Annotated in this window: 52 protein-coding genes (2 of these 52 only partly in view); 32 read left to right on the forward strand and 20 right to left on the reverse strand. The window is 48.6% G+C overall.

The window, feature by feature from the left end:
- The 12 genes from HNR50_RS10640 to HNR50_RS10695 form a co-directional block, all read left to right on the forward strand.
- On the forward strand, nt 1-899 hold the 3' portion of the coding sequence (locus HNR50_RS10640; protein WP_184746745.1) for an AMP-binding protein. The gene continues 706 nt to the left of window position 1, outside the view; 899 of the gene's 1,605 nt are visible here — the last part of the coding sequence; the start codon falls outside the window, past its left edge; it ends in the stop codon at nt 897-899.
- A 242-nt stretch (nt 900-1,141) separates the two neighbouring features.
- Nucleotides 1,142-1,510 (forward strand): PspC domain-containing protein, encoded by a 369-nt coding sequence (locus tag HNR50_RS10645; protein ID WP_184746746.1) that lies wholly within the window; start codon nt 1,142-1,144, stop codon nt 1,508-1,510.
- 24 nt (nt 1,511-1,534) lie between these two features.
- Nucleotides 1,535-1,720, forward strand: a complete 186-nt coding sequence (locus HNR50_RS10650; RefSeq protein WP_184746747.1) for a hypothetical protein — start codon at nt 1,535-1,537, stop codon at nt 1,718-1,720.
- Nucleotides 1,721-1,819: 99 nt separating this feature from the next.
- Nucleotides 1,820-3,457 carry a SulP family inorganic anion transporter gene (locus tag HNR50_RS10655; RefSeq protein WP_184746748.1) on the forward strand — a complete coding sequence of 546 codons (1,638 nt, stop codon included), beginning with the start codon at nt 1,820-1,822 and terminating at the stop codon, nt 3,455-3,457.
- Between the two features lie 57 nt (nt 3,458-3,514).
- On the forward strand, nt 3,515-4,447 hold the full coding sequence (gene rlmF / locus HNR50_RS10660) for a 23S rRNA (adenine(1618)-N(6))-methyltransferase RlmF (protein WP_184746749.1): 933 nt from the start codon (nt 3,515-3,517) through the stop codon (nt 4,445-4,447).
- A gap of 66 nt (nt 4,448-4,513) precedes the next feature.
- A complete protein-coding gene (locus tag HNR50_RS10665) occupies nt 4,514-6,670 on the forward strand; it encodes a methyl-accepting chemotaxis protein (RefSeq protein WP_184746750.1) in 2,157 nt (718 codons plus the stop codon).
- 221 nt (nt 6,671-6,891) lie between these two features.
- Entirely contained in the window at nt 6,892-7,629 is a 738-nt protein-coding gene (locus tag HNR50_RS10670; protein WP_184746751.1) for a tetratricopeptide repeat protein, read from the forward strand.
- Nucleotides 7,630-7,761: 132 nt separating this feature from the next.
- Nucleotides 7,762-8,523, forward strand: coding sequence for a PilZN3 domain-containing protein (locus HNR50_RS10675; protein ID WP_184746752.1), 762 nt, complete (start codon nt 7,762-7,764; stop codon nt 8,521-8,523).
- Between the two features lie 40 nt (nt 8,524-8,563).
- A complete protein-coding gene (locus HNR50_RS10680) occupies nt 8,564-9,259 on the forward strand; it encodes a coiled-coil domain-containing protein (RefSeq protein ID WP_184746753.1) in 696 nt (231 codons plus the stop codon).
- 16 nt (nt 9,260-9,275) lie between these two features.
- A complete protein-coding gene (locus HNR50_RS10685; RefSeq protein WP_184746754.1) occupies nt 9,276-9,872 on the forward strand; it encodes a hypothetical protein in 597 nt (198 codons plus the stop codon).
- Nucleotides 9,873-9,943: 71 nt separating this feature from the next.
- The gene (locus tag HNR50_RS10690; protein ID WP_184746755.1) at nt 9,944-13,651 is read left to right on the forward strand and encodes an Ig-like domain-containing protein; all 3,708 of its coding nucleotides are present in this window, start codon (nt 9,944-9,946) and stop codon (nt 13,649-13,651) included.
- A gap of 13 nt (nt 13,652-13,664) precedes the next feature.
- A complete protein-coding gene (locus HNR50_RS10695) occupies nt 13,665-14,810 on the forward strand; it encodes a hypothetical protein (RefSeq protein ID WP_184746756.1) in 1,146 nt (381 codons plus the stop codon).
- Here the strand turns inward: HNR50_RS10695 and HNR50_RS10700 are convergent.
- Entirely contained in the window at nt 14,807-16,393 is a 1,587-nt protein-coding gene (locus HNR50_RS10700) for a PEGA domain-containing protein (RefSeq protein WP_184746757.1), read from the reverse strand. The two genes, HNR50_RS10695 and HNR50_RS10700, sit on opposite strands and share 4 nt — an antisense overlap.
- The gene (locus HNR50_RS10705) at nt 16,393-17,694 is read right to left on the reverse strand and encodes a diguanylate cyclase domain-containing protein (RefSeq protein WP_184746758.1); all 1,302 of its coding nucleotides are present in this window, start codon (nt 17,692-17,694) and stop codon (nt 16,393-16,395) included. Before HNR50_RS10705 ends, HNR50_RS10700 begins: the two co-directional genes overlap by 1 nt.
- Before the next feature lie 98 nt (nt 17,695-17,792).
- Here HNR50_RS10705 and HNR50_RS10710 point away from each other — a divergent pair, with 98 nt between their 5' ends.
- Both HNR50_RS10710 and HNR50_RS10715 read left to right on the forward strand, forming a co-directional pair.
- A complete protein-coding gene (locus HNR50_RS10710) occupies nt 17,793-19,253 on the forward strand; it encodes a sigma-54-dependent transcriptional regulator (protein ID WP_184746759.1) in 1,461 nt (486 codons plus the stop codon).
- Nucleotides 19,250-21,301 carry an EAL domain-containing protein gene (locus HNR50_RS10715; protein WP_184746760.1) on the forward strand — a complete coding sequence of 684 codons (2,052 nt, stop codon included), beginning with the start codon at nt 19,250-19,252 and terminating at the stop codon, nt 21,299-21,301. Before HNR50_RS10710 ends, HNR50_RS10715 begins: the two co-directional genes overlap by 4 nt.
- Here HNR50_RS10715 and HNR50_RS10720 read toward each other — a convergent pair.
- Together HNR50_RS10720 and HNR50_RS10725 are read right to left on the reverse strand one after the other, a co-directional pair.
- Nucleotides 21,292-22,260 carry a hypothetical protein gene (locus HNR50_RS10720; RefSeq protein WP_184746761.1) on the reverse strand — a complete coding sequence of 323 codons (969 nt, stop codon included), beginning with the start codon at nt 22,258-22,260 and terminating at the stop codon, nt 21,292-21,294. The two genes, HNR50_RS10715 and HNR50_RS10720, sit on opposite strands and share 10 nt — an antisense overlap.
- Entirely contained in the window at nt 22,254-23,183 is a 930-nt protein-coding gene (locus HNR50_RS10725; RefSeq protein ID WP_184746762.1) for an SCP2 sterol-binding domain-containing protein, read from the reverse strand. Before HNR50_RS10725 ends, HNR50_RS10720 begins: the two co-directional genes overlap by 7 nt.
- Nucleotides 23,184-23,360: 177 nt before the next feature.
- Between HNR50_RS10725 and HNR50_RS10730 the strand changes: the two genes are divergently transcribed.
- The 4 genes from HNR50_RS10730 to HNR50_RS10745 all read left to right on the forward strand — a co-directional run bounded on the left by HNR50_RS10730 (nt 23,361) and on the right by HNR50_RS10745 (nt 29,353).
- Nucleotides 23,361-23,729: a hypothetical protein gene (locus HNR50_RS10730; protein WP_184746763.1), complete on the forward strand. Its 369-nt coding sequence runs from the start codon at nt 23,361-23,363 to the stop codon at nt 23,727-23,729.
- Complete coding sequence (locus HNR50_RS10735; protein WP_184746764.1) at nt 23,726-24,076, forward strand: hypothetical protein; 351 nt, start codon at nt 23,726-23,728, stop codon at nt 24,074-24,076. The genes HNR50_RS10730 and HNR50_RS10735 overlap by 4 nt, the downstream gene beginning before the upstream one ends.
- Nucleotides 24,077-24,194: 118 nt before the next feature.
- Nucleotides 24,195-27,842, forward strand: coding sequence for an Ig-like domain-containing protein (locus HNR50_RS10740; RefSeq protein WP_184746765.1), 3,648 nt, complete (start codon nt 24,195-24,197; stop codon nt 27,840-27,842).
- A gap of 29 nt (nt 27,843-27,871) precedes the next feature.
- On the forward strand, nt 27,872-29,353 hold the full coding sequence (locus HNR50_RS10745) for an EAL domain-containing protein (protein WP_184746766.1): 1,482 nt from the start codon (nt 27,872-27,874) through the stop codon (nt 29,351-29,353).
- 143 nt (nt 29,354-29,496) lie between these two features.
- On the opposite strand, the gene HNR50_RS10750 is transcribed toward HNR50_RS10745, so the two are convergent.
- On the reverse strand, nt 29,497-30,507 hold the full coding sequence (locus tag HNR50_RS10750; RefSeq protein WP_184746767.1) for a LacI family DNA-binding transcriptional regulator: 1,011 nt from the start codon (nt 30,505-30,507) through the stop codon (nt 29,497-29,499).
- Nucleotides 30,508-30,645: 138 nt separating this feature from the next.
- Between HNR50_RS10750 and HNR50_RS10755 the strand changes: the two genes are divergently transcribed.
- From HNR50_RS10755 to HNR50_RS10765, 3 genes are read left to right on the forward strand one after another with little or no spacing between them, the layout of a single operon-like run.
- Entirely contained in the window at nt 30,646-31,656 is a 1,011-nt protein-coding gene (locus tag HNR50_RS10755; RefSeq protein WP_184746768.1) for a carbohydrate ABC transporter permease, read from the forward strand.
- Nucleotides 31,653-32,495, forward strand: coding sequence for a sugar ABC transporter permease (locus HNR50_RS10760; protein ID WP_184746769.1), 843 nt, complete (start codon nt 31,653-31,655; stop codon nt 32,493-32,495). The genes HNR50_RS10755 and HNR50_RS10760 overlap by 4 nt, the downstream gene beginning before the upstream one ends.
- Before the next feature lie 24 nt (nt 32,496-32,519).
- The gene (locus HNR50_RS10765; protein WP_184746770.1) at nt 32,520-32,948 is read left to right on the forward strand and encodes a pyrimidine dimer DNA glycosylase/endonuclease V; all 429 of its coding nucleotides are present in this window, start codon (nt 32,520-32,522) and stop codon (nt 32,946-32,948) included.
- Here HNR50_RS10765 and trxB read toward each other — a convergent pair.
- Nucleotides 32,941-33,882, reverse strand: a complete 942-nt coding sequence (gene trxB, locus HNR50_RS10770) for a thioredoxin-disulfide reductase (RefSeq protein ID WP_184746771.1) — start codon at nt 33,880-33,882, stop codon at nt 32,941-32,943. The two genes, HNR50_RS10765 and trxB, sit on opposite strands and share 8 nt — an antisense overlap.
- A 92-nt stretch (nt 33,883-33,974) precedes the next feature.
- Nucleotides 33,975-34,559 (reverse strand): hypothetical protein, encoded by a 585-nt coding sequence (locus tag HNR50_RS10775; protein WP_184746772.1) that lies wholly within the window; start codon nt 34,557-34,559, stop codon nt 33,975-33,977.
- A gap of 46 nt (nt 34,560-34,605) precedes the next feature.
- On the opposite strand from HNR50_RS10775, the gene HNR50_RS10780 reads away from it, so the two are divergent.
- The 4 genes from HNR50_RS10780 (at nt 34,606) to HNR50_RS10795 (ending at nt 37,565) form a co-directional block, all read left to right on the forward strand.
- Nucleotides 34,606-35,334: a metallophosphoesterase family protein gene (locus HNR50_RS10780; protein ID WP_184746773.1), complete on the forward strand. Its 729-nt coding sequence runs from the start codon at nt 34,606-34,608 to the stop codon at nt 35,332-35,334.
- Nucleotides 35,335-35,418: 84 nt separating this feature from the next.
- Complete coding sequence (locus tag HNR50_RS10785; protein WP_184746774.1) at nt 35,419-35,958, forward strand: helix-turn-helix transcriptional regulator; 540 nt, start codon at nt 35,419-35,421, stop codon at nt 35,956-35,958.
- 1 nt (nt 35,959) lies between these two features.
- Nucleotides 35,960-37,159 (forward strand): alpha/beta hydrolase family protein, encoded by a 1,200-nt coding sequence (locus HNR50_RS10790; RefSeq protein ID WP_184746775.1) that lies wholly within the window; start codon nt 35,960-35,962, stop codon nt 37,157-37,159.
- A 58-nt stretch (nt 37,160-37,217) separates the two neighbouring features.
- Nucleotides 37,218-37,565, forward strand: a complete 348-nt coding sequence (locus tag HNR50_RS10795) for a hypothetical protein (protein ID WP_184746776.1) — start codon at nt 37,218-37,220, stop codon at nt 37,563-37,565.
- Here the strand turns inward: HNR50_RS10795 and HNR50_RS10800 are convergent.
- Together HNR50_RS10800 and HNR50_RS10805 are read right to left on the reverse strand one after the other, a co-directional pair.
- Nucleotides 37,562-38,404: a 2-oxo acid dehydrogenase subunit E2 gene (locus tag HNR50_RS10800; RefSeq protein ID WP_184746777.1), complete on the reverse strand. Its 843-nt coding sequence runs from the start codon at nt 38,402-38,404 to the stop codon at nt 37,562-37,564. The genes HNR50_RS10795 and HNR50_RS10800 overlap by 4 nt on opposite strands.
- A 14-nt stretch (nt 38,405-38,418) precedes the next feature.
- Nucleotides 38,419-40,245 (reverse strand): C69 family dipeptidase, encoded by a 1,827-nt coding sequence (locus tag HNR50_RS10805; RefSeq protein WP_184746778.1) that lies wholly within the window; start codon nt 40,243-40,245, stop codon nt 38,419-38,421.
- Nucleotides 40,246-40,298: 53 nt separating this feature from the next.
- Here HNR50_RS10805 and HNR50_RS10810 point away from each other — a divergent pair, with 53 nt between their 5' ends.
- Both HNR50_RS10810 and HNR50_RS10815 read left to right on the forward strand, forming a co-directional pair.
- Nucleotides 40,299-41,228 carry an ABC transporter permease subunit gene (locus tag HNR50_RS10810; RefSeq protein WP_184746779.1) on the forward strand — a complete coding sequence of 310 codons (930 nt, stop codon included), beginning with the start codon at nt 40,299-40,301 and terminating at the stop codon, nt 41,226-41,228.
- Complete coding sequence (locus HNR50_RS10815; protein WP_184746780.1) at nt 41,221-42,126, forward strand: ABC transporter permease subunit; 906 nt, start codon at nt 41,221-41,223, stop codon at nt 42,124-42,126. Before HNR50_RS10810 ends, HNR50_RS10815 begins: the two co-directional genes overlap by 8 nt.
- Before the next feature lie 28 nt (nt 42,127-42,154).
- On the opposite strand, the gene HNR50_RS10820 is transcribed toward HNR50_RS10815, so the two are convergent.
- The 7 genes from HNR50_RS10820 to HNR50_RS10850 form a co-directional block, all read right to left on the reverse strand.
- Nucleotides 42,155-42,634, reverse strand: coding sequence for a hypothetical protein (locus HNR50_RS10820; protein ID WP_184746781.1), 480 nt, complete (start codon nt 42,632-42,634; stop codon nt 42,155-42,157).
- A 35-nt stretch (nt 42,635-42,669) separates the two neighbouring features.
- Nucleotides 42,670-43,230, reverse strand: a complete 561-nt coding sequence (locus HNR50_RS10825) for a GNAT family N-acetyltransferase (RefSeq protein WP_184746782.1) — start codon at nt 43,228-43,230, stop codon at nt 42,670-42,672.
- Entirely contained in the window at nt 43,227-44,075 is an 849-nt protein-coding gene (locus HNR50_RS10830; RefSeq protein WP_184746783.1) for an SAM hydrolase/SAM-dependent halogenase family protein, read from the reverse strand. Before HNR50_RS10830 ends, HNR50_RS10825 begins: the two co-directional genes overlap by 4 nt.
- Nucleotides 44,072-44,914 (reverse strand): SAM hydrolase/SAM-dependent halogenase family protein, encoded by an 843-nt coding sequence (locus HNR50_RS10835; protein ID WP_184746784.1) that lies wholly within the window; start codon nt 44,912-44,914, stop codon nt 44,072-44,074. The genes HNR50_RS10830 and HNR50_RS10835 overlap by 4 nt, the downstream gene beginning before the upstream one ends.
- Nucleotides 44,915-44,941: 27 nt before the next feature.
- On the reverse strand, nt 44,942-45,772 hold the full coding sequence (locus HNR50_RS10840) for an energy-coupling factor transporter transmembrane component T family protein (protein WP_184746785.1): 831 nt from the start codon (nt 45,770-45,772) through the stop codon (nt 44,942-44,944).
- Entirely contained in the window at nt 45,769-47,481 is a 1,713-nt protein-coding gene (locus HNR50_RS10845; protein ID WP_184746786.1) for an ABC transporter ATP-binding protein, read from the reverse strand. The genes HNR50_RS10840 and HNR50_RS10845 overlap by 4 nt, the downstream gene beginning before the upstream one ends.
- Before the next feature lie 87 nt (nt 47,482-47,568).
- On the reverse strand, nt 47,569-48,132 hold the full coding sequence (locus tag HNR50_RS10850) for an ECF-type riboflavin transporter substrate-binding protein (protein ID WP_184746787.1): 564 nt from the start codon (nt 48,130-48,132) through the stop codon (nt 47,569-47,571).
- A 110-nt stretch (nt 48,133-48,242) separates the two neighbouring features.
- On the opposite strand from HNR50_RS10850, the gene HNR50_RS10855 reads away from it, so the two are divergent.
- Nucleotides 48,243-49,178 (forward strand): LuxR family transcriptional regulator, encoded by a 936-nt coding sequence (locus HNR50_RS10855; RefSeq protein ID WP_184746788.1) that lies wholly within the window; start codon nt 48,243-48,245, stop codon nt 49,176-49,178.
- 158 nt (nt 49,179-49,336) lie between these two features.
- A complete protein-coding gene (locus tag HNR50_RS10860; protein ID WP_184746789.1) occupies nt 49,337-50,758 on the forward strand; it encodes an NAD-dependent epimerase/dehydratase family protein in 1,422 nt (473 codons plus the stop codon).
- A gap of 3 nt (nt 50,759-50,761) precedes the next feature.
- Here HNR50_RS10860 and HNR50_RS10865 read toward each other — a convergent pair whose 3' ends face one another.
- Nucleotides 50,762-52,249: a S10 family peptidase gene (locus tag HNR50_RS10865; protein WP_184746790.1), complete on the reverse strand. Its 1,488-nt coding sequence runs from the start codon at nt 52,247-52,249 to the stop codon at nt 50,762-50,764.
- A 119-nt stretch (nt 52,250-52,368) separates the two neighbouring features.
- On the opposite strand from HNR50_RS10865, the gene HNR50_RS10870 reads away from it, so the two are divergent.
- From HNR50_RS10870 to HNR50_RS10880, 3 genes are all read left to right on the forward strand, one after another.
- Entirely contained in the window at nt 52,369-54,036 is a 1,668-nt protein-coding gene (locus HNR50_RS10870; protein ID WP_184746791.1) for an alpha-glucosidase, read from the forward strand.
- A gap of 100 nt (nt 54,037-54,136) precedes the next feature.
- Complete coding sequence (locus tag HNR50_RS10875) at nt 54,137-54,928, forward strand: SDR family NAD(P)-dependent oxidoreductase (RefSeq protein ID WP_184746792.1); 792 nt, start codon at nt 54,137-54,139, stop codon at nt 54,926-54,928.
- Nucleotides 54,925-55,701: a 4Fe-4S binding protein gene (locus HNR50_RS10880; protein WP_184746793.1), complete on the forward strand. Its 777-nt coding sequence runs from the start codon at nt 54,925-54,927 to the stop codon at nt 55,699-55,701. Before HNR50_RS10875 ends, HNR50_RS10880 begins: the two co-directional genes overlap by 4 nt.
- A 6-nt stretch (nt 55,702-55,707) precedes the next feature.
- Here HNR50_RS10880 and HNR50_RS10885 read toward each other — a convergent pair whose 3' ends face one another.
- The 3 genes in view from HNR50_RS10885 to HNR50_RS10895 are tightly spaced (at most 1 nt apart) and all read right to left on the reverse strand, a layout consistent with a single transcriptional unit that may run on beyond the window.
- Nucleotides 55,708-56,508, reverse strand: a complete 801-nt coding sequence (locus tag HNR50_RS10885) for an ABC transporter permease (RefSeq protein WP_184746794.1) — start codon at nt 56,506-56,508, stop codon at nt 55,708-55,710.
- Nucleotide 56,509: 1 nt separating this feature from the next.
- A complete protein-coding gene (locus tag HNR50_RS10890) occupies nt 56,510-57,325 on the reverse strand; it encodes an ABC transporter permease (RefSeq protein ID WP_184746795.1) in 816 nt (271 codons plus the stop codon).
- Nucleotides 57,322-57,671 carry the final stretch of an ABC transporter ATP-binding protein gene (locus HNR50_RS10895; protein ID WP_184746796.1) on the reverse strand. 640 nt of this gene lie beyond the right edge of the window, so 350 of the gene's 990 nt are visible here — the last part of the coding sequence; its start codon lies off the right edge, out of view — the gene reads right to left on this strand; it ends in the stop codon at nt 57,322-57,324. Before HNR50_RS10895 ends, HNR50_RS10890 begins: the two co-directional genes overlap by 4 nt.

Below are 57,671 nucleotides of genomic sequence, written 5' to 3' on the forward strand. Positions count from 1 at the left end.
CGCTGGCCAGGGTTAAACCGACTATGATCCTTTCGGTTCCTCTGCTCATCGAGAAAATATACCGGTCCAAGGTTGCGGGACTCTTTCATTCCAGAAAGATCACATCAATACTCTATTCGCTGCCTCCGACGCGGTTTTTACTGAATCATATTGCCGGGAAAAAGCTGTTGAAAGCTTTCGGCGGGGAATTGCGCTTTTTCGGTATCGGTGGAGCGCCCCTGGGACCGGATGTGGAGCGTTTTCTCAAAGACAGCAGATTTCCCTATTCCATCGGCTACGGTCTGACGGAAACTTCGCCGCTTCTGGCGGGAGACAATCCTTCTATTCAGAGATTCCGGTCTACGGGAAATCCCGTTTTTAACGGAGAATTGAGAATAGGCGAACCGGATCGCAGGACGGGAGTCGGGGAAATACAGGCTAAAGGGCCCAATATCATGCTCGGCTACTACAAGGATGAAGAGCGGACAGCGGAAGTCTTTACAGAAGACGGCTGGTTCCGCACGGGAGATCTGGGAAAAATGACACAGGACGGCCGGCTTTTTATCAAAGGCCGGAAGAAAAACCTGATTCTCGGTTCCAATGGAGAGAATATCTATCCCGAAGAGATTGAATCTCTTATCAATGAGAACGAGTATGTGGAAGAATCGGTTATCACCCAGAAAGGGAAAGAGCTTGTGGCTTTTATCTATCTCAATGCGGAAAAGCTGACGGCGGACCTGAAGAATATGAAGCTTCCCACTGAGAAGTTCGAGGAATACAAAGCTTCCCTTCTCGACAGAATCCGCCAGGAGGTCAATAAGCATCTCAATGCGGGCATACGGCTCAGTTCTCTTATTGAGCAGAAGATTCCCTTCGAGAAAACTCCTTCGATGAAGATTAAAAGGTATTTATATATCTGATAGAATCTTTTTCTCTCATTAAGAGCCTCCCTCCCCGGGAGGCTTTTTGTTTGCCCAGTCAGTTCATTTAGAGGTGAAAATCCATTTATTATGCGATTTCGGTCAGTTCCACCAGATCTATTGGTAAAAATTGCCGATTTAACCGGAATTTCTCTCCCGGGGATGAAAAAAACCGGTTTTAAAAACTTGGCACAACCTTTGCAATATAGATATCAGAAAGCAAAGAAGAGAGGTTTTGAAATATGAAAGTTTACAGATCAAGAGAAGGTAAAATATTCGGAGTTTGTCAGGGATTGGCCGATTCCACAGGCTATTCAGCTAAATACTGGAGAATCGCTGCAGTCGTAGCGGCATTCTTTACAGCCGGATGGGCTATCGCCGCTTATATCATCGCGGCATTTGTTCTTCCTGTCAGAAGACCGGAAGGGTATGATTCCAAAGGTTTCAAAGAGAATTTCGAAGATTTGAGGGATGACGCCGAAGCTTTTGTAAAAAGAGAGTACAGTGAGTTCAAGGAAGCCGGTGCCGATGCATCGAAGACCAGGAAGGAAAGGAAAGATGCCAAAGCGGCATCGGCAGGCGATTCAAAAATCGATCCTGAAAAAGCTTGATTTCAGGGAAAGAGGGAGTGATATATGTTAAACGGATATAGTTTCAGTAACGAACAGTTTGTATCCTTTATGAATAGGGAAAATCTGAAAAAGTATGATGCTGCGGCAAAAATCTACCTGATGAACAGAAGGTCGGGACAAGAGATAATCATAGTTTCCGAAGAAAGATTTGCTGAATACAGGGGAAAAGGGCTGAAGTCGATAGCCTAGAAATAATATATCAGAAAGAGAAGCCGTCCTGCAGGGCGGCTTCTCTTTTTGTCTTCCCGTCTTGACAAGAAGGGCCAAAGGATTTAAACGGTTGCTTATATGAAAGCAAATTCCTTTTTCTATCCCAAGTTTTTTTCACTGATCCGTTCCGGCCTGGACCGCAGACAGATGGTCCAGGATGTCCTGGCCGGTGTGGTGGTCGGTATTGTCGCTCTGCCGCTCTGCATCGCTTTCGCCGTTGCTTCTGGTGTTGATCCCGGCAAAGGGCTCGTTACCGGAATTCTGGCGGGATTCATCATCTCCTTCCTCGGTGGGAGCCGCGTTCAGATCGGAGGTCCGACCGGAGCATTTGTCATTCTCATTTTCGGTTTCGTACAGTCCTACGGATTCGCCGGTCTTTTTTATTCGACGATCATTGCGGGAATTCTCCTTATCCTCTTCGGGGTTCTGAAGCTGGGGAATCTGCTCAAATACATTCCCCATCCCCTCATAACAGGTTTTACAAGCGGCATTGCCCTGGTCATTTTTTCGACGCAGATTAAAGATGCCCTGGGATTGCCTATTGAAAAGGTTCCCGCTGATTTTCTGGAGAAATGGTCGCTTTTTATCCGGAAGGCCGGCGATTTCAATCCCTATTCTCTGGTGCTGACTCTTGCTTCCATTGCCCTTATCCTGATTCTGAGAAAAGTGACCAAGCGCATTCCCGGATCTTTTGTCTCCATTATTCTCCTCAGCGGAGCCGCAGCTCTTTTCCGCCTGCCCGTGGAAACAGTCGGCTCGCTCTACGGAGCCATTCCCCGATCTTTCCATTTCGGAATACCCGCCTTCGATCCGGGATTTCTCCCTGCTTATTTTCAGGCCGGACTGGCCATTGCCCTGCTGGGGGGTATCGAATCCCTTCTCTCAGCCACGGTAGCCGACGGGATGATAAGCGGCAACCATCGCTCCAATACGGAACTCATAGCCCAGGGAATCGCCAATATCGTCACTCCCTTTTTCGGCGGGATACCGGCGACAGGAGCACTGGCCAGGACCGCTGCCAATGTGAAAAACGGCGGGCGCACCCCTCTGGCGGGGATCGTCCATTCGCTGACACTTTTATCCATCATGCTTTTCTTCGGTCCCTATGCCGTTTACATCCCCATGGCCGTTCTGGCGGGGATTCTTATTGTCGTGGCATACGACATGAGCGAGCTTCATGCATTCAAAGCCTATCTGAAAGGAAACATGTATGACAGGATTATCCTTCTCGTCACATTTCTGCTGACGGTTTTTGTCGATCTGGTAGCGGCCATCGAAGTGGGCATCGTTCTTTCGAGCCTCCTCTTTATGAAGAGAATGTCCGATATTGCCGAGAAAAGAATCGACCATGTGGTGGATCTCGATGTCATTGACGATTACTCGGCTCTGCCTTCCCGTATAGGAATCTATGAAATCAGCGGTCCGCTTTTTTTCGCTTCGGCCCGGCGTTACATCGAGCTGATGAAAGAACTGGGAATCAGGAAAGATGTGATTATAATCCGCATGCGCCATGTTTCCTTTATTGATAAAACGGGGATGAATACTTTTGCCGATGCGGTGCGCTTTCTCCACTCCCGGAAGATCGATGTCGTCCTGTCCGGGCTTAATGATGAAGTTTTGCTGAAGCTGAAGAACAACGGCATGGACAGGTGGATTCCCGAAGAAAATATCTGCAGCTCCTTCAAGGATGCTGTAGCCAGGGCTGAATCCCTCTGAGGGAAGTACGATAAAAAGCTCTTGTCTCTTTTTTCCCGTCCCGTTAACATATGGACCATGGCTGATCTGCACGAACGAAACCCCCATTCCGGGTTATACGATTTTGATGCTCTTGTTAAAAGTCTCCCCGAACTGGAGCAGGCTGTGGTTTCGAACCCCACGGGGGAGAAGACAATCGATTTTTCCGATGCCCGTTCCGTTTTTCTCCTCAATAAGGCTCTGGTGCGCTATTACTATAAAGTTGAAAACTGGCAGATCCCCGAGGGATATCTCTGCCCTGCTGTCCCGGGCCGGGCCGATCATATTCATTACGCCGCCGATCTGCTGGGAGAGTATACGGGAGGAGACATACCCCGGGGAAGAAAGGTTCATGTTCTGGATACGGGGACGGGAGCCGGCTGTATCTACCCCGTCATCGGCTGCGGAGCCTTCGGGTGGAAATTTACCGCTTCGGAGATCGATCCTCTATCCCTTAAGATGTCCAGGCTGATCGTTCAGACAAATCCTTCTATCAGCAAGCTGGTAAAAGTGAAACAGCAGAAACAGAAGCAGTTCATCTTCCGCAATATTATCGAAGAGAGGGACTTTTTCGATCTGACAGTCTGCAATCCTCCTTTTTTCGCATCTCAGAAGGAAGCCGTCGAAGCGAACAGAGAGAAATGGAGAAAAATGACCGGAGAAGAGAGTCCCGGGAACCTCAATTTCGGCGGAATGGAGAATGAACTGTGGTATCCCGGCGGAGAAGCGGCATTCATCGGCAAAATGATCCGGGAAAGCGCTGAATTCGCCGATCAGGTTAACTGGTTCACTTCCCTTGTTTCCCGAAAGGAAAACCTGGCTATTCTGGAAAAACAGCTGTCCCGGGAAAAGACAGCAGCCTTCAAAACTATTTCCATGAGCCAGGGAAACAAGAACAGCCGCCTTCTGGCCTGGACATTTATGAGCGAATCCAGGAGACAATCTCTGGCTGATAAGTATAAAAAAGCCTAATTTTAAACAATTTCCTATTGAAAGAGCTGAATCGGCTATTACACTTTATATAGCGAGGAGGCATCCATGCGTTTTTTCCACTTAAAGATCAAGGGGCGGTTGATACTCATTTGCGCCGTTCTGGTAATCGTCCCGATTCTGACTCTGGGCACCATTCTTTATGTGACCATACAGAATGAAACCGCTCTGGAAAATGAAACCAAGCTGCGGCAACAGTCAGAGCTGCTCTCCCTCAATGCGGAAAGCATTTATGAAATAGCTCTGGATAAAGTTAAGACAGATTTGAAAGTGGCCAGGAAAACTCTTAATTCCTACGGTGATCCCACAGTGGATGAAAAGGGAGATCTGGTTCTCTATGATCCGGTCGGAGACCGGGCGCCGATTCATATTGCGGAGAATTACGCCATTGTCGATGAGATCCGCGATCTCCTCGGCGGAACGGCTACAATCTTCCAGCTGAAAAGTTTTGAAGGTGAAAAAAGCTCCGATCCCGGTTCTGCGGGATGGGCTTATGATACGGCTTTCTACCGCATATCGACTAATGTCATAAAAGACGACGGGAACCGGGCCATCGGAACTATCGTGTCAAAACCGGTATTCGATACGATTATGAAAGGCGAAACATTCTTCGGCAGAGCCTGGGTTGTAAACGGCTGGTATATGACGGCTTATGAGCCTCTCTATGATGAAAGAATGAATATAATCGGGATACTTTATGTCGGCGTGAGGGAAGAGGATTATCAGAATACTTTCCTCGATAACATTGCCAGCCAGGTTGTCGGTAAAACAGGATATATCAGTGTTCTCAACAGCAAGGGGGAATATGTTCTTTCGCTGAATCATCTCCGCGACGGCGAGAGCATCATCAATGCCACCGATTCCAACGGCGTCTATTTCATCAAGGAAATCGTCGATGAATCCCTGAGTCTGAAAAAAGGGGAAACGGGAATAAAATACTATGACTGGAAAAATACCGGCGAGACTCGCGCCAGAAGAAAATTCACCAGCTTCAGCTATTTCCCCCAATGGGACTGGATCATCTCTCCCGGAGCTTATGTGGATGACTTCCAGGACGGTCTCATCCGTATGAGAGGCATAATTCTCCTGGTCGGAATTTTGAGCGCCGCAGCGGGAATCGTGGTAGCGTATTTCTTTGCCAATTCCATTGCCAAACCTTTGAAGAGGGTTGCCGGAATGGCCGATGTCATTTCCCGGGGAGACCTCAATGTCGAAAAGATTGAGATAAAGAGAAAAGACGAAATCGCCATGCTGGCCGATTCCTTTTCGGGAATGCTTGAATCGTTCCGTTACAAAGCGGGCGTTATCGAAACAATAGCTTCCGGAGATCTGACCCAGAACATCGTCAAGGCATCGGAGGACGATCAGCTCGGTCAGTCGCTTATGGATATGAATGATTCCCTCAACGGACTGCTCAACGAGATAACCCAGACCGTGAACGAGGTGAATAACGGTGCGGAACATGTTTCCAATGCCGGTCAGGAGCTTTCCCAGGGGGCTATGGAGCAGGCCAGTTCGCTGGAAGAAATTTCATCGTCGCTCACCAGGATTAACAGCCAGACCAGACAGAACGCCGACAGCGCCATGGAAGCCAGTTCCCTGGCCAAAACTGCCGCGGCCAATGCCGAAAAGGGAAACGGAAAAATGGAACAGCTGCTGGAGGCTATGAATAAAATTGAAAAATCCTCACAGGATATCAGTAAAATCGTCAAAGTTATCGATGACATTGCTTTCCAGATAAATCTTCTGGCTCTCAACGCCAATGTGGAGGCTGCCAGAGCCGGGAAATACGGTAAGGGATTTGCCGTAGTCGCCGATGAGGTCAGAAACCTGGCCAACCGGAGTGCTGATGCCGCCAAGGAGACAACGGCCATGGTCGAGGCGTCGGGGAAGAATGTGAAGGAAGGGAAAACGGCAGCCGAAGAAACTGCGTCCCAGTTGGGAGAAATCCTTGCCGGGTCGATCAAAGTCGCGGAATTCCTTATGGAGATTTCCCGGGCCAGTACGGAACAGGCCGAAGGGATTAATGATATCAACGCGGGGCTGGAACAAATCGATCAGGTCACACAGTCCAATTCATCCAGTGCCGAAGAGAGCGCTTCGGCGGGAGAGGAGCTGGCTGCCCAGGCGGCTCAGCTCAAGGGCATGCTGGAAATGTTCAGGTTGTCAGACAGCTACGATGAAAAGCGGCGGCTTATACCCTGATTTCTCTTAAATGAATTGTGTTTTCCCGTACCTGTGATAACTCCGAAGAGAGCGGTTCGTCGAATCAGACGAACCGCTTTTTAGTCAATATGGTCGAATAATCCTAAAAAATCATATAAATCTCGAGAAAAAAAGGGTTTTTACCCAATTAATATTTTATGGCACATATTTTGCATAATTGGGTTTAGAAAATTAAAACCCTAAAAATATGAGGTCTACCCATGAAAAAGTTAATGGCTCTTACAATCATTCTGTTCAGTTCCTTCGGCTTGTTTTCGATGACTCCGGAACTGACCATTGATGCCCTGTCCGAACAGGCTGAAGCCGGAAGGGTGACAGCCCAGAAAATCCTGGCTGAAAAATTCCTTTTGGGAGAGGGGATCTTCCAGAATAATGAATTGGCTTTTTACTGGTTTAACAAAGCAGCCGCCGCAGGGGATCCGGAAAGCCTGTATCAGCTCGCTCTTTTGTACAAGCGGGGGCTGGGAACAGGGGTCAATATGAATGAAGCTCTTTCGCTGCTCAATAAAGCGGCGGTGACGGGATATCTGAAAGCCCAGTATGAACTGGGAATCTTTTACCGGGATAACGATGACTTTTCCATTTTCTGGCTCGAAAAAGCAGCGGAGCGCAATCATGTGGAGGCGCAGTACCGTCTCGCGGAAATCTATCTTCTCAAAGAAGGGTCTTATTTCGAACAGCTCGGCTATTACTGGCTGAACAGAGCGGCTGTTCGGGAACACAGAATCGCCCGGTACAAGCTCGGAATGCTTTACAGGGAGGGCGACCGTTCCGGCGAAGATCTGAAGATAGCTTTCAAATGGATCAGCCAATCGGCGGAACAGGGATTCAAAGAAGCGGAAAAAGAACTGTCCCGGATGTATCGGGAGGGAATCGGAACTGATGTGGATATGGAGAAGGCCCGATTCTGGCAGGACAGAAGCCGAAGGGTGCTGTGATCAGCGGCAGTTTTCGTCGGATTCATCTGAATAGTATGAGACTTCGACAAAACCGTAGGAAAAAAACGGTTTTATTAAGATAATAGCAAATGGCACGGATATTGCATAGATGTTAGAGAGAAGGAGGAATCATTGTTAACACATCAGGAAGTACAGCTGAATAACCAGTTGTACAACAAATATAAAGACCAGAGAATCCTTTTTTCCACCAGCGTTGCGAAGTCCATCGGGCTTCAGCAGAGCGAAACGATATTGAAAATCGGGATGGAGAAAACGAAAGGAGCTCTCATTTCCGCGACAATGAACGATATGGTGATTCTGGCTAAGATGACTGAAGCGTTGAGAAGGAGAATCTATTCGGAAAACGGAATGGTGACGGTACATCTGAAGTTTTTTGATTCTCTTTTCAAAAAAGAGATGATCTTCAATCTCTACACCAAGTTCGTCAATATGAATAACCATGGTCTTCCCGGTCAGGACATGCAGTATCTCAGCCTGAAGCTGAGAAGAAGAATACCCTATGAGCTGGTTTCGGTTTTCGGGAAGCACCATACTAAAGTTTCCACTGCTTCAACGGTGCTGAATAAAAAGGCAGAAGGAATGCTTTTTGCCCGGGGAATCAAAAAAAATTGCTTCCCTTCATATATCGACAATGAGAAAGTGATGATCAATTTTCTGGGGAATCCCCAGTCTTTTGTCAACCACAAAGCAATGATCGTTCTGAAATCGCCCGATACCGGCGAAACCTATGAAATCATAGGAAAAATAGATGAACAGTTTGAACAGAATATCGATGCTTTTCAGATGAGACTGAATTATTCCATAGACCAGCAGAGCCCGAGATTTACAAGCTCTCTGGGGAATCTGAAAGAGCTGATAAATATAAGCAATTGAAATAATAAAAATTGACAGAATAAAAACAGGGAGTACAAAAATGAAAAAAACAGTAACGGCCTTATGTATAGCCGCAATCGGAATGGGAAGCCTTTCTGCTTCATCGACAAACCTCGAAAATATCTACGGAAAAAATGACCTGGATCTCAATGGTAACTACGTCCATATCTACGGAAACAATTTCGGAGCCATAATCGAAAGCAACATTACCGAACCCTACTGCATGGATGTGGATGTGGCGGGCAGGGAAATTGATCTGCTCAAAGAAAGAAACAGCTCTCTTAATGAGGAAAACGGCCAGTACAGTTCCGCTGTAAAGACACTGGAATCAGATGTTTCCAATGTGTTCGGCCTTATCGCCCGGATCGAATCTCTGATGAATACGGTCATATCCTCCGGTACGGATCTCTATACTCTTTCGACAACTCTGACCGATCCGGAAATGAAAAATGAGCTTCAGAAAAGCATCGAGGAGAACAGACAGCAGAAATTCGATCTGGAAAACCGTCTCCAGGATCTCAATCGCAAACTTTCAAGCCTGAAAGAACAGATCGGCGTAAAGAAACGTTACATAACCGTTAATAATCTGAATATCAGAAGAAATGATGACAGAATCGAATTCCTCAAAGCCTGTATCGATCTTTCCACAAAAGACTCCGGCGCTTTGAACAGGGCTATCACTCGCTCCTCATCGCTTCAGGAAGAAGTAGACAGCCTGCTCAGCATGAATTTCTGAAAGGGGTATGATTAAGATGAAAAAGCTTATTATCGGTCTTATGCTCACTGTTGGGATTTTTTCCCTGCAGGGGCAGGATAGACCGGGATTTTATCTCGATTCGCTCAACATCGCTGCTCCTTTCAAGGTTCCGGTGAGCCATTACCGGGGGTTCAGCGAGTACGAAGCGGGATTCGGACTCCAGGCGAATTTCAAGTTTGGAGGACTGTACGGCCTGAGGGTCTTTCTCGGAGCCGACGCCACTTACAACTTTAATTCTTCCGAAAGGATAGACCTCCTGGTTGATGCCAATGTCAATGCAGGAATAGGCTGGGAGATTAACCCGGGCCGGGGAGCCTTCACTATGACGCCCCAGCTTTCGGCAGGCGCCGTCTTCCATATTCTCAACGGTGATTTCATGCTCGACGGAAATGACGAAACAACCCTTTACATAGATCAGCTATACCGCTTTCAGCTGGAAATGGCTTACACCTTCAAAGCGGGAGAGAAGAAAAAAACTCATGTGGCTCTGTTTATCTCTCCTTCCTTCGAGATTTTTTCCGGAGAGACATACTGGGGATATATACCCGGCGGAACCTTAGGCATCAGGCTCATATTCGATCCGGCGGAATAGATACTGATTTGCCTTAATTGAATTCCTTATAAGGAATCATTATCATATAATAGGGATGAAAAGGAGTGAAAGTGAAAAGAAAAAAATCTGATATATTGATATTATTAACAGTTTTTATATTCTCAAGCTTTCAATCCTGCAGTAATTTTCTTATCGATCCTCGTATCGCTCCTGATAGCGAACCCGTTCCTTCCGCTCTTTCAGCAGTTATCAGCGCTACAATTTCTGTCGGTAAGGAATCGACCTATGGAGTATCTGTCGTCACAATTGACTGGTCCGAGGAGGTCCCGGACGTCTCAATCAGCGATCTGGAGCCATTGAACTGTACGGTCGGGGGATTTTCCCATTCGGGAGATACTTCGAGCTTTTCCTTGACCGCCGTAAGCAGCGGCACCGTGGGATTTTCCATTTCTGCCGGAGCGATAACCGGTATAAGCGGTCTGAAAAATACTGAAGAAAATTATCTGTTCATCTATTCTCCCGTCGGACTGACGCTCTCGATCTCATCGACGGAACCGTCCATCACGTCCCTGACTCCGATTCCCCTCACTTTCCACTTCAGCGAATCGGTTACAGGGTTCGAGATTACCGATATCTCAACGACTCTCGGTTCTGTTGAAAATCTGAGCGGATCCGGATACCTCTACTCTGCCGATCTTGTACCCGGTACGGACGGAACAGCGGAAATCGCTGTTGTCCAGGGAGCGGCCGCGGATACGCTGACCGGAGCTTCAGAATCGCAGAACGCCGTATTCTCCATCACATACGACGGAACCTCTCCCGGAGTCATATTGACCGGTCCTGTCAGTGATGGAGGTATTGCCGGATACAATACCCTGACATTCACAGCTTCCTTTTCAGAGCCGGTTACAGGATTCACTCTCGATGATATCTCTGCCTTAAACGCCGATCTTGCTAACCTCGGCGGATCGGGAACAACCTGGACTTTTGATGTAACACCCCGGGCGGAAGCTCTGGTTTCCCTCGATATACCTGCCGGTATAGCCTTCGATAGTGCCGGAAACGGGAACACAGCCCTGGCTGATACCTATGATTATACCTATAACAGCATTAAGATAGCTGTGAACTTCACGTCTTCCTCATCCCCTGTGACCAATGATGCCACTGTCACAATTACAATCGCCTTCGATCTGGATATGGATCAAGATGATCTTGCTGTGGGAGAATTGTCTATCAACGGCGGATCCCTGTCCAATTTTCAGAAAATCAGTGATGATGTATATACCGTTGATATTGTTTCCATGACCACTGGAACCATCACCTTAACAGTAGCAGATGGAGCAGCTTCGAGAACCGAAGGAAGAACCAATCCCGAATCGAGCTTCAGTTTTACCTATGACGGAGACGGCCCGGCCCTTCCTCTCTTCGATGTGCTTGAATTTAGCAGCCGGGATGTACTGTTTTCAGATGATGCTGCCAACGAAATACTGGAAATCGACCTGACAACAGACTATTCGGGAGATACGGGACTGACTTTTGAATACACCATCGATAATGGAGCAACCTGGCTCGGTTACACCGATCCCCGTTATATCGCAGCAGAAGGCCTGTACAGCGGAATAAATATCCGTGTGACCGATGGAGCGGGAAATGTTTCCGAAGGAACAGCGGTTACCAATGTAACCATAGACAGCACTCCGCCGGACTCACCGATTGTTAATATACTCACCGATCCTGTCAATGCTTCCAATTACACAGACTTTTCCTTTGCCTTAAGTGGCGGTGAAGCCGATATTACATACAATTACACTCTCAGTTCCTCTATGGGGGGAACTGATGTTACAGGAAGCGGCAGCCTCGACGGATCGGGAGAGGTATCTGTATCAGGTCTTGATACAACATCACTGAATGACGGGACACTGACTCTTCAGGTTCGACTGACAGATGAGGCAGGTAACCAGAGCGGTATCGGTCAGGACCAGGTTGAAAGGGACATTATCGCGCCCTCAGCTCCCGTTGTAACCATCAATTCTTCCGATCCGGTGACTTCGGCGGATAATGACAGCTTTTCCTTTTCCGTAACCGGGGGCGAAGAGGGCGCGGCGTACAGCTATACAATCAGTTCGGACTCAGGGGGAGCCGTGCTTTCGGGATCGGGTACTTTTGATTCAACGGGAGATTTCTCAGAAAGCAATATCAATGTGGAAGCGCTGCCCGATGGAAACTTAACCGTATCCATTGTCCAGACCGACAATGCGGAAAATCAATCCGCTGCAGGCAGCGATACGGTTGTACTCAATGCGAAAGCGTTCAATGATTCGGATTTCTCACAAGCCGTTGATGCAACCAATGTCGGTTCCTACAGTTTTTCCATATTCGGAGATCCCGATTCCACATATTCCTATACTTTGAGCTCCAGCAACGGCGGAGCCTCCCTTTCCGACTCGGGCTTGATTCCGGCAGGCGGAGAGGAGGCAATCGGACCTCTCGACTTAAGCGCTATGAACGACGGATGGCTTATCCTCATAGTCTCCGTGACCGATACACTAGGCAACTCCAGCATCAAAGTTTTTGTTGCTGAGAAAAGTTCTGTCCTTCCCGATACGGGAACAGCCGATTTTTCCGCCGCCACTATGTCTGTAACCTTTGACATGAGTTTCCACGGAAGCCAGACAGTCCCCGACAGATCAGGCGGCTCCGGAACGGAAGTCGTGAAATTCGATACGGCGGATTTCGCCGGATCGGCTTTTGATGATGTCATAAAATTCACTGATCTCTCCGATGGAGAAACCTTCGCTATCGCAGGAGGGGGCGGTTTTAATACTATTGATCTTTCGGACCATCCTGCCAGCGCCATTACAATAACCAGTGGTATTCTCGGGGATGCCGGCCAGGCCAATAACGGCTCTGTGATGATAGATCTGGGCGGAGGAGAATCTGCGGCTATCAATTTCACCGATGTCCAGTACTTTGAGTTCAATTCAAAAGTTTTCGACGGATCGCCCCATGCTCTGATCCTTGATAATATTGATGACAATGCCTATTATTTTGACGGTTCCGCCAATAGCATCATTGTTGACGACAATGGACTGAGCGACGCTTTCAGTCCTGCCATACCCATCTATCAGGGATCTCTCCAGAAAAATTTCAATCTCGGCCTATCGGTACAGATGATAACCGGAACGAGAAGTCAGAATGCTTCTCTCGTGTTTGATTATGTCGATCATGGCAATTTCAAATTTATAGAAGCCGGGGCCGGTGGAGATATCTGGAGGATCAGAGAACTCGTAAACGGCACGGCTTCCGCCAACCTGGCCACTTTCGTTGAAACTCTGGAATCCGGCGATGATTACGCCACTACGCCGGTTTACAGTCTGGAGCTGAGGGTGACCGGAGAGGACGGCGATGTGGCCGAAATCTGGTCGGCAGGAGAAATGAAGACCTCCTATGATTTCAATGAACCTCTCAACGACGGCTTATTCGGCGTCAATACCCGCAATGCCCAGTCGAAGATGACTCTGAATCTCGAGCCTTCCAACTGGGCGCCCTATGTGAAAAAGTACGATGTAAAAATCAGTCAGTCCGCGGGCAATACGGTTACGCTGGACCTGCTGGGCGATGCTCTGGATCAGGAAGATGAACCTCTGATTCTCACAGCCTTGAGCTCCGGATCCGGCACATTAAGCGACAACGGTGATGGCACCGTAACCTATCAGGTCCCCGGTCCATCCTTTTACGGAATAGATGAGTTCACATATCAGGTCAGCGACGGCACGAATATTTCAACAGGAACTATCAGGTTTGATGTGGTTCCATAAGGTAAGATCTTAAATGAATAAAATATCTCTGCTGATGGTTGTTACTATCTGCACAGCTTTACTCGATCTCCCTTCTCAGGATCAATCAGGAAGTGAAATTCCGATCCTGATTTACACTTCGGCAGATACAGCTGAAGAGGAACTGGTGAGGGAGGAATCCAGGTCGAATCTCGACCGCTACTGGGAAATGAGGGGATACGGGACAGTCTATTCGGAGCTCCCTTCCGGGGCTGATGATCAGATGATCCGGAACGAGGCGCTGAACCTCCTTGTTCCTCTGATTCTCATTTCAGATTTTAATATCAACGAAGAGGTGCTCCGGATTGAATCCCGCCTTATCCATACGGTGGACGGAGCTCTCATCGGAACGACTCAATCGGCTGGAGATGAAAGCCTGGGCGCCTCGGGCAAGTGGAGCTTCGTCGTCAGAAATCTCGCCGATAAAGCTGACGCTTACCCTCTTATTTATCCTGAAAAAATACCGGAAGAGGAAATCAACGGTGAAGCCCCGGCCGATCCGGAAGAGGCAGACAGTCCGGAAGAGCCTGTCAAAGAACCGGCGGCAGCAACCGCCGATGAGGAGTCTCCCGGGACGGATCAGGATACCCGGGAAGACGAATCCATCGATGCTGCCGAAACGAATGAACCGTGGTTTGTTTTCGACTCCATTGATGTCTCATCATCAACTTTCATCCCCCTGGCCCGTTTCAGAGAGTATTCAAAAGCGGGAACCGGGGCGGAACTGGCTGCCTCCATGAAGCTTTTCTCTCTCCCTCTCGATTTCAGAATCGCCCTGGGGGCTGCATGGGCTCAGAGCGAAAGCGACTATGTGGACACTCTCTTCCAGTTCACGGCGCTTATTCAGCTTGGCTATACCATCCCATCAAAGGGGATCTTTTCCTTCGGGTTCCGGGGATCGGCAGGGATGATAGGGCATTTAGCTTCGGGAAACCTCAACACTCTCGAGGAAGTGGACACTCTTTTTTATGCCGATCAGTATTACGGAATCGAACCTGTATTCAGAATCAGACCGGGGAATAAAGAGGGCGAACCGTGGCGTTTCAGCTTTTTTCTGGCTCCGGGATTTTATATTTTCCCCAATGAAGAATACTGGGGATTCCAGATTACCGCTAACCTGGGAGCGAGTTTACACTTTTAATCGGGAATGGAGATCTTTGTTGTTTTTTCCTCTTCCACGGTGATAACGCCTTCCCAGAAGTAGAGCTTGTCCAACTCATCCCGTCCGGAAATGATAAAGATATACTCTCCCGGATCCAGGGACACAGGTGCCCCGGAAGCGTAATCGACCGGCTCATAATTCAACTCCATGGAAACTTCCTTAAGATCGTAGCTGACGATAAAAGTCCCTTTGGGAATCTTCACTTCCGCAGAAGCTTTATCAACAGGCAGGTTCGGAATGTCGATATTGACTTTCCGGATAATTCTGTCCGTCACCTCTATGCTTCTTTCTATCATTCGGTCTTCGTATTCCGCCTTTACGATAACATCTCCCACAGGCAGAGAGGTTATGAAGAGCGGGCTGATTCCGAAGCTTATGCCGTTGATGGAAACCGCCGCTCCCGGAGGAGTTGTCGTCAGATATATCTCTCCGGTTCTCTGCGGTTCCGCTTCGCCTTCTGTCTCCTCTCCTTCAGCAATAAGTGAAGCCGATGCGGTAGGGGAGACAGCAGGTTCAATGTAGAGTTCTCTAAACGGCGCTATAAGTTCATTCAGTTCGGGATCCTCATAACCTTCCAGAGTTTTCGCCAGCGTTTCCGTTTCCTCATCGGAAATATCGTAGAAAGAGTCGATCATGAGAAGGCGGCGACCCGCTTCCATCGTAATATTCTCATCATCGGAAAGAGCCAGTATCCTTTGGTATTCGTTTATTGAATCTTCCGTATTACCCAGTTCCTCCATAGCTCTAGCCAGGTAATAACGCGCTTCCGCCTCTTCCTTGAGAGACGGATCGGATTCTTCCAGAAAAATTGCCAGGGTGGCGATCGCTTCTCTGTATTTTACGGAAAAATACTGTTCCCGGCCCAGTTCCAGAGAGTTTTCCTCCAATTGGGCGAGCTGCTGCTGTTTTTTTCTGAGTGAGAAGAGGAACGTATTGATTCTGTCGGCGGTAATGCGGAAGACTATATTTTCCGATCGGCTGATGATTTCGTCGGCGATTCTCTCCGCCTCGCTGTATTCGGCATTCATGAGATGTGAGAAAGAGAGATGGAGGAGTATGGTGTCCATGACCGAAGATTTCAGGTCCCGGCTGTACCGGGAAACCAGAAATCGGTACTTTTCGACGGCCAGATCGTAATGTCTGTTCCGCTCCCAGTAGTAGGCCTCTTCGAGATGGGGGAAATATTCGGGATCCTCTGCCGATAAGCGGCTTTCATTACTGCCCAGTAAATACCTGACAGCTTTTGTAAGCGGTGTGCTCCGCCGCAGTTCCTCTTCATTGCCCTGATCTCCGTAGAGGTTGAGCCCCGATGTGAGGGACTGCATTCTCGCTTCATACTGATAGTTGTCCATGGGGCTGTCCCCTGCGTCGAGCCTGTTTTTGATAAGAGTGAGTCTTCCCGTAATATTGAGCAGGGAGTCGCTGTTCTGTTCAAATGATACTTCGCTCAGGTGACTGTGGAGAACCGTAACCTTTTCTTCCTGTATAATTGCTGAAAGTTCCACAAAGAGGAGGCCCTGGCCGATACAGATCAGAATTATAATGAGAAGGCGTTTCGCCATCAATTGACCCTCCGGTCGATTTTATAGGCCGATCCTTCGATTCCCTTGACCACCTTCTTCATTTCGGCTGCGTAATGGGCCAGCTGTCCGTAGGAGTCGATTTTTCTGTAATGATTGCTCACGACGGCAATGGAGAGGCTCACAAAGGGAAATTTCTGCTTCTTTCCTTTCCGATCCACTGACTCGATGTAACCTCTGGTTCTGTCCTCTTCGCTGTAGAACTCTTCGATACGGCTGTCGAACTCGTCAACTGTCAGCGCCGATATCTTTTCCCAGTCGTAGTAATCGCAGATTATGACGAAATCGTCTCCCCCTTCATGTCCGAAAAAGCAGTTGCGGGCATGGCTCCGACTGATGCTCTTCTCTATGGCATCGCGGGTATAGAGAATGATTTCATCGCCCCGGGAAAAGCCGTAGGCATCGTTATAGGCTTTGAATTGATCCAGGTCGCAATAGAGCACACAGAAAGCATTGCCGGTCTGCAGGCGCTTCTGGATCTCCCGTTCCAGGGCGATATTGCCGGGCAGGCCCGAAAGGGGATTGGCGTTTCTGGCTTCGCTGTGTACCGAGGAAATGGATCCGGCCATCTGTTCTATCTTTTTTGTTATCAGTCCGAACTCATCGCTGCGGTGTCTGGGGAATGTCACATCGTAATTTCCGTTGCTGATTTCCGTTAGGAGATTGAGTACTTTTCTCAAAGGCGAAATCAGAGCGTTATAGGTAAAAAAAGCGAAAATAAGGTGGATAAGGGCGACGAGAATCGTCATCAGGCCGCTCTGGCGGAAGAGATAGCTCATTCTCCTGTCCATTTCTTCAATCGATATTCCGACAATGACGATAAAAGTTCCTTCAGGTCCGGGTATGTAGATATCGATCAGCCGTTTATCAAATATCAGCTCGTGATGAAAACCGGAATTTTCAAAATCTCTTTTGGTAAGCGATTTCTGAATGGAACGGATTAGATCCGGCGTAACCGGTGCCATAGGGAGATTGTCCGAAGCCGCCAGAAGCTGATTCTGTTCGTTGAATATTTTGATGTATTCTATGTTCAGGTGCTTTTTCGACTCTAGCTCCTGAATGAGTTCCTCATAGCCGGTTTTCTCTTCCATTACAGCATTGATTTCCCTACCGATGGAAAATGTACGGAGGAGAGCGTTTTCTCCGATCAGGTCCACCTGGTTCTCAAAAACCAGCAGGGTAAAGCTCATAATAAGCAGTACGGCCGTCAGAAGATAAGCTATAATGAATTTCATGGTGACGGAAGAGCCGTAAACCTTGCTTTTCTGTTTCATCTGTTTCATTCCAATATTATGATAGTATTTTTTTCGGCACATATCCAACGTCTCCCCAAACTTTAACTTTCAAAAAACATTGAACATTGCCCTTGCGGGATACTACAATGGAAATAGTGATGATTGAGCTCAATATTATTATTCTGGAAGATGATATTGTACAGAATACCTGGTACAAAGCTTTTTACAATAACCTCAGTTTCCCTCCCTGCCGGGTAACCACGACAGAAAACTTGGCTCTGTTTAAAACCGAATTCCGTGAAAACTTCTATAATTTTGCCATTATCGACTACTATCTTCCCGATACGAACGGTCGGGAAGTCCTCGAATATATTAAAGCGAACAATCCGTCCTGCGAAGTCATCATCGTATCGTCGACAGAAGAGATTTCCACTGTAGTGGATCTTATGAAAACAGGAGCTTTTGATTTTCTCAAAAAACCACTGGATCCCAAACGCCTTCAGGCTCTGACCATGCAGGTATGGGAAAGCCAGACCATAGTCAAGGAGAGGAATATCAACCGTCCGGCACCGGATAGGAGAGGGTTCTCTCAGGAAATCATCTATAAAAGCCAGAAGATAGAGAAAATACTCGATACGGCTACCCGCTGTGCCGGTGTCGATTCCACAGTCCTTATAAGAGGGGAAAGCGGAACGGGTAAGGAGCTTATAGCTAATTCCATATATTCCATGAGCCGGCGTACAAAAGCTCCTTTTGTTGTGCTCAATATTGCCTCCCTGCCGGAGACCCTTGTGGAAAGCGAGCTGTTCGGCCATAAGAAGGGGGCTTTTACAGGAGCCTCAAACGACCGGATCGGACGTTTTGAAGAAGCTGACGGGGGAACCCTCTTCATCGATGAAATCGGAGATATCTCCATGGCTGTACAGGTGAAGCTCCTCAGGGCCATACAATTCAAAACATTTCAGAAACTGGGCGATAATGACACCTATAAATCGGATGTCCGGATTATAGCGGCCACCAGCCGGAATCTCGAGGAAATGATAAAAACCAGGGAATTCCGCGAGGATCTTTATTATCGGCTCAGCGTTATCACCATACGCATTCCCCCTCTGAGAGAGAGAAAAGAGGATATCAAACCGCTTGTGGAGTATTTTCTGGAAAATAAATGCCGTTTTTACGGAAAGAGCATTCCCCGTTTGACAGATAAGGTGACTCACGCACTCATCCGCCACGATTATCCCGGAAATGTCAGGGAGCTTGAGAATGTGGTTGAGCATGCCGTCGTCATGAACAGAGCCGAGATTCTGCTCTCCGAAGATCTTCCGGAGCAGTTGAGGATCTATGTCTCCGATGATCAGGAGGCTGTCGGCGATGATTCCGGAACGGAGGAAGATTCATCTGACGATTTTCTCTCTATCGATGACGACGACGATCTCGATCTGGAGAAGCATCTTATGAATATGGAGAAGAAAATCATCAGCAGGGCTCTTGAAAAATGTGAAGGGAATCAGAGCGCCGCCGCCCGGGTTCTGAAAATATCCGAGAGGAAGATGCGCTTCCGCATGGAGAAGCTCAATCTCGAAAATGTATACAGGACAGTAAGATGAATGAACTGACGAACACAGATATATTTCTCCCTCTCATATACACCTGTTTCACTATTCCCAGTCTGTATATCCTATTCCGATATTACCTTCTCAATCGCAAAAAGGAATTCCTCTCGCTTCTCCTTTTGGTGCTCGTCTTTAATTTTTTCCTGATCGCCGAAGGCGGCGCTCGAATTGCCATTCATTTTTACGGGAATCTTCTGGTCGCCACGCAACTCTCCCGGCTCCAGGAAGCATCGCTCATTTTTCTTTATATACTAGTTCCTTATGTCATCGGGACAAACTTCTCTCTTATGGACCGGTGGAAGAGAATAAACCGCTTCTTCCTTCTCATAGGTGTTGTAACAGCTGTCTATATGCTTTTTTTCATTTTCTTTAAGCCGGATATTTTTATCGATGTAAAGAAAATATTTTCCGACAGTTTCATACCGGGGAACAGACCGGGAAGGGGAGCCACGGGATATCTCTTCAAGCTCCGCGATATTTTTCTCATCGTTTATTTCAGTTACGGTGTCGCCGCTGTTCTTGTCAATAAGAAGGATCATCATCTCAATCAGATTCAATCCTCCATACTCATAGGGGTCGTTATCATATTCGCAATGAGCATCGGCGATCTGATTGCGGATATCAGCGGTGCAAGAGTCTCTCATTTTTCAAATATATTCCGTTTCGAACTGGGAGTCACAATTTTCTCACTATTTGTTTTCTCCCGCTCCATCATATATCTCCTGCGAAAAGGTCTGCTTCTCGAAGTAACGCAACAAAAGCTGGAGGAACATCAGAAGCTTCTCGAATTTCAGGCTATCCACCGCAAGGAAAGCGGTCTGCTCAATCGCCGGGCTTTCCACGAGGCCGTCCGGGGATATTTCAGCGGGGAAGAGACCGGTAAAGGTTTGAACGGGCTTCTCTATATCCGCATCGGGAATTACCGGCAGCTTTATGAATCATTCGGAAGCGACAGGACCCGGGACATCATGAGACAGGTTTGCTTCAGGCTGGAAAATGTCCAGACCGATTTAACAGTTCTCTATCATACCGAACCGGAGGAATTTGTCGTTTTTGTCAGAAATGCCGATTCAGAAGAATATATCCGGCGCTATGCCGGCGTTCTCCGTTCCATACTTCTCCAGCGGGTTCTCATCGGCGAAGATTCCTATTACGTCAGATCTCTCATCGGGGTGCTTCTGCTCCCCCGCGACGGAGCGTCTCTGGATGAAGTCCAGAGGAACTCATATAACACATTGAACAACGCATCCCGCTCCCCCGACAGAATCCTCTACTTTGACGAGCGCATCAGGAAGGAAAGCCTGAATCAATACTCCCTGATTACTCATATACAGACAGCTGTGCGCCACAATGAGTTTACCTTCCGTTATCTTCCTCTGCTCAATCAGATGGGCGGGAGAGAAGGGTTTGTCTTAAGGCTTCACTGGGATCAGCCTTATACTTTTCAGGAATTGACCGTTTATGCGGAAAAATCCGGCCTGATTCACGAATTGCATAAAATGTCCACGCAAATGCTCTACAACGATGTCAGGATTCTCAGAAGCCGCGGCGTGGAAGGCAGGATTTACGGTATGCTCAATACATCGCTGCTTCTGGCGGAAGGTTTCGCCGACAGAGTCATCAACACCCTCGAAACAGCGAATTTCACTGTAAATGATGTCGGTTTCGTCATTTTTGACAATTCCCATTTTCAAATGAAGAGTTTTATTGTTCAAAATATCACGATTCTGAAAGATTACGGTTTCGATTTAATTCTCGACGAGTCGCGAAGTTCGAATAACTCGCTCGATACGTTATTAACTGTTCCCATTGATAAGATAATATTGAAAAGGGAGATTCTCACAGGACTGGAAAGCGATGAGAGAAAGAAAATCTATATTCACAATATACTCAGGATGATGAATGATCTGGATTATACAACCATTGCCGACGGAGTCGAATCAAAGGAGATTCAGAGCTATCTCAAGAATGAAGGCATTTCCCTGTTCCTGGAAACTCCGTCCAACAAGCCGGTTTCCATTGAAGAGTTGATTCAGGGCTGATCGCTATTATCGTAAAATCCGTGAATGGCAAAAATATTCAATAGAATGACACCGCAGAACAGCAGGGAAATGACCGACAGAAAGGTTTCAGAGACATATTTCCAGAGCGATGTATTCATACTCATATAGAGGATGAAGATTACGGCGAACCAGACTTCGCTCCAGAGAACAAGAGCCCTCCGCTGTTTTCTCTTAATTTCTGGCGTAAAGATTTCCTGGCCGTTATTGTGTACCGAATTGTACTCCGAGAGGATATTCCTTATGGGACTGTAGAGCGATCCGATGAAGAATAGAGGTATGGCCAGCAGAAAATAGATATGGTAATAAAAGCGGTAATGGGGAGAATCCAGAAAAAAGAGAACCGTGCTAACGCCCAGATAGACCAGAAGGAAAATCTCAAGGCGCGTCAGCCTGTCGGTTTTGAAATAATAGATTGAAAAAGCCGAAAACAGGATGAATAAAGCTAAAAAGGAGCCGGCCGTATTGACCGAAAAAACCCAGCCCAGCCATATCTGCAGAAAAGCCAGCGAAACAAGTATGAAGCTGAACTCCCGGGGTAAGCCGAAAGGTCCTCTGATAATTTTACCGGGGAGTGAGTCCGGTTCTCTCAGGTTCTCTTTGCCGAAATGGAAAAACTTGCTCATCTCAAAGAAAAACATACGATCCCCCGAGATGTAATACTCTCCCTCTCCATATCCGTGATAGGGATCTTTCTCGCTGCGCATCAAAGCCAGAAAAGTTTCGATCGATCCCTGATATTCCATATCCTGTAAATGGCTCAAACCGTCGTTCAGATAGGCTTCTTCTTTATTGATGACCATATGGTACTGGGAATAGGGGAAAACCAGGTTGAGGATCCGCGGTTCGCCCCGGTAATCCTCCACAGCAAACTGCCGGCAGATATGGGAGAGAACCATCTGCTCCTGTTCGTATTTCTGCCCCGGACCGAAGATCAGCATGATCCCAGCTCCAGAAAGGAATAGACCCCTGTCAGGACGAAGAGGAGAAGATAGAGATTCCCCGCCAGAATCTGGTAAATATCTCTGCTCCAGGGAACCATGGATATGGCCACTCCGGCGCAGAAGAGCAGAATCCAGAGTATGGTTATATTGGACTGGTGGTTATTGATTATACAGTCAGTGTACTCTCTGTTGTTGATATTGATTGAATTGTAACGGCCCACGATTGTCCGTTCGAAGAAAAAGCTGCCTGTAAAAATAATGATCATGTAAATATTGTAGAGAAAGAAGATATTGCCGCTTACCCCTAAGTAGTTGTAATAAAGGGCGATAGTAAAAGCCGGATATATGAGAAATAGAAGTAGCTCTCGGAAATGCACTTTATCGGTAAAAAACAGATAGCCGAGCAATAAAGTGAAAAGAGAAGCTGGCAGAATAATAAAATTTCTTCCCAGGTGCATCAGCTGCATTACCTGAAGCAGAAAACCGGAGAACATCATCGTTGAAAAGACAGAGCGTCCGGAAAGTCCGAGGGGGCCCCGGAAGACCGGCGAAGTTTTATCGAATCTTTTCTCCTTCCGGTTCGTGTCCACCAGAGAGAAGCTGTTTCTGAGATGAAGGAAAAATGCAATATCCCCCTCCACATCTATCAGGCAATCGAGAATGCTTTTCAGAGGGTCGGTTTTTTTTCTGAGAATATCTATAAAGGTATCGATAGGACCCTTGTATGTTACAGTGGCGCGGGGATGTTTTCCCCAGTTTACCGAACACTGCCCTGCAGTAAAAGACAGGTAATAGCTCTCTCCGCTGCTGCTTTGTATATTGAGAATGGGATCGTATTCAGGATCGAAAGGAGATTGTCGATAGGTTTCAGATATCACTTCCAGTAAATCCTGGTATTTGCCTGTCTGATCGAATACCATAATTCAATATTAGTCCAAACGGCTCTCTTTTCAAGCAACTTTCTCCCATTTTCGTCGAATCGGCGGGGATATTCTCTCTCCTTCGACGAAAATGCCTGAATCTCTGTCGTTTTTACTCTTTTTGTCCTCTTGGCACGATTTTGGCAAGATCCTGTTACATGGGAGGATATACCATTTATGACAGGTTGCAATCTATCAGCAGATTTTTTTCATTTCAATTATTCCAATCATCTCGGCGGATTTTTAGAAAGGCTTGAATATCCCATGTCTTATGAGTTCCATATGGTGCTTAATGTACGGACGGAAAGAGGGGAGCGAATACAGAAGTTTCATCTGAACAGCCGGTTCCGCAATGATGAGTGCCGGTTTATCCCTCTTATCCAGCTCAGAGCGGGAGACGCGACATTCCGAAAACTTTTTTCCGGTATCGCGGAAATTTCAGACCTCTACAAAGATGGTGATATCACCGTGACGGGTGAGGCTTATTTAATGGGAGCCCTCTCTGATGCACTCAAGCAGTATTACAGAAACGGCGGGGGCGCATGATGCTGTACAGGGAGCTGGCCATTTTTCTGGATGAACTGAATTTTAAAATCAATGACGGGATCGAGCGCTTGATCAACATTGTTACGGAAAGTGAAAGTTTCACAGTGACAATATTTAATGGAAAAGGGTTCCTGAGCCATACTTTTTGCGATGACCCTCATCTTGCCATACGGATCAATGAAAAACATCTCCGCTGCATGATGGATTGCCGGTACGGAATACTTGATCTCTATATAAAGGGAAAAATGAAAGCCGGAGGCGATCTGCCTCTTCTTCTCTCTTTTGTTATGGCGGTAGGGCACTATCAGGAGACAGTCAGCCGTGACAGACTGCATTGCTGTGTTTAACAAGACGAAATTGACCTGTTATCGACAAATGTGACGACTTTTTGCTTAATTAAGTTAAAAATCCATAATGGCATGATTATTGCAAGATGAGTGGTGTATTCATATTCAGGAGAGAAAAGTGAAAAAAAACATCAGAAACAGTTTATTGTTTATTATATTTCCGGTTCTGATCGCCGCCGCGGGATGCAGCAATATGCTCACCACGGTTTATATGGATCCGGAGGATCTACGCAATGAAGAGCCTTCTCCGGCGTCGGCGCTTACGGCTACTGTTTATTCGCCGGTGGATTTCGGCGCCGATAGTTCTCTGTCGGAAATTTCCCTTGAGCTGATATGGAGCCGCGAAGTATCGGGCTTTGATGTTGCCGATATGGTTCCCGCCAATGCGGCTGTTTCCTCTTTTTCCGGAGAAGGGGACAAGTACGTTTTTACTTTGAAAGCTCTTTCCGAAGGCCTGGTCGGTTTCTCCATCTCCTCAGGCGCGCTTGACGGTGCGGATCTGAAGGAAGATATCGTCTATCAATATAACTTCAATCCCGCGGCTCTGACTCTGTCCATATCATCGGATGAAACAGTGATCACCAATCAGACATCAATTCCCGTCTATTTTGATTTCTCCCATGATGTCGAGGGCTTTGATTCCCCGGACATTTCGGTTCTCGGCGGTACGCTGAGCGGATTCTCGGGAAGCGGCAGCTCCTGGTCGGGCAATCTTACTTTCACTTCCGACGGCTTCGCGACTGTCTCGGTCAATACCGGTGCGGCCAACCATCCCGATTATGAGGATATCCTGAGCGGATCGGCCAGTTTTTCCATCGAATATGACGGAACAGATCCCGAAGGGGCTCTCTCCACTTCCATCGGCGAAGGTGATTCGACAGGCCATGGTTCACTGGCTTTTTCTCTTGATATAAGCGAAGAAACCGAAGCTATAGACAGTTCCGTCATTCTCGTGACAAACGGGACGATTTCCCATTTTTCCGGAAGCGGCGACTCCTATACTTTCGATGTTACACCTCTGGCAGCCGGAACAGTCAAGGTTGAGCTTCCCGCCGGCGTTCTCGTCGACAAGTCCGGGAATGAAAGCTCGCAAGCCGACTCGTTCTCCTATGTGTACGATTCCACTCTTATCGGTGTCAATATTACAGGTTCTGTCGGTTCGGTCAGCAACAGCCCGGCGGTTGCCGCATCAGTGGTTTTCAGCGAGCCGGTTACAGGTCTCGAAGCGGCGGATTTTACTGTGACAAACGGAACCGTAACGGGATTGACCGGTTCGGGCGACACTTATGAGGTCACTCTGACTGCCGGTTCCGACGGGGTTGTTTCTCTTGCTCTCCCATCCGGTGCTGCTGTAAACGGAATAGGAGCGCCCAATGCCGCGTCATCCTGGACTTATCAATATGACGGTACGGAACCTGCGGCCGTTTTTTTCGACCTTTCGAAAATCGGTACCGGAACCGGTATCGGATCCGGCGCTTATTCTGATGAATACATTTTCCTTGACTTGAACAGCGATTACAGCGGAGACGCCGGGAGCGGGCTCTCATATGAATACACGGTAGATTTGGGCTCAACCTGGAAAACCTTCAATCTCATAGGTGTTATGCTTACGGAGAACAGAACATACGCGGGCATTAATATTCGTGTGAGCGATGAAGCCGGCAACATGACCGAGGGCTCGGCATTGACAAACATCACGATTGATACGGTCGCCCCTGATGCTCCTGTCGTCATAATCGGCACCGATCCGGTCAATGCATCCAATTACAGTTCTTTCGCTTTTAACTTGAGCGGGGGTGAAGCGGGCATTAATTACTACTATTCCATTCGTTCCAGTGAGGGACCGGGGGAAATCACCGGATCGGGGGTATTTGACGGTTCGGGAGTATCTTCCGTTGTTGAAGATCTGTCCGCTCTGCCGGACGGGACAATCACTGTCCGGGCAACGGCGGAAGACCATGCCGGCAATATGAGTTCCGGCGGCACCGACGGAGCACCTATGGACACCGAAATTCCCGCGGCTCCCGTTGTCTCGATAACATCCGGCGATACCATCACAGGCGCCGATCCCACTATCGGCTTTGAAATTACAGGCGGAGAAGCGGGAAATGAATATGAGTATGTCATAACCTCTTCCGCCGGAGGATCGATCTTCAGGGAAGTCAAAACCTTCGATGTTTCAGGCGGCAAAAGCTTTTCCGGTATTGATTTATCGGCTTTCCGCGACGGCGTGCTCTCGGTTTCCGTTGTACAGACCGACGATGCTGGCAATGCCGGCCCTGCCGGTTCCGATTCGGTGGTACTGGATTTGAAAGCATTCAATGATCCCGATTTCGACTTTGCCATCAACAGCACCAATGTTACCGACGGATCCGTTACGCTAGTGGGCGAACCGGGCTCAAGCTATTCCTATACAATCTATTCCACCGGCGGAGGCGACGTTCTCTCCGGTACGGGAACATTTGACGGCACGGGCCAAAAAACTATCGACGGACTGGATTTCAGCGGTATGGCCGACGGATATCTGATTCTTATCGTGGATATCATTGACCTTTCAGGCAACAGCAGCATGGCTGTGAGCTTTACGGAAATCGATGCATCGGCTCCTCCCTTAACAACAGCAGCGGATTTTTCGGCGGAAACGGGATCGGTCAATTTCGATATGTCCTATCACGGCAGCCAGACCGTTCCAAGCGGTATTGTCAAATTCGATACTGATGTGCTCACGGGGTCTGACTACGATGATGAGATCCGGTTCTCCGATCTGGAGGATGGCGAATTTTTCACCGTTGCCGGCGGGGCCGGTTTCAATACCATCGACCTTTCGGAATACTCCTCTGCCGATGTGACAGTACAGGCGGGACAGACTGGAGAAGACGACGGAAACATCGTCATCACCCTTCCCTCAGGGGGAACGGCTACCATTCTCTACAGCGATTTTCAGAGACTGGAGTTCTGTTCCAATAACTTTACCGGAAGCCCCCATGCCATTGAACTGGATACAGCGGACGGTACTCTCTGGACATTCAGCGATACTCAGTTCGAGCTTCATACCACCGTTGGCAATTACAAAGCGGGAATCATCTACTTCGAAGGTTCTCTGGGGCTTAACTATCAGCTCGATACGGTTTTTGATCCCCAGACCGACATGAACAACAGAAACGGACTGATTATCTTCGATTATCAGGATACGGACAATTACAAGTATATCAGGGCTTATGCCAAGGCCGACCGGTGGACTATAGGAGAAGTGGTCGATGGAGCAGAGGCAACATTAGCCACGCTTAACGAATCCATCGATGACGTGGCAGCCAATCCGCTCCAGCTCCGCGTAACCGGTGCGGAAGGAAAAACCGCTGAACTGTGGTCGGGCGGCATAATGAAGGTGTCCTATACATTCGCCGATGTGCTCAACGACGGATATTTCGGACTGACCAATGATGTAGCCCATACCGTTTTCTCCATCGATATGACTCCCTCCAACTGGGCTCCCTATGCGCGGAAATTCGAAGAAAAATTCTCCCGGTCCACATCCATGACGGAAGTGACTGTGGATATCATCGGCGGCGCTGTGGACTACGAGGGAGATTATCTTGAGATCAGCGAGCTGGGAGATACTTCCAACGGAACCCTGACAGACAATGGTGACGGGACTGTGACATTTATTCCCAATGCCAGCTTCTACGGTGTGGAAACCATCAGCTATACCATCACCGACGGGACCAATGAAACGGTTTCGGAAATCAGAATAGACGTGCTCCCCTGATAGAGCCGGGGAAAACAGAAGGAGATCCAGTGAAAAGGAATCGTTTGCTTTACTATTACATGATGATAATCATTATCGGACTTATAGGGGATTTTATCCTCAACGGACCCTATTTCAGTCCGTTTCTCACTTTGCTTCTCTGCATTTATCTTATCAGAGAGAGCAGAAACAGCTGCCGGACCAGAATCTGCGATCATTCATCGCCTTATGAGCACTGGCACAACATTTCCGATTGGGAAGTCGTCCAGTCCTATCTGTCATCCCTGAGACTCAGTGATGACAGGAAGGCTCTTGCAGTTCTCATAAAGCCGGAAATTCCCGAATCCCACTACTCATCCTCGGGGAACCGCTACCCGGTCAATGCTGTCCGGGAGGAGATCGCCTTCCGGCTTAACAAACTGATCAGGAAAGTGGATTTCGTAGGGAAGAAGGGCGGAACGGAGTTTCTTATAATCCTGGAAGCCATCGAGGGACAGAATGCAGCGGGGATACTTGCCCGAAGACTGATCAAAGCGCTTGCCGAAGATTTCACATATAAGAATTCAGTATACCCGGTCAACCTGAATCTCGGTGTTACATCTGTGGAGAAGGGGCACAACGCAATCGATGTTATGGCCAGGTGCCGGCTCGCTCTTTCCGATGCTGTCGAGCTGGGTGCCAACACATTTGTCATTTCGGGCATGGGCGACAGTGATGACCAGAACAGAGGGTCCCGTCTGGAAATGGCTCTAAAAGAAGCTCTCGGCAATGATGAAATGGAAGTTTTTCTTCAGCCCAAGTGCCTGGCCGGAACGGGAGAACTTGTCAGCATGGAAGCTCTGGTCCGCTGGAACCACCCTGAATTGGGGCATATTCCTCCCCAGGAGTTTATCCCCATTGCAGAAAACAGCGGAATGATCGGCTCGATCAGCCGTTTCGTCTATTTTCGCGCTTTTGAAATGCTTATGGAGTTTTCCCGGCTTGGCTACTCTCATCTCCGTCTTGCTCTCAATGTATCGCCTCTGGAAATTCACGACGGTACACTTGTCAAAAATCTGACTAACGGTCTGCTCTTTACGGGAATCGATCCCCGGAAAGTGGAACTGGAAATCACCGAAGGCTCACTTCTGATCAACAGCCAGACCGCCAGAAGCATTCTCGATGAAGTGAAGAGTCTTGGGTTCCAGATCTCAATTGACGACTTCGGCACCGGGTATTCCACTTTCGGATATTTAAAAAACTTCCAGTTCGATACCTTGAAAATCGATAAGAGCTTTATAGATCAGATCCAGATGGATAACAATTCAAGAGCTATCGTCCAGGCCATTATCGCTATGTCCCGGACTCTTAATCTTCAGACGGTGGCGGAAGGTGTCGAGACTCAGGAACAGTATGATATTCTGAAAGAACTGGGCTGTGATCAACTTCAGGGGTATTTCTTCGGCAGGCCGATGAATTTCGATGATTTTGTTAATTATCTTGGTGATACATCGGTGAAAAAAAGCGACAGGATGAATCTTCCCTTAAGGTGATGTCAGATTAGTCTTCTCCCTGCTGTTTCGACTCACAGGAACAGGAAGAGGAAGACGTTTCCCCCTTTGAAGTCCTCCCTGAAAATCTGCGCCGGACTTCGCTGAGGATTGGAATGATCCGCATATAGAGCCGTTTGAGAGGTTCAGACTGTCCCCCCGGGGATAAATGAAGAGGAACTGACTGTCAGCTGAATGGAAAAGCCCTTATCTTCAATGCGCGCCAGCAGAGCGCTGCAGCACCGGTCTCCCAGTTCCTTCAGATTCATATCTATGACCGATAAAGGAGGATCTGTTAAGTCCGATACGGGGTATCTGTCAAAGCTTATGATCGATATGTCCCGCGGAACGGCTATCCCCTTCGAAGATAAACCGGAAAGCAGCCCCGATGCGCTGATAGATCCACAGCAGATAACCGCATCATGATTCATGATTTCCTTTTCCGCGGCAAGGGCGAAATCCCTTCCGCCCTCCATGCCGTTTTCAACTGTTTTTACAGTAAGCCCCACCTTTTCAAGACCGTGGCCGTTCAGAAAGTCCCTCACTCCGGCCAACCTCTTGCCGCTGATCAGTTTATCCTTTTTCTCCCTCAGGCAGAGAAAGTTTCTTCTCCCCCGGGAGTAGAGCTCTTCGGTAGCCTGATGACCGGCCACTGTATTGTTAAGATCCACCCAGCTTGCGTCACGGCCGTCTCCCGGATCGCCGATCAGAACAAAGGGGAAGTTCATCCTGATCAGACTGTCTGTCAGGTCTTTTTCAGCCAGACCGGCAAAGATGAGAAACCCGTCGATCCTGCGGCTGAAGATATATTTTTCCAGCTGCTCCATGAGAGGCTTGTCTTTCCGGACATTCACTATGGAGAGTAAGTAGTCCTCTTCTCCGGCTCTGTATTCCACGCCGTTGAGGATTTCGTAGACATAGGGGTTGGAAGACCAGTCCCAACCCTCGCCGAGACCTTTGACGACACAGATATTCCCGGTCCTCTGTCTGACCAGATTTCTGGCTGTACTGCTGGGATGATAATCAAGCTCCGTCATAACGGCCCGGACCTTTTCCTTTGTAGAAGAAGATATGCGGCTGCTTCCGTTGATGACTTTGGAGACTGTCGAAATGGATACACCTGATTCCCGGGCCACATCCTTAATGGTTATGCTCATCTTATCCTCTTTTTATGGGAAAACGATTTCACAATTTATTATTGTATAATATAAATATTTTGACATAAAGCAAAAAATAGCTTTAGTATTGTTAAAAATGATGAGAAAACGTTTTCGCAAAAAGGCAGGATACTAATTTTGACTCTTATAAGCCGAAGCCTTTCCCAGATGGCTTTGACCGTTCTCCTCTTTCTGCTGGTCACGGGTGCTGTGGAAATCCTGATTTATGTGTTTGCCAGGAAGGTCCTCGGGAGAAAGAGCGCTGCGGTTCCCATGTTTCTCGCACCGGCTTTACTGGGGCTGGTTTTGCTCATCCTCTATCCCCTCATCTATTCGGTTATTCTGAGTTTCAGCAATATGAATCTCCATCATTTCCGGAACCCCGATTTCAGTCTGGCTCTCGGGTGGAGAAATCTCTCCAGACTGTTTACCGAACCTGTTCTTAGGGAGGTGAGGATCTATGCGCTTTTTTTCAGAACCGCGCTATGGAGTTTCATACAGATCTGCCTGCAGACTGTTCTGGCCTATCTTCTGGCGCTTTCGCTGGAAAAGCCGATCCGTTTCAAATGGTTTTTCCGGGGGATTCTCATTCTCCCCTGGGCCATTCCCGGCGTACTCGCCATAAATGTCTGGGTTCTGGATTTCAATTACACCTTCGGGGCAGTGAATCTTCTGCTTAAAGCCTTGCGGGGAGAGCAGGCCATGATTCACTGGATGTCCAGCCCCTTCTGGAATTACACCGCCATGACCATAGTGAATCAATGGCTCGGCTTTCCCTTTCTCATGGTTATTATTTCCAGCGCCATGAAAAGCGTTCCTCCGGAGATGTACGAGGCTTCAGAGCTGGAAGGAGCCGGCGCCGTCACCAGAGTTTTCCGAATTCAGATCCCTCTGCTGGCACCCCTTATCGCTCCTGCTGTTCTTCTCATATTTACAGGGAATTTTATGGGTTTCGAGATTCCCTATTTTCTCAATCAGCACAATCTGGAGACTTCGGACTTTCTGGCCACGGCTCTGTTCCGCATGGCCTTCGTCTACAATCAATACGGCTATTCCGCTGCCTTCAGCTGGGTCCTGACAGCCCTGCTGTCTCTTATTTCCATCGTTTTCATAAAAAAAACGAAAGGTTTTAAAGGGGTGACGGAATGAAAAGAAGCCGCCCTGCAAATAAAATAGGTCTGACGGTCGTCTATCTCTTTCTGATTGCCGTCTCCCTCTGGGTGCTCTTTCCCATGTGGCGGGTTCTCTCTGTGGCCCTTCGTCCCGGCGACCGCCTGCTATCTACGACGCTGGAGCTTTTTCCCTCCGATGCGACACTGCAGAATTTCAAGGCGGTTATTCAGGATCACGATCTTCTCCTCTGGCTCTGGAACTCTCTCATCATCTCCCTGACGACGGCTTTTCTTGGCGTTTCCATTGCCGCCCTGTCATCATACGCTCTGTCCCGATGGACTTTCCGGGGAAGGAATGCCATGCTCATCGCCATTTTCTGCACGCAGCTTCTCCCGCAGACCGCCATGATGATCGCGTCCTATCTGATGATTCTCAAATTGAATCTGGTTAACACCTACATGGGAATTATCATCGCCTATTCCATTAAGGCGGTTCCCTTTTCCATATGGATTCTCAAAGGGTACTACAATACCATTCCCCGGGAGATCGAAGAGGCCGCCTCTATCGACGGAGCGGGACAGGTCCGTATCCTTTACCGTATTTTTCTGCCTCTCGCCGCACCGGCGCTTTCAATAGTTTTTCTCCTCAATTTCATGTCGGGATGGAACGAATATCTCTTCGCCCGCATCATTCTGCAGAAGAGCGAGCTGGCGACCTGGCCCCTGGGGCTGACGAGGCTTTCCGGGCAGTTCCTCACTTCCTGGGGGGATTTTTCAGCCGCTTCCCTGATTATCGCCGTTCCGGTTGTCGTCCTGTTTCTCTTCTCCTCCCGCTATCTCCTTTCGGGATTAACGCTGGGAGCTGTTGAAGGCTAGGGCCGTCCATACTAGAATTGACTCATGAGACTATGGTCACTCGATCCCCGGTACCTCGACTCCAAAGGAATCGTAGCCCTTTGGCGCGAAGCGCTTCTGGCTCAGAAAGTATTAGCGGGGCAGACGAAAGGATACAGAAATCATCCCCAGCTCATCCGTTTCCGCGGGACTGCCGATCCCCCCGGCTCCATCGCCGAATATCTTAGCGTGGTATGCGACGAAGCGGACCGCCGGGGCTACCGCTTCGACAGAACGAAAATCCTTCCCGACCGGCTGGGTGTCAAAATCAATGTCACGGAAGGGCAGGTGGCCTATGAAATGGAACACCTGAAAAAAAAGCTGAAGGCACGGGACCCTTCAGCTCTGGAAAAAATACTCTCTTTAGAGATTCCTCCTGTTCATCCTCTGTTCACTGTCGTGCCCGGCGATGTGGAGGACTGGGAAATCACATAGGATTTTCCCCGATGAATTTTTCCGCGTCCAGTGCGGCCATACAGCCCGTACCCGCTGATGTAATAGCCTGACGGTATACTTTGTCCTGAACATCTCCGGCCGCGAAAACGCCGGGGATACTGGTTTTCGTCGTCCCTTTTTCGGTGACGATGTAACCGTCTTCATCGGTATCGATTACACCCCCGAGGAAATCCGTATTGGGTTTGTGTCCGATGGCATAAAAGAGCCCTTTCGCCTCCTGTTTGAATTCCTCGCCGGTTTTTACGTTTTTCAGAATAACATGATCGAGTGTATTCTCTCCGCCCACATCGACGAGGACCGTGCTCCAGAGCACTTCGATCTTTTCATTGGCCAGAACTCTGTCCTGCATGGCCTGAGAGGCTCTCAGCTCATCTCTTCTATGGACGATGTAAACTTTGGAACCGAATTTGGAGAGGTGCATGGCTTCTTCCATGGCCGTATCTCCCCCTCCGATTACCACCAGCGGCTGATTCCGGAAAATAGGGAGGGCGCCGTCGCAGACCGCGCAGGCGGAAATCCCTTTCTGCCAGAAGTCCTCTTCGTGGGGAACGTGCATTCTCTTTGCCGTGGCCCCGGTAGCGATGATAACCGCCTGGGCTTCCTCTTCGCGGGAAGATGTCTTTACTTTAAAAGGTCTGCTGGAAAAATCAACAGATTCGACAGTTTCCATCAGGAACTCGACTCCCTGACCTTCGGCCTGTTTTTTCATATCGGCCATAAGCTGGGGGCCGGTTATGACATCGGGGAATCCGGGAAAGTTTTCGATTTCATTGGTGGTCGTCAGCTGTCCGCCGGGGGCGACGCCGCCTGCCATCCATCCTTCGAAAAGCAGAGTGCTCAATCCGGCTCTCGCTGAATATATGGATGCTGTGTGGCCGGCCGGTCCCGATCCGATGATAATTATGTCTTTCATACAATGAGTTCTCCTATTACAGACACTAAAATAATGAATTTTTATCGAATAAGCAACTATATATTAAAAAATATATATAGCAATTCAATATACTACAGCTTGGAGAGCTTTTTCAACAGATGAGCCTTGTTCTCAGCCACATATTGCTTCAGTTCTTCAAAATCCTCGACGGTCTCCGTCGCGCTTCCCGAAAGAATCAGGACCCTGTTAACCCATTTGTACCACAGATAGTGTTTCATCAGCACGGGTCGGTAGCCCATGGCATTGAGGCGGGCATCGATGGTTTCATCGAGATCGAGGTGATTGGCGGTTCCCGTCGTATACAGGACATCGCCATCGACCATAATATAGATGACGCAGCGGCTGAATCCCCGGGAGAGACAGTCGTCATTTCGGAAGCCCTCCAGTTTGAGGTCCAGCGAACCGAGTTTCAGATTATACCCCTGCAGACGGAGCGCTTTTCTCAGTTCAGCCAGTTCTTTCCGGACCTCGCTGATAACCTGCATATCGCCGCGGTTGGTTTCGAGAAGCCGCCGCCATTCTCTCAGAGACGTTTCGTAGTGGGGAAACAGTTTGGGATGATTGGACAGCCAGATTGTCGTATCGGAAAGAAGGATCCAGGCCGACGAGAAATGCTCATTTATATCATTGATAATTTTTTCTAAACGCTGTCTCATAGAACCACCTGATTTATACTATATTTATAGTACAGGGGAGTTTTTTTTGAAAGTTCTATTATTATCGGATGTCCACGGAAACAGCGAAGCACTTGAAGCGGTACTGGTTGAGCCGGAAGCACGGGAGTGCCGGGAAATCTGGTTTCTTGGTGATCTGGCCGGTTACGGGCCGGAACCGGAGATCTGTTACAGCATGCTAAAAAAAAGAAAAGCCCTTATTGTTCCTGGAAACCACGACCTTTATTTCGGCGGAAGAATGAGTAGCGATTTCTTTTCCGCTGAAGCGGCAAGGGCTCTTATTTTAACCAATCCCCGGGTCGGGAAGGAGTTCCGGGAAGTCATGAAGCACAGCCCCTTAAAAAAACGCCGTAAGGGTTATACCCTTGTCCACGGCAGTCTTATCAATCCCTCGTCGGATTATATCCTGAACGCCGATGATGCTCTGCAAAACTTCCGTCTTCTCAAAGGTCATGGCCTTTTATACGGACATACTCACCGCCAGGGCTGTTTTCTGTATGACAGAGGGGAGATACTCTGGCTGAGACCCTCATCGGGAGAGGTCCTTTCCTTCAGGGGAAAAAAAATCCTTATCAATCCCGGCAGCGCCGGCCAGCCGAGAGATGGCGATCCCCGTGCCCCCTGGGCTGTCCTCGATACAAGAGCGAAACAGATCACTTTTTACCGTTCCGAATACGATGTAGCTGCTTATCAGAGGAAAATGCAGGAGATCGGCGCATCAGATTTTCTTCTTTCCCGCGTGGAAAAGGGCTTATAATCTTCAATCACCTTATCCTGGAGTTGACGGTTTTTATTTCTTTTTGTATATTTCGAGTAGAAATATATCTAATAGAGGTATTTAGTGCTTGATAAAATCATTCTGGGAATACTGACTCTGAAAGATGAGCAGACCGCATACGATCTGAAAAAGGCCATGGACAGGAGCATCAATCATTTTTATACAACCAGTTTCGGAAGTATTCATCCGGCTCTGGTCAAAATGGAAAAGAAAGGGCTGGTTTCCATCCGTGAGGAAATTAAACAGGGGCGGTCCCGCAAGGTCTATTCCATCGAAGAGGAAGGCAGGAAAGTGTTTTCACTCTGGCTCGATAAGGAAATGGAACCGGTAAAGATCAGGGAAAGCTCTCTGGTGCATATTTTCTTTTTCGGATTGCTGGAACGGGAGAGCCGGAAGAGGATAATCGAGTCATACCTTGAGGAAATAGAACAGACAAAAAAAGTCCTGGAAGCTTTGAAAAAAGACTATGAAGGAAAAGATATTCCCGACAGGTTCCGGGAAGTTGCTGAATATCAGATGCGCACTCTCGATTTCGGTATTGACCACAGCTCCTTTATGGAAGAGTGGTTCAGCCGTTTCCTCGAAGGAGAAAAAGGAGAATAATATGATACTGAGAATAGGATTAATCATTCTTGTTGTGTTTATAGCCGCAGCCGTCGTGCTGATCATACCGCTGCTGAGACAGCCGGATTTCGCCGAGCCGACAGGATCAATGAAAATCGGAACTCATCTGTTTACGGTCGGCGGCGGAGACGGGGAGAGCAGAATCATCCCCGTAAGAGTCTTTTATCCCGCTGCAGATGACGCTGATGGAGAATATCTGCCGGCTATGGACAGCCGTATAGCCAAAGCCTTTGCGGAACTCTACGGTTTTCCCTCATTCGGGACAGATGAAGCGCCTTCCCATTCCCTGATTGATGTTCCGGCGGCCGAAGGTTCTTTCCCTGTGGTCCTCTTTTCTCACGGCGGGTTTTCCTACAGTACGCAGAACCTCTCCACATTAGAGGAACTGGTTTCCCATGGATATATCGTTCTGGCCGTTTCTCATATAGAAGAGGCTGTGTTATCGATTATGCCTGACGGTTCAGCAGTACCTCTTGGTGACCCCTCCATTATTAAAAAATCCATGAAAACTCCTAAAGATGAGATCCGGGCTTACGCCGGCAGGCTGGAACGGCTGAAGGGGAATGAGTCAGCAGAAGTTAAGCGGAAACTCTACAGAGAACTGGGAGATACGTTCTACAGAGATCTGGAGGGTTATCTGGATACAAGGATAGGTGATTTTAATCTTCTGATCGGCAGTCTGGAACAGCTGAGAACCGAAAATGCTTTTCCAGGGGCACAGCAGATGGATCTGGAAAAGATCGGTATGTTCGGCCATTCGCTCGGCGGAATCACAACCGCCTATATATGCAGTGAAGAAAACAGTCCGATTCTCGGAGGGATAGACCTGGACGCGCCGGTCATCACATTCGATGACAGAAATCCCGTACCTGCCGGTCCTTTTGCCTATTTTTCCAGTACGGAGACCTCGCTTCCGGGCGCCGGAAAAATCGATATGACCGGTACCAACAGATATTATGTGTCCGAATCGGAACAACCGGTTTTTACAAAAACGTTTATTGGCGCGGCCCATTACAATTTCTCCGACTTCAATTTTATGCCGCCCATTGTCAAATTCACACCCATGCTGGGAAGCGTTGACCCTATATCCATGTCAAAAGAGATGAACAGGGCTGTACTGGATTTTTTTGATTACCTGCTAAAAGACGGCGGAATACAGTCCTCTTTTTCCGGTGAGTAAATGATTTGATTTCTCCTATTCGTGAGCTTATATTGGTATTGCGGAGAAGGAGAAAACAATGAACTGGAAAAAGATTATGTTTATAGTAGGAACTGTCGCGCTGATTATCGGCGCCGTAGATCCTCTCGAAGGATCGGTGGTTATTCTGGCGGGCTCCATTCTTGTTTTTATCAGTGCCCGGTTGACCGGTGATCCCTTCAGGAAGCAGTTTCTCATTGCCATGATCATGATATTCGCAGGTGTATTTCTCATGTTCCTTTTCTCATGGCTGGGAGGATTCGGAGGAGACGATTCCATTCTTCCCTGGTGGATGATATTCCTGATCATTCCCTATCCGGCCGGATGGATCATGACTCTGGTCGTTCTAATCATCAGGGCGGTCAAAAAAAGAAAAGGGACTCTTTAAAGTCCCTCTTCCAGAAGCGACGGATTCTCCACCAGCTGGCGGAACCGTTTAACCACGCGGGAATAATAATACCCTTCGGATATCCGCTCGTCTATGGAAAAGCAGACATTCATCACATCCTGAACGGAGAGATTGCCCATCCTGTCGGCAACCTGTTCCTTTCTGATGCGGCTGGTTGTGATAAACAGCGAACAGTTACCCCACTCGAAGAGATGATGGGCCGGAGCGTCATTTATACCGATGCTTCCCAGATTGGCTATAAACACAGAGACATGAAGAGCGTCGATGTCAGTCATAGAAAGAGGCAGCCAGCCTCTTCTGTCCATCCACTTGACGGCTCCCGTCACAATATTAACTATTCCTGTGGGGAGTTTAAACAGAAGGTCCATCGCCTTGTCCTGTTCATCCTCCTCGGCTGTTTTGCTGTATTCTACGGCTTTCTTTATCCTTTCGGAGATCATATCCAGTGAATCTCCGGGAGAAAATTTGACAATGACATTCCTCTCGGGATCTTCAACGGAAAATCTGGTCTTAATGACAAAAGCGCAGCTCATTTCATTCCGCTGATAGTAATGTCCGCCCATGATAAAGCGGTTCATATGGGGGAATTCATTAATCGTCTTCATGACGGCGGCAATGAGAATCTCGAAATAGTTGTAGCGCTTCTGTCCATTCCCGTCACGGTTTTCGCTGATATATTTCAGCGTGCCGGTCATTATCAGAGATTCCCTGAGAGTAATCATCGACTCATTGCGGCCTCTCATCAGATAGGGGATCATCCTGTTGAAGATAGGGATCTCTTTGTCGATGAGTTGTCCGTCTTTACGTCTGTAAAACATGAGAAAGATCCTTATTAATTATTTCTTGTTTTTGTAATCAGAACAATCAGAGCCGATGTCAGAACCGCTATTACTGCCAGCAGGGCGATCACCACGATGGAGCGGCGATTATTCTTCGCAAACATTTCCATCAGCTCATCATCGCTGTAAATAGCTTTCAGATCGGGCGGATTGTCCTTGTCAATCATGGCCTGGGCCCAGTCGGCCGGGTAGCCGTAGAAATTCAGTACGGAGGAGGCCATTCCGCGGGCCACAGTGTCAAAAACGCCGTTATGCTCGGTCCGCATCTCCCCGTCCTTGTGTTTTATGAGTAGGAAATGAAACAGTTCGAGCCAGCGGTTCATCATGATATTTCCCATCTCTTCCGATCGGGCGGTCAGAAAGTCTGCAATATCACTGTTCTCTTCCCCAACCATTCGCTCAGCCTCTTCCTCCATCATTTTCTGACGGTCTTTGAAGAGATCTTCCAGTTCCCTCTGCACTTTCCTTATGTCGATGATCATCGCCTTATAGCGGAGAGCCGAGAAATTGGAAACCATATTGAAAAGCCAGTAGGCTGAATTGTCTGAGACCTCAGTCGGGTGGTTGTTCTCCTCTCTCAGACAGGACGGTACGGATGACACACCGCTGTAAACCGGCAGGTATACTGTCATGTAGGTATCGTCGACACCGAACCAGTTGATCCCTCCGATTGAATCGGGAATATTTCTCCGCGACTGGGATATAAAGGAATAACCCGTATACTGCACCGATACAGGGCGGTCATGGCTGTAGTAGTATTCTCTGGCTGTTCCATTATCGGGGCGCAGCCGGTAGGGATAGCTGAATGCTCCCGCCCAGATCCCTTTGGCCATGTTCATATCGGTATCTTCGAAATGATCCCTCATCAGATCCATCAGATCGGAAGAGGTGAGGGGAGCGTCCGCTTTGAACCAGAGGGGAAGGCGGTTCGATATAACGCCGTTTGCCGTTCCCCTTGCCGGAAAATGCCTTTTCACATCGCCGGAAATATAATCCTTCCAGTCTCCGGCGTCGACATTCACTTTACGGAATATATTCCAGAGCCGTCCTTCGGACTGGCGGATATCTGTTTTATTCATAACCGTGTATACGTCGGCAAAGCTGAAATCTTTATCATCACCGTCCCAGAGTCCGTTTTTTCTGGCGAAAGTAATGACATCTTCCGAATAGAGGCAGTTTTCACTATCGTCGAGAGGAAAAGTCGTAATGCGGCTCGAATCGGCATGACCGCTCACATATCCATCGGGAATTCTCATCGCGACCCAGACAGATCCCGTCCCCCTCGGACCTTTGCTTATCATCTCCATGATCCAGGCTTCCTCTTTGTCGGCAATGGAAAAGCTTTTGCCCGGTCCGTAAAATCCGTATTCTTCCGTAAGGGAACCAATGAGCTTAATGGCTTCCCTGGCCGTGGCGGCCTTCTTCAGAGTTAAGGTGGTCAGCAGGCCTGTATCCATTTTTCCATCGTAGAAAAAAGCGGCATCGCCGAGCATGGGGGTAAAGGAAGAGTCCCCGATAACCAGCTGCTTTTCATTCATATGACCGGTAATTCTGTAATTTATTCCCGAGAGATCCACTTCCGCCGTGACCTGTTTCTCCTCCCAGTTGCTCCGTAGAGTTTCTACTGTCCCGGGGGCGTTCTGCTCTCCCGGTGAAAAGGCCATATAACCGCCGTTGAGATTGCTGTCCCGGCTGTAGGAGACCATGACCGATCCGTCTGCCGATGCTCCGGCGGTGACAATAATGCTGGTATTGGCTGTTAGTAGCGGGGAGACAGTAAATAGAAATAAAAAGGCTGTGAAATTAATGATTCTCTGCATATGCTCAAATATCCTTTGACAACTTTTAGTATTATGTACTACTTTGCTTAAATATGAAACTGATAAAGTTTGTATGGGCTGTTCTTCTTACATTAGCCGTTCTGACTGTCCTCGTCATTCTCCCGACCGTTCTCGTGCCGACGGAAGAGGGGCTCAGACTGGATTTCATGTCAGTCCGCCGTCAGTTTATTGTATTGGGGAATTCCCTTGTTTCGGGAGATTTTTTCATTTACAGAAGCGGCAGATATATGCGCAATCTTCTTGAATCCCTGCCCGCCTATACCTATACGACTTTCTACTATGCCCTTTTCGGTTCCATCGTCAGCCTTTTTCTGGGGTTGTTTATGGGGATGTTCCTCCTGCGGTCGAATAAAGCCCGGCTGATCGAAACTGCGGGATTCATCAGTCTCGTTCCCGACTTTATGATAGCCACGATTCTCCAGCTTCTCGTTATAAAACTGACCGGTCTGACAGGACTGAACCTCGTCAGGATCGCTTCGACGGGAAGCGACAGAAAAGCAATCCTTCTCCCTATCATCACAATGGCCGTGACGGCAGGGTTTTATCTTACCAGAAGCATATACAGCCATTCCTATAAAGAACTGGGGGAAGATTTTGTTCTCTTTGCCAAAGCAAAGGGGATCGACAGAAGGAATATCTACATCCGCCACATCTTTCCCTCCGTGGTTAAAAATCTTCGGAGCGATCTGAAAAAATATCTTACGCTGATCATTTCCAATCTTTTCATTATCGAAAGGATCTTTAATATTCCCGGTATATCCAGGCTCTTCTTCACTTTCGCCTACTCTGTGGGCTGGCAGTATACGGGCGCTGCGGGGAAAGGGCGGTTTACGGCTCTCATCTCTACTCAGATTAACGTCGCACTGATCTCTCTCATAGCACTGATCGCCGTATATTTTACGGTTTACTGGATACTCTACGGAATCCTGAGAATCCTTCTTAAGGCGGCTTCCGGTGAATAAACTCAACAAAACCCTGATTCTGGGAATGACGACACTTATTTTCCTCATTCTGGCGGCCATCGCCGGTCCTTCCATAGCCCCCTATCCCGATGACTGGGATGATAAGATCCACACTTCCGAGCAGGAGACTTCCGCATCGCCTTTTCCTCCCTCGGAAGGGCATCTGATGGGAACTGACTTCTACGGATACGATATGTTTTCCATGATTCTCAGAGGGGCAAGATATACGCTCTTTTTCTGTCTCGCCGTTTCGCTCGTCCGGGTGGTTCTCGGAACCGTAGCGGCGCTTTTCCTCGGCTGGCGCTCCCGGGAAATAAAAAGCAGTCCGGTCCTGGGTGGGCTGGCAGCGGTGCCGATTGTTATTTTTCTCTATCTGCTGTTTGCAGGGGTAAGCTATAACTCTCCGGTTCCCCCCTGGATTCTCGCCATATTCCAGGGGATCGTCATCATGCTTTTCGGTCTTCCGGGGGTTATCGGCGTTCTGGAGGAAAAAGTTGCCGACCAGAGAGAGAAGTCCTATGTGGAAGCGGCTGTTTCGTCGGGAGCGGGTCCGGTCCGCATCCTTTTCAAACATATTCTCCCCTTTCTGATTGAACCGATTCTCATCATCTTTTCCCATGAAACCATTTCGGTTCTGACCATTATCGGACAGCTGGGAATTCTTAATATGTTTATCGGCGGTGCGAGAATACAGTTCGACCCCGTCATCTTTCTCTCTATGTCCCACGAATGGGCCGGCTTGATCGGCAACTACAAGGGGTATATCTCAAGCACTTCAAACTGGCTGATCCTTTTTCCCCTGGGGGCCTATTTTCTTGTTCTCGTGGCTTTATATCTCTTTTCAAGAGGATTGGAGAAGTATTTTCACAGGAAGTACGGGAATGCGCCGCATGTTTAGGATTATGTGAAAAGAGCCTCTGAAACACTCAAGGGATAGCCGATAGGGCTTTCAAGGCCAATGCCGCCTTCTCATCATCACTCAGATTTTTCGTCGCTGATGAAATGGTATCGATTGTCTCAGCTCCATGTTTATCGAGGCGCTGCTGCAGCTGTCCCCTGTACTTGTCGAGAAACCACCGGTTCGCTGTAACCAGCAAGGATACTTTTTTTTCCGACAGATCCGGTTCCGTATCGAGCCAGTCTCTTATGGGCTCCTTAAATGTAAAGGCCATTACGGCTCCATAGAGAAATAGGCTGCTGTACGGGGAGAGGTCGAGGCCTTCCAGTTCCGCGGCGGACTTCTCTTCATAGGCTATGGATCGGGATGCCAGACCGGAGCGAAGCATTTCCAGCCAGGGATCGATATTTTCGTTGCTCTCCTCATATATAAAGAGAACAGGAGCTTCCGCTGCAGCCATGGACAGTGCCATAACCGCTAATAGGAATAGAAGAATGACTTTTTTCATATTTCCACTATAGCACATGAACAATAGGGGAAATATTAAGATCTAATAAAATCTTTTTCCCAGTGAACCATGTTCCGGGGCTTCTGTCCCGTCATATAATTGTGTATTCTCATCCCTTTTTCTGTGAATCCGAGTTTTTCCGCAACCCGGCGGGCCGCTTCATTATCCGGGGTGTGATCCAGGGTTATTCCCTTGAAATTGAAATGACTGCGTCCCATCTCAATAAGCAGTTCCGAAGCCCGTGTCATGATTCCGCGATTCCAGTAATCGCGGTTCAGAACGAACCCGATTCCACCGGTATTGTTTTCCTGATCGACGGAATGGAAATCACAGGTACCGATCATCTTTCCGTTTTCCTTCCACACAATAGCGTAAGCCGGAGGAAGCCCCTTTTCCGGACGTTTCAGAAAGAACTCCTCAATACCGGACTCAACTTCCTCCAGGGACCGGTAGGGTCCCCAGGGAAGATTTTTTACCACTTCTTCATCGCTTCCGTATTCGAACATATCCGGTGCATCGGAAAGGCGGACTGATCTCATAATGAATCTGTCGTCAGTCAGCACCGGGATATTGCGAAGCGTCTCAGGAGGAATCATCTTAAGGCCTTTTTAAAGGTAACTTTCCAGTCGTTACCCGTACCAATGGAGAACTTTTCAACAAAGCTTCCCAGATTGGTGGCGATGGCGAAGTTCCCGATTTCATTGTTATAGATCAGCTCGCTGTCTTTTTCCACATCGGAGAAGGTGCGGCAGTAGGGGAGAACGGTATTATACCGGCTCTCGCCTTTGCAGGTTATTTCCGTTTCCACTTTGTCGCCGAACTGAATGCCCATCCTTTCGAAGAAATCAATGGGGATATTGGTCCAGACCATTCCGAAGTGGGGATCTTCTATATCGAGGACTCCGGTCAGAACATCTCCCTTCAGTTCCGGGTCGATGATTTCATGCATGACAATCTCTTCAACCGGGAATTCGGGCCCGACTCCTTCAAAATCGATCACTCCCGAGGCCAGGCGGGCTCCCGTGTAGGCATAGACATCTCTTCCGTGAAAGACATGGGATTTTTCGCTTCCCTTTACGCGGTTGACGCTTTCATCTATTTCCCTTACGGCGACAATGCCGACATGCTTTTTCAAATGTGTCAGAGACCCGTTGTCCGGGGTGACTATATAGTGCCCGTCGGCTGTTTTCGCCACGACGCTCTTTCTTCCCGAACCGACGCCGGGATCGATAACCGAAACAAATACGGTTTCTTCCGGCCAGGCGTGGCAGGTCTGGTAGAGAGAATAAGAGGCTTCCCATGTGTTGAATTGGGGAATCATATGGGTGAGATCGAACATGCGCAGCGAAGGGTCGACTTTTGCCGAAATGCCGTGCATCTGCGAAACGGTTCCCTCGAGAATCCCGAAATCACTCTGAAATACTATCAGTTTATCTTTCATTTTATTTTCCTTAAAGTTATTTTCCATTCGGGGCCGGCCCCGATTTTATAGGTGGCGGAGAAGTCCCCCTGGTGGAGAGCCACTGCGGCCATAAGCATGGAGTTTACATAAATAAGCGGCTCGAGCATACCCACATTGCCGAAAGAACGAACATAGGGAACGATGCTCCGGTATCGTCTTTCCCCTTTATAGGTGACAAGAACTTCAAGCTCGTCGTTGAGTTTGAAACCGGCTTCATCGAGCATTTCTCCGTTGATATTGGTCCAGAGATGGCCGAAACGTATATCCAGGACTTCAACCGTTCCGTCTATCCGGCCTTCTGAAATAAGGGCCTGCTCGATATCCATCTCGATAATGTCATCAACGTTCAATTCCGGACCGACGCCTTCGTAGTCTATAACGCCGGAAGCCAGTCTGGCTCCCGTGTAGGCGTAGACATCCCGTCCGTGGAAAGTGTGGGAATTTTCCGAACCTTTGAGCCTGTTGACCGATTCGTCGATTTCTCTCAATGATTCGATTCCGAATTTCTGTTTCATATGTGTCAGGGTCCCGTTATCGGGAGTGACGATATAATGGCCGGTCGTGGTTTTTGCGACAACGGATTTTCTCGTCGTGCCTACACCCGGGTCGACGACTGAGACAAATACAGTGCCTTCCGGCCAGAACTGCACTGTCTGAAAAAGCCTGTATGAACCTTCCAGTATCTGAAAGGGAGTTATGCCATGAGTCAGATCGTGAATCTCCAGATCTTTGGAGACTCCTTTCGCAACACCGTACATGGCGCTGACGGCGCCGTCGTTCAGGCCGAAATCACTCTGCAAAACCAGTAAGTTATTCATTCAATACTCCTTATCCGATTTACTTATTTAAATGAATGGATTCCAGAAACGTCCGTGATTAATGAAGATCGTCACGGCGACGGATCCGGCGAATATCGTTACGGTAAAAATAATGACCATTATATCGTTGCGGCTGAGCTTTCTCGTATGATACCAGGTCCGCTTGTTGTGCTTGGCGAATCCCCTCAGATCCATGGCATCGGATATGTTGTTTATCCGGTCCAGGGAGGACATAATCAGGGGGAAAATCATCTTGAAATACTCTTTGATTCTTTTGCCGAATTTCTGTTTCTTCGACATCTCCAGACCTCTCGCCTGCTGCGCTTTGGATATGATCTGGTACTCCGAATAGATATCCGGCAGATAGCGCAATGTCAGGCTCACCGTATAGGCGACCTTGTAGTGGAGGCCGATGCGGTTCATACTGGCGGCGAACTCGCTGGGGTGGGTGGTCAGGAAAAACAGCAATCCGAAGGGTATCGTCGCGGCGTATTTGGAGATCTTTGTCAGCTGATAGAAAAGCTGTTCCTCTGTCATGGTGTACCTTTCGGTAATGGTGAACAGAACATGCTCTGTTCCGTAGAGCCGGACACCGTAGCGGGGATCGAAGATGAAGGTCATGATAAAGTTCAGCGTAACGAAGAAAGATATGTAATAGAGCACGACTTTCAGATCGCGGAGTTTTATACCCGATACCCGGAAGGTGAGGACAGCCAGAACCATTACGACACCTATGACTCTTACGTCGAAGGTGAGCATGACAGTAAATGTCATGGCCAGAAATCCGATGAGCTTACTCACACCGGAGAGATTGTGAACAAAAGAATCCGCCTCGTTGTAATTGAACAGCTTTTTCATTTATCCCTCCGCAAAGCCGTTTCATGGCTTATAAACCTGTCAACCAGGGATTTGGGGTTATCAATGCCTATATGCCGGGCGATATGATAGATCGATGTTTCCTTGAGCGATCCTTTTTCGACGATATCCACATTGGTGAGCACATCGCTCGAGTCCGTATCGGCTATCAGTTCCCCTTCGCTGAGCACGATGGAGCGTTTGGTGTACTCCATCATAAGGTGCATGTCGTGGGTTATGAGGATGATGGTTATTCCCAGTTTTCTGTTCAGTTCCTTCAGGAATTCCATTATCTCCGTGTAATGACGGTAGTCCTGTCCGGCCGTCGGTTCATCGAGAATGAGAATTTCCGGTTCCAGAACCAGGATGGAGGCGATGGTAACCCTTTTTTTCTGACCGTAGCTGAGGGCGCTGATCGGCCACTTCATAAAGCGCTCGAGGCCGCAGATTCTCATGGTTTTTTCAACCCGTTCCGCAATTTCCTCATCTCCGATTCCCCTGAGCCTGAGGCCGAGGGCTATTTCATCGAAAATCCGGTGTTCCGTAATCATATGGTTGGGATTCTGCATCACGTAGCCTACGACGGTGGCTCTTTCGGCGATACTCCGATTTCCGGCGTTTTCTCCATTGAAAAGAATTTCCCCGCTATGACCTTTTTCAAAGCCGCAGATCAGTTTGGACAATGTGGATTTTCCCGCACCGTTACGGCCTACAATGGCCAGCATTTCCCCTTTTTTTATACTGAAATTGATATCCTTCAGGATTTTCCGGCTCGTATAGGCGAAGGTGAGGTCCTTAACTCCCAGAGTTTCCTCTCCCTTCGCTTCGGGAAGATCAATTTCCTCGGCTCTGTACCAGCGTAGAATCTCTTCTTTATGGGAATCGATATCGATGCTGCTCATATAGGCGGGATTCATCTCCGGAGTGATTTTTATTCCGGCGTATTTGAGAAGAGTCACATAGAGCGGTTCCCGTATGCCGTACCGGAAAAAGAGATCGGAGGCAATCATGTCGTGTGGAGCCATATCGGCGACGATTTCTCCCTCATGCATCAGCACTATGCGATCCACATTTCTGTGAAGAACATCTTCGATCCTGTGCTCTATGATGATAACGGTTTTCCCCGATTTTCTGTGAATATCATCGATCAGCTCCATGGCTTTTTTTCCTGTTGCCGGATCGAGGTTCGCGAGCGGCTCGTCAAAGAGCAGGATATCTACATCGTCAACCAGAACACCTCCCAGCGAGGTCCGCTGCTTCTGGCCTCCCGAGACTTCCTGGGGTGAATTCTTCAGAACGCTGCCGAGACCTACCAGTTCTGCGACTTCCGCGGCCCTCCGCCTTAATTCCGGTGTAGGGACCAGATCATTTTCCAGGGCGAAGACAATATCCTCCACGACCGAAAGCCCGACGAACTGGCCGTCCGTATCCTGCAGCACGGTTCCGATGGATTTGGATAAATCGGAAATTTTAACAGCTGACGGATTTTTACCGGCTACCTGGAGCGACCCCTCTATCTTTCCTTTATAGGAATGGGGAATGAGTCCGTTAATACAGTTTCCCAGGGTGCTTTTTCCACTGCCGCTCGGTCCGATAATGAGGATCTTTTCGCCTTTATTAATGGTAAGATTGATATTTTTTAAAGTCGGTTTGGATTGGGCGAAATACTTGAAGGTAAAATCACTGAACCCGACTGCCGGTTCCTGTTTCATTGTCAACTCTGAATAAATCTGATTTTTAGGATGTATATAAAAAACAAGGGATGCGGCGCATCCCTTGCGGATTTATTTTGAAATGCCCTATTCGAGGCTTCCTTCTTTCGTTCTGGTTTTGGAGTAGGCCAGCAGAAGGAGAGTTCCGAATACACCGGTTGCGATGGCGCTGCTGATAAAAGCGACAAAACCCTGTGCGAACACCAGATTCACCGGCTCGGAATAGATCAGGATATCCAGAAGAGGAGCGACAATGACCCAGGCAATAAGGTGAGAAACAGCCTGTACAGCATTAAAGATAAGAATTTCCTTCAGTCCGAATACTCCCGATTCGCTGTCGATCCATTTTTTAGCCATTCCGAAAAGAAATCCCGCGACGCCGCTGGCGATGACCCAGCTCCACCAGGCTGATCCCCAGAGAAACGTATCACTGAGCGCATGACCGATAAAGGCTATGAGAAATCCCGAAATGGGCCCGAAAACCACGGCAAAGAAACTTCCGATGGCATAGGCCGTATGGAATTCTGTGTTTGCCACGGGAGAGGGGATTTTCACATACATGAAAAGAACCGTAAATAATGCCGCGCCGATAGCTGTCGCTACCAGAGTCCGAGTGTTGAATTTGAACACGCTGTACCTTCCTTTATACATAATTAAAATATAGTTAAATACATATGTATTTCTGTCAAGTAATTTTCACACCCTGTAACATAGATTCTAAACAACTGGTTATTTAGGCACAGAAATGCTAAAATTCTCTCATGGGTTACATTCTAAGCGAACTTATGCTCATCTTCCACTTTTCTCTGATTTTTTCTTTGACAGTGCTTTGCTCCATTCTCTATTTCAGAACGCGGGATAGAGTCATCTTCCGCTTTTTCAGCCTTCTGGCTCCTTTATTTCTCTATTTGCTGGTGACTCTGATCTATTATTTGTACGGGGAGGAGCTCAATCTCTTTTTCGGATCGGCTACTCAGGGGCTCTCTCTTTTCTCGCTGGTCTTTATAAGTTTTCTCATCCCCTTTGTCATTTACGGCACGACCAGTTATATGCTTTCCCTGCTGGAAATAGGCAGCCGCGAAAGAAAAATCGGCACAGCCATTACCAGGATCTGTTCTGTCATTCTCTTTCTCATCAGCCTGTTTATCATTATATATCTGAACGGAAGTAACTGGAGAGGCGCCCTGACGAGGGGACTCAATGAGCTTTTTCTCTACAGCAGTCTTTTTCTGATTCTGCCGGCCATTGTCGCCACTGTGTTTCTCAAGCGAAGCAGCGAGAGAGATAATCGCCGCCTTCTGACGGATATTATGATTTCCTTCTATCCCATGCCGGTCTATTTTACAGTGGATATCCTCTTTTTCAGAAATCTGCCCTATAAAATGGTTTATCTTTCCTATTCTATTTTTTCCCTTATGATTTATTTCTATATCTCAAGACATTTCTTTCAGCGCTATGAACCGGCGCCTGATGAGAAACCTCTCGACCTCAATGACTTTTTCCGGGAAAAAAACATAAGCGAAAGGGAACAGGAGATCATTGAACTGTTGATTCAGGGGGTGTCAAACCGGGAAATGGGCGAGACCCTCTACATTTCCTACAACACCGTAAAAACCCATGTGAGGAATATTTACAGGAAACTGGATGTGTCCAATAAGCTCCAGCTTCTCTATCTTCTCCGCCATCATAGGGACTGAATATTCCGCGATGCGCATTTATTTCCTGGTTTCACATTCATCTTCCGATCCGGAATCCCTATCACCCGAAAAGGTTAGCATCAAATACCGCTGCAGGATGAAGGTAATCATTCCCTGAGACGATTTATCAAACAGTCTCAGAGGCTTATGTTTTAAACATGAAGTATGAAAAAACCGTTTTTATGACGGGAGCCGCCGGCCATATGGGCTACGAGGGATTGAAGCTCCTGGCAGAGAACAAGTCGGTCAAATTGAAATTGCTCTCTCTGGGCGACCGGAAAAGCCGGACAATTCTGGCTCCCTACAAAGCTTATGAAAATGTGGAAATAATCGAAGGGGACCTGACTCATTATGACGATGTTCTCCGCGGCATCAGAGGATCGGATTATGTTCTTCATGTCGGGGCGATAATCCCCCCGGCAGCTGATCATTTTCCCGATCTGGCCGAACGGGTCAACTTCGGGGGAACACTCAATATCATCCGGGCCATAGGGGAGCAGGATAACTCCGACCGGATAAAGCTTGTCTATATCAGTACAGTCGCGTCCATGGGCGACCGCATGCCTCCCATACACTGGGTTCGGACCGGAGACCCTATCAAAGTGAGCCGTTTCGATTACTACGGGGCCAGCAAGGTGAAGGCGGAAAGAGCGGTTATGGAATCGGGACTGCCGTTCTGGGTTGTTCTGCGCCAGTCGGGAATGCTCCATCGCGATCTTCTGAAAATCATGGATCCCATTATGTTTCACCAGCCGCTGAACAATCATATGGAGTGGTCTTCCGCCGATGATTCGGGACGGATACTCAACAATATCTGCACTATGGATCTGCCCGATCCCTTCTGGCGTCAGGTCTATAATATCGGGGGTGGCGAGGAGTACAGGAAAACCAATTTCCAGTTTATGGCCGAAGCCTTTCAGGCTATGGGTTTTTCCGACTTCCGCAAAATTCTGACGCCGCGTTTTTTTACCTCGGGGAATTTTCACGGATGCTGGTACCTCGACTCGGACCGCCTCGATAAGTGGCTACACTTCCGTCAAACACCATATGGCGTTTTCTTTAAAAAACTGAAGGATGCCCTTCCGTCCATCTATAAACTCAACAGGTTGATACCGGCGGAACTGATAAAGAACTGGGTTATGAAACCCCTTGCCATGAAGGAACAGGGGCCGCTCAACTGGATCAGGAAAAACCGGACTGACAGAATCGAAGCTTTCTGGGGAAGCCGCCAGCAGTGGGAGAAGATGCCTGAGAAATGGGACGATTTCCAGTTGCTGCGGAACCCTGAACCGATAAAAATCGATCAGGGGTATAATTCCGGGAAGGAAGACAGAAAACTCCAGCTGAAAGATTGCCGCATAGCAGCGGCTTTCCGCGGAGGTCTCTGTCTGAGTCCCCGAATGCATCATGGAGACATCTATTCGCCATTGGACTGGACGTGCTCCTGCGGAGAAGAATTTTCCGCCTCTCCTTTTACTGTTTTGAGAGGGGGACACTGGTGCCCCCGCTGCGATCTTGACTCAGAGAATTACAGCAGGAGAGCCGCTGCAAATCCCTTTTTTGCCCAGGTTTACCGGTAGAAACTATCCGAGAGCCCTCTTATAGAAGTTTTTCATATCTTCAAAGAGAGCTATCCGGCTCGAAGCTCTGCCGTAGAACATATGTCCCCCGGGGTAGTGCCTGACAGTCAGTTTTTTCCTCTGATCTTCAGTGAGCTTCATCAGAGCGGCCAGCCTGTCCGTAGAGAAATAGGGAGTGACCAGATCGTAAAGACCATGAGTGATATACACTTCCATGTGGCTGTTAAGACTCATTCCATAGCGAAGTTCGTCGGTGGCTCCTGTCAATCCGTCGAGAGAGTGGCTTCTTGTATCGTCTTTCCAGCTCTGATTCACTTCCATGCTCAGAAGCTCGTAGTCTCTGTCTGTTTTCAAGCCGATCTGTTCCCTCAGCTGGCTGTTGATTCCCGCCGTAAAAACACGTGAAATGGTGTGGAGCGTCGGGTCAGGGCCGCCCAGCTCGTCGCGGTCCGGGAAGGGGTCGTCCTGGATCTGACTGATATCGTATAGTCCCAGGAGCTTTTTCTTCTCTCTCAGCAGGTTCTTCACAAAGAACTCGATGGATATCCGTCCGCTTTTTGCTTTTACCGTGGCCCGGGGCAGTCCGATATAATCGGCCGCCGTTGTAAGAACTCTGTTTCTGGTTGCCTCCGGATAGATTTCTCCGGCTGCCAGTACGGGCAGCAATTCTTTCAAGGCAAACTGAGCCGCCCGTTCGCGATAGGCTTCATGGGTTTCCCCTTTCTGAATTTTTCGCGACAGGCCGTGTATCGCCGCAGCTTCGGCCATGGTCGGGAATGTATCGACCCAGGGGAGGGCGTCGTAATCGGAACTGTTGAGCAGGCTGAATTCCAGTGCCGGCGAAATCAGAACAGCTCCCGCCAATCCGATACCGTAGTCTTTCTGTGCCATCTTTGCCAGTTTGGCCACCCGGAATCCCCCGTAGCTCTCTCCCGCCAGGAAGACGGGACTCTCCCAGCGGTTGAATTGCGAGAGGAATTTGGCCATGAACTCTCCGAGAGACTCCAGGTCCCGCTTGACCTGCCAGTACTCCACATCTTTCTTTCCCTTCTCTTCTTCTTTTTCCTTTTTTTCATCGATCATCCGGCTGAAACCGGTTCCGACGGGATCGATAAAGACCAGGTCAGAGAAAGCGAGCCAGCTTTCGCCGTTATCTTTCAGGACATAAGGCGGAGCTGTGGGAAGACCGTCCTCCGTAAAATCCATTCTCCGGGGGCCGATAGCACCCATATGGAGGTAGGCGGAAGAAGCGCCCGGTCCCCCGTTGAAAACAAAAGTCACCGGACGGGGTGTTTTGGTCTCTTCAGTGAGGAAATAGCGGACATAAAACATCTCCGCTTTCGGCTTTTCATCTTTTCTGAGGACAATCCAGTCGGCTTCCGCTTCGTAATCAAAGGCTTTGCCGTCGGATCTATATGAAAAAAGGTTGCGGGAACCTTCCGGTTTTGTGTAATCGTTTTTCGTTGAGGGGGTTTTCTGTTCTTCAGACATGTACTGCTCCTTTCTGTTTTGTACTAACGCTTATGTTTTAAACTAACTCTGATCACCGCATCAGGCAAGAAAAGAAACTTGCTGTCTATTGAGGGCAAAAGGGATTACACTGTTTTTGTATGAAAAACGGAACAGACAGCCCCTGGTGGAAAGAAACTACGGTTTATCAGATTTATCCCCGTTCGTTTCAGGACAGTAACGGAGACGGGATCGGCGATCTGCCGGGAATTATCTCCCGTCTCGACTATATTAAGGCTCTGGGATTTGAAACCATCTGGATTTCCCCTTTTTTTGCCAGCCCCCAGAAGGATTTCGGATACGATATCTCCGATTATAAAGCTATTGCTCCCGAGTACGGAACGATGGAAGACTGCGACCGGCTTATTGATGAAGTCCACAGGCGGGGCATGAAAATCCTGTTCGATATGGTTCTCAATCATACGAGCGACGAACACCCCTGGTTTATCGAATCGGCTTCATCGAAAGACAATCCCAAGCGGGACTGGTATGTCTGGCATGACGGTAAAGGTCCGGGAAAACCGCCGAACAACTGGCTCTCCCAGGTGGGAGGCAGCGGATGGCATTTCAGCAAACAGACCGGACAGTGGTTCTGGGCTGCCTTTCTTCCCTTTCAGCCCGATCTGAATTACCGCAATCACGAAGTTAAGGAAACCATGTTCAATATACTCCGTTTCTGGCTCGACAAGGGTGTCGACGGCTTCCGCCTCGATATCATCGGCGCTATCTACGAGGATGAACAGTTCCGGGACAACCCCTTTTCTTTCCGGCTCCTGCCGGGACCGGAGAGCGGTGACAAGTTTTTCCGCTCGGTGGAGATGATAGAAAATCTGCCTGAGACGATTGAATTTGCCCGGGAGCTCAGATCGGTTCTCGATGAGTACGAAGGGCGTTTCCTCATTGGGGAAACTTTCGGGTCCCTTAAAGCCCTCAGGGATTTTACGGGTAGGGAGAAGCCGGACGGTCTGCACAGCACCTTCCTTTTCAAAACCATGATGACGCCCCTGAAAGCCTCTGCCTTGAGAAAGCTGATCCGGGAGCAGGAAGAGACGTTTCCGGAACCGTGGATCCCCACATGGGTATACGCCAATCATGACAGTATGCGATGTATTTCCCGCTATAAAGGTAATGAGAGGCTCCTCCGCCTTCAGGTTCTCCTTCAGCATACGGCAAGAGGGATTCCCGTAACCTATCAGGGCGAGGAGATAGCCATGAAACAGTCTCCCATAGGCCATAAAGACGCTCTGGACCCTGTCGCCCGTGCCTACCGATGGATGCCGGGTTTCCTTTTCAATTTTTTCAACCGCATGACCCGGGGTGCCATGAACCGCGACGGCTGCCGGACGCCGATGCAGTGGGACTCCGGTCCGAACAGCGGGTTTTCGCCTCCCGGCTGTGAGACATGGCTTCCGGTCAATGAGGATTACAGAATTTGCAATAGGGATCTTCAGCAAAATGACAGCGAATCTCTTCTGGGTTTTTACAGAAGGCTCCTCTCGCTCCGCAGAGGAGAAGAGGGACTTCGTTCCGGGGCTTTGATCCTTCCTCAACAGGAGAACGGCTCTGCGCTGCTGGTTTATGATAGAATCGGAAAGGAAAAAAAATTCAGAATGTATATGAATTTTTCCCCTGATCCGCAAACGCTTTCCGGGGTAGAAAGGGAAATTCCGATTCTCTCTACTGAATTCAGCAAAACGGGAAATTGCAATTTAACACTCCTGTCTCCTTATGAAGGACGGATTTACATCGTGGAGAAACATGGGATATAGTCGTATTCAGCTACCTGACCGGTGACACATAATGAAAGGGATAGGCCGGAAAGAGCGGCTCAAGCCGCCCGGGAACGCCTTTTGGATGAAGGATTGAATAATGAAACCGCAAAACATACTCATTACGGGAACGACGATCGGAGGCATCGGCTTTGAGGCGGCTCTTGAGCTGGCCCGGAGAGGGCATAAGCTCCATATAACCACCCGTTCCCTTCAAAGAGCCGAAGCTGCTGCCGACCTGATAGATAAAGAAACCAAAAAGTTCAGACCCGAGCCCTATGCTCTCGATATATCCGATTCAGTTTCTATAGATGAGTTAGCCTCGAAGATAAAAGATTCGGGTATAAAACTGGATATTCTCATAAACAACGCGGGGATTCTCAAACTCGGCCGTCATTACACGGCGGAGGGTGTCGAGCTGACAAGGGCCGTCAATTATCACGGGACAAGAGATCTGACTGAAGCTCTTCTTCCCGTAATCAATGATGGCGGCAGGATTATTAATGTCTCTTCCATCGTATCGGCTTACGGCAATAAGGAGAGGGAGAATTCTTCCGGTTTTAAAGCTTATTGCGATTCGAAGCAGGCACTGAATCTCTACACACAGGAACTGGCTCTCCGGCTGTCCGACCGCCGCATATCTGTCAATGCTCTTCATCCCGGCAGTTATATTTCCAATATCTGGAAGGGGATCTGGCCGGAAAGCCGGATCATGACCGCTTTAATCGGGCTGGTGGAAAAATCCGGGATGCTTTCAGTCAGAAAAGGGGCCGTTACCATGGTGTATCTGGCGGAATCTGATGATGTTGAAAAGGTGACGGGGGGATACTTCAAAAACCGGCGTTCCATTCCCTGGCCGAAAAACTGCCTTTTCGAAGGAGAGGCGATATGATGAGAATCAACGGCGTGTTCTTTTCTCCGACCCATACGTCGGAAAAAATACTCAATGGGGTTATTGAAGGAATGGGATCTGATCCCTCTTCCATGGTGAACCTGACATACGAAGAGAGTTTCAGCGATTACAAAGAAGAGGATATCGTCCTCTTTGCCCTGCCCGTATACAGCGGCAGGATTCCCGTCACGGCTTTAAACAGGCTGAACAATCTGAGGGGGAAGGGAACCCGGGCGGTGGTGATCGCCGTCTATGGCAACAGAGCTTTTGATGATGCCCTTGCGGAGTTGAACGATGTCGTCGAGTCTCTGGGATTTTCCGTCATTTCAGCAGCAGCATTTATCGGCGAGCACTCCTATTCGGAGGAAAATTATCCCATCGCCGAGGGCCGGCCCGATCATTGGGATCTTGAAAAAGCCCGGGATTACGGAGTGAAACTGAGGGATATTTTAGCTGAGGGCAGAGAGGCCGGGAAACCGGATATTCCGGGAAACCGCCCCTACCGGGAAAGATCTCCTGAAAATTCCGTTCATCCTGTGACAGATAAAAATCTCTGCACGCTCTGCCTGGATTGTGTCGCGGTCTGTCCGACGGGAGCTATCGACAAATCGTCCCCTGCCTTGACAGAGGGAGACAAATGTATCAAGTGCTGCGCCTGTATTAAAATCTGCAGCGTCCATGCCAGAGCTTTTCACGATCCGGGAATGAAAGCTATAACCGAAAAGCTGTTCAATCATTTCCGTGAGAGAAGGGAGCCTGAGTTTTTCTTCTGACTTAGCTCATCCGCCGGCGGACCGGTAGAATTTCAGAGCGTATCTCCAGAAGAGCAGTGCGCCGGCCAGAAAGAGAAAGCCCGCGGCAGGTGAAAACCATCCTGTCGAAGCCGCGCTTCCCCCGGGATCAGCTTTATTAATTATAATCAGGACCGGATAATAATTGACCGCGGCAAGTGGTACGATATAGGTGAAGAAATAACGGAAAGGCGCACTGTATATTGATACGGGATACCGTCCGGTCTCCTGCCCGCCGTAGGTCAGGGTGTTCATAAGTTCCAGAGATTCAATAGTCCAGATGGAAATCCCTGCCTGGATTATCATTAGTCCGCAGAAAAGGGCCATGGAACCTGAAACAGCCCATAGCAGGATCATGATTTTCAGAAGAGAAGGATTCCACTGGAGCTCACTCAGTCCGTAAATGAGAACCGCTGTTCCGACAATTAACCGACCGGTCCGTCTCAGAGAAAACTCAAAACCGAAAAGCTGGAGTTCCGTCGAACGGGGGCGGAGGAGAATCCTGTCCAGTTCTCCCGTCCGGATAAGCTGACCCGCTCTTTCAAAACCGCCTGAAATCATCTGGCTCATAGCGAAGCCTATGGAAATCATTCCGTAAAAAACGGAAGCTTCTCCCAGACTCCATCCTTTAATATTTCCGAAACGGTGGAAGAGGGACCAGACACCGGCAAATTCCGAACCGATTATCAGAAGTTGTCCCAGCATCTGCAGGAGAAAAGATTTTCTGTATTCCATCTGGGATTTGAGAGACTGGGCTGCGTATTGCCGCCAGACATATAAGGAATTCATATCAGCCTCCCTGGATTATCAGGCGCTTTAAGCCTCTGTTCACCATAATCCTGCCGAGCAGGACAAGCGCGGCAATCCAGAAAAGCTGAATCATCAGGGAGCTGAAGACGGCCATACCCGACAGATCACCATTATAAATCCTGAAAGGAATATCGAGCATCCCCCGGAAAGGGAGAAAAAGAAAGACAAGCTGCAAGCTCTCGGGAAAAAAGGGAAGAGGGATGATGATTCCTGAAAAAATCCAGACAAAGGAAGGCAGAAGCTGATCGACGCCTTCAGCGGAAATCGTCCAGAGTGCGGTAACCGACATCAGCACGGAGAGCGCCGCCGCCAGAAAAAAGGCGCTGCTCAGGGAGAGCATGAAGAAAAGGAAGACTTCAAGAGAACCGGGCGGCTTGAGGGCGATGTTTTCCAGCCCGATCCGGGGAAAGACAAACATTGTCAGGGCAATCATAGGGGCAACCCTCAGAAAAACAGAGCCTGCCCGGACAGCCAGAGCTCTGAAGTACCAGAACAGATAAAGATCCACGGGACGGCTCAGTTCGTAGGCCAGATTCCCTGTGCGGATCAGCTGGGTGAGTTCCCGGTCGATGCGGAAGGGGAGAATCAGAAGAAGAGCCTGTCCCAGCCACAGATAGTCGATGACCTGACTGAAATCCATGGGCTGCCGGCGGACAGAAGACTGAAAGAACCCTGTAAAAATCATCACTTTGATAAAACCGAAAAACAACTGGGTTCCAATGCCGGCCCAGGCGGCGGCCCTGTACTGCAGCTGAACCTGAAAATTGGCCTTTAAAACCGCGCTGTATGGACTCATGGCGAAACCTCTCCGACCTCTTTGTACAGCTGGGCTATGATCTCGTCGATCGGTACGTTTTCCAGGTAGATATCTTTTACCGCATAGCTGTCCATAAGCTCCCGGACCAGTTCGGCAGGGGATATGCTTTCGGGATCGAATTCCAGTTCCCACCGGTTCCCTTTGACGGAGAGGACCTTCGCCTTGTGGTGGCTCAGCTTCCGGCTCTCTTCCGTTTCTATGAGAAGCCGTCGACGGTTTGTCAGTTTTCTCCTCAGATCTTCGATTGTGCCGTCGAGATAGATTTTTCCCTCTCCTATGACAAGAACACGGCTGCACAGTGCTTCGATATCATCCATATCATGAG

The organism is Spirochaeta isovalerica, assembly GCF_014207565.1.
Classification (GTDB): Bacteria; Spirochaetota; Spirochaetia; order DSM-2461; family DSM-2461; genus Spirochaeta_F; species Spirochaeta_F isovalerica.

Coding starts and splice junctions, on each gene's coding strand:
- HNR50_RS10735 (WP_184746764.1), top strand. CDS start 23,726: ATGATGCTGTACAGGGAGCTGGCCATTTTTCTGGATGAACTGAATTTT.
- HNR50_RS10650 (WP_184746747.1), top strand. CDS start 1,535: ATGTTAAACGGATATAGTTTCAGTAACGAACAGTTTGTATCCTTTATG.
- HNR50_RS10855 (WP_184746788.1), top strand. CDS start 48,243: ATGGGTTACATTCTAAGCGAACTTATGCTCATCTTCCACTTTTCTCTG.
- HNR50_RS10865 (WP_184746790.1), bottom strand. CDS start 52,249: ATGTCTGAAGAACAGAAAACCCCCTCAACGAAAAACGATTACACAAAA.
- HNR50_RS10715 (WP_184746760.1), top strand. CDS start 19,250: ATGAATGAACTGACGAACACAGATATATTTCTCCCTCTCATATACACC.
- HNR50_RS10710 (WP_184746759.1), top strand. CDS start 17,793: ATGGAAATAGTGATGATTGAGCTCAATATTATTATTCTGGAAGATGAT.
- HNR50_RS10885 (WP_184746794.1), bottom strand. CDS start 56,508: ATGAATTCCTTATATGTCTGGCGGCAATACGCAGCCCAGTCTCTCAAA.
- HNR50_RS10880 (WP_184746793.1), top strand. CDS start 54,925: ATGATGAGAATCAACGGCGTGTTCTTTTCTCCGACCCATACGTCGGAA.
- HNR50_RS10810 (WP_184746779.1), top strand. CDS start 40,299: ATGAAACTGATAAAGTTTGTATGGGCTGTTCTTCTTACATTAGCCGTT.
- HNR50_RS10685 (WP_184746754.1), top strand. CDS start 9,276: ATGAAAAAGCTTATTATCGGTCTTATGCTCACTGTTGGGATTTTTTCC.
- HNR50_RS10835 (WP_184746784.1), bottom strand. CDS start 44,914: ATGAATAACTTACTGGTTTTGCAGAGTGATTTCGGCCTGAACGACGGC.
- HNR50_RS10875 (WP_184746792.1), top strand. CDS start 54,137: ATGAAACCGCAAAACATACTCATTACGGGAACGACGATCGGAGGCATC.
- HNR50_RS10825 (WP_184746782.1), bottom strand. CDS start 43,230: ATGATTCCTCCTGAGACGCTTCGCAATATCCCGGTGCTGACTGACGAC.
- HNR50_RS10775 (WP_184746772.1), bottom strand. CDS start 34,559: ATGAGACAGCGTTTAGAAAAAATTATCAATGATATAAATGAGCATTTC.
- HNR50_RS10840 (WP_184746785.1), bottom strand. CDS start 45,772: ATGAAAAAGCTGTTCAATTACAACGAGGCGGATTCTTTTGTTCACAAT.
- HNR50_RS10820 (WP_184746781.1), bottom strand. CDS start 42,634: ATGAAAAAAGTCATTCTTCTATTCCTATTAGCGGTTATGGCACTGTCC.
- HNR50_RS10795 (WP_184746776.1), top strand. CDS start 37,218: ATGAACTGGAAAAAGATTATGTTTATAGTAGGAACTGTCGCGCTGATT.
- HNR50_RS10850 (WP_184746787.1), bottom strand. CDS start 48,132: ATGTATAAAGGAAGGTACAGCGTGTTCAAATTCAACACTCGGACTCTG.
- HNR50_RS10830 (WP_184746783.1), bottom strand. CDS start 44,075: ATGAAAGATAAACTGATAGTATTTCAGAGTGATTTCGGGATTCTCGAG.
- HNR50_RS10705 (WP_184746758.1), bottom strand. CDS start 17,694: ATGAAACAGATGAAACAGAAAAGCAAGGTTTACGGCTCTTCCGTCACC.
- HNR50_RS10645 (WP_184746746.1), top strand. CDS start 1,142: ATGAAAGTTTACAGATCAAGAGAAGGTAAAATATTCGGAGTTTGTCAG.
- HNR50_RS10800 (WP_184746777.1), bottom strand. CDS start 38,404: ATGTTTTACAGACGTAAAGACGGACAACTCATCGACAAAGAGATCCCT.
- HNR50_RS10760 (WP_184746769.1), top strand. CDS start 31,653: ATGAAAAGAAGCCGCCCTGCAAATAAAATAGGTCTGACGGTCGTCTAT.
- HNR50_RS10695 (WP_184746756.1), top strand. CDS start 13,665: ATGAATAAAATATCTCTGCTGATGGTTGTTACTATCTGCACAGCTTTA.
- HNR50_RS10655 (WP_184746748.1), top strand. CDS start 1,820: ATGAAAGCAAATTCCTTTTTCTATCCCAAGTTTTTTTCACTGATCCGT.
- rlmF (WP_184746749.1), top strand. CDS start 3,515: ATGGCTGATCTGCACGAACGAAACCCCCATTCCGGGTTATACGATTTT.
- HNR50_RS10890 (WP_184746795.1), bottom strand. CDS start 57,325: ATGAGTCCATACAGCGCGGTTTTAAAGGCCAATTTTCAGGTTCAGCTG.
- HNR50_RS10790 (WP_184746775.1), top strand. CDS start 35,960: ATGATACTGAGAATAGGATTAATCATTCTTGTTGTGTTTATAGCCGCA.
- HNR50_RS10720 (WP_184746761.1), bottom strand. CDS start 22,260: ATGCTGATCTTCGGTCCGGGGCAGAAATACGAACAGGAGCAGATGGTT.
- HNR50_RS10730 (WP_184746763.1), top strand. CDS start 23,361: ATGACAGGTTGCAATCTATCAGCAGATTTTTTTCATTTCAATTATTCC.
- HNR50_RS10670 (WP_184746751.1), top strand. CDS start 6,892: ATGAAAAAGTTAATGGCTCTTACAATCATTCTGTTCAGTTCCTTCGGC.
- HNR50_RS10805 (WP_184746778.1), bottom strand. CDS start 40,245: ATGCAGAGAATCATTAATTTCACAGCCTTTTTATTTCTATTTACTGTC.
- HNR50_RS10870 (WP_184746791.1), top strand. CDS start 52,369: ATGAAAAACGGAACAGACAGCCCCTGGTGGAAAGAAACTACGGTTTAT.
- HNR50_RS10700 (WP_184746757.1), bottom strand. CDS start 16,393: ATGGCGAAACGCCTTCTCATTATAATTCTGATCTGTATCGGCCAGGGC.
- HNR50_RS10765 (WP_184746770.1), top strand. CDS start 32,520: ATGAGACTATGGTCACTCGATCCCCGGTACCTCGACTCCAAAGGAATC.
- HNR50_RS10665 (WP_184746750.1), top strand. CDS start 4,514: ATGCGTTTTTTCCACTTAAAGATCAAGGGGCGGTTGATACTCATTTGC.
- trxB (WP_184746771.1), bottom strand. CDS start 33,882: ATGAAAGACATAATTATCATCGGATCGGGACCGGCCGGCCACACAGCA.
- HNR50_RS10845 (WP_184746786.1), bottom strand. CDS start 47,481: ATGAAACAGGAACCGGCAGTCGGGTTCAGTGATTTTACCTTCAAGTAT.
- HNR50_RS10725 (WP_184746762.1), bottom strand. CDS start 23,183: ATGGTATTCGATCAGACAGGCAAATACCAGGATTTACTGGAAGTGATA.
- HNR50_RS10680 (WP_184746753.1), top strand. CDS start 8,564: ATGAAAAAAACAGTAACGGCCTTATGTATAGCCGCAATCGGAATGGGA.
- HNR50_RS10860 (WP_184746789.1), top strand. CDS start 49,337: ATGAAGTATGAAAAAACCGTTTTTATGACGGGAGCCGCCGGCCATATG.
- HNR50_RS10750 (WP_184746767.1), bottom strand. CDS start 30,507: ATGAGCATAACCATTAAGGATGTGGCCCGGGAATCAGGTGTATCCATT.